The organism is Pseudomonas sp. (assembly GCF_035512415.1).
GTDB lineage: Bacteria > Pseudomonadota > Gammaproteobacteria > Pseudomonadales > Pseudomonadaceae > Aquipseudomonas.
This window is the reverse complement of sequence record NZ_DATKDZ010000028.1, coordinates 110,047-158,716: the sequence shown is the minus strand read 5'-3', so window position 1 is coordinate 158,716 and position 48,670 is coordinate 110,047. Positions and strand designations below refer to the sequence as shown.

Below are 48,670 nucleotides of genomic sequence, written 5' to 3'. Positions count from 1 at the left end.
GTCGTGAGACAGTTCGGTCCCTATCTGCCGTGGACGTTTGAGATTTGAGAGGGGCTGCTCCTAGTACGAGAGGACCGGAGTGGACGAACCTCTGGTGTTCCGGTTGTCACGCCAGTGGCATTGCCGGGTAGCTATGTTCGGAAAAGATAACCGCTGAAAGCATCTAAGCGGGAAACTTGCCTCGAGATGAGATCTCACTGGAACCTTGAGTTCCCTAAAGGGCCGTCGAAGACTACGACGTTGATAGGTTGGGTGTGTAAGCGCTGTGAGGCGTTGAGCTAACCAATACTAATTGCCCGTGAGGCTTGACCATATAACACCCAAACAATTTGATGTTTGTGTGTCTAGATGAAGACTGCAACAGCCGAAAATCTGCAAGAACCGCAAATACCTGATATCACATACCCAATTCGGAGCCGCGTCTAACGACGAGACTCCCGCTGAATCGCTTGACGACCATAGAGCATTGGAACCACCTGATCCCATCCCGAACTCAGTAGTGAAACGATGCATCGCCAATGGTAGTGTGGGGTTTCCCCATGTGAGAGTAGGTCATCGTCAAGCACCTACACCAAAACCCCCGATCAGGAAACTGGTCGGGGGTTTTACTTTGCCTGCGTGAAAATAAAGCATTATGCGCTGATCTAAGGTGTTGTTTGATGCGGGTTTATCTCCGAGCTCATAGACCTTTGATAGGCAACTTATCAGCCCGCCGTTATCATGCGTGCCTGATTGCGTGGTGGGAATGGCATGCTTCCATTGTTAAAGCTTCTTCAAGATGGACAGTTTCACTCGGGGGAGGCGCTGGGCGCGTCGCTGGGGATCAGCCGCTCGGCTGTATGGAAGCAGTTGCAATCCCTCCAGGCCGAGCTCTCTCTGCCCATCCATACGGTGCGTGGCCGTGGCTATCGCCTGGAAAGCCCGTTGCAGTTGTTGGATGCTGCCTGGATTGAAGCTAACGCCACGGGTTCTGGGTGGCCGGTTACGGTGTTGCCCAGTGTCGATTCGACCAATGCGGAGGCGTTGCGGCGAATTGAAGTGGCGCAGTCTCTGCCATTTGTCGTGCTGGCGGAGCGCCAGACCAGTGGGCGCGGTCGACGTGGTCGCAGTTGGGTCAGCCCGTTTGGCGAGAACCTCTATTACAGCTTGGTGCTGCGGGTCGAGGGCGGCATGCGGCAACTCGAGGGGCTGAGTCTGGCTGTGGGGTTGGCGCTGCTTCAGGTGATTCGCGAAAGCGGAGTGGTAGAGGCGGGGCTGAAGTGGCCGAATGATGTGCTGGTTGGCGATCGCAAGCTGGCGGGCGTTCTCCTTGAGCTGTCGGGGGATCCTGCCGATGTCTGTCATGTGGTTATCGGTATAGGCCTGAATGTGAACATGCTGTCGGCCGCTTCGGCGGCGATAGGCCAGCCCTGGACTTCCATGCGTGCCGAGTTGGGGCGTGTGATCAATCGCAATGAGCTGGTAGCCGGGCTCAATCGCCACCTATCGCGCTACCTGGATATTCAGCTGCGCCACGGGTTTTCGGCGCTGCAGGGCGAGTGGCAGGACTGCCATCTTTGGCAGGGCCGCGAGGTCATGCTGACGGCTGGCAGTGAGCCTGTAACAGGCATTGTGTTGGGTGTTGATCATTCTGGGGCGGTACGCCTGCTTGTCGATGGGCAGGAGCAAAGCTTTAGCGGTGGGGAGCTCAGCATGAGGTTGCGCAATGATTCTTGAGCTCGACTGCGGTAATACTCTGATTAAGTGGCGTCTGCTGGATCGTGATAGTTCGCTTGCTGTGGCTGGCGGGGTAGTCGGTTCGGATGAGGAGCTGCTGCAGGCTGTTCAAAGTCTGTCCGTTGCACCTCTCATCTGTCGTATGGTCAGTGTGCGTAGCGATGAGGAAACGGCACGCCTGGTCGGTTCTCTGGAGCAGGCTTTTTCCATTCAATGCCATTGCGCGCGTCCGGCTTTAGAGTTGGCGGGTGTGCGCAACGGTTACGAGCAGCATGAGCGCCTTGGTCTGGATCGCTGGCTGGCGCTGGTGGCGGCTTATCAGTTCTCCCAGGCAGCTTGTCTGGTGCTGGATCTGGGGACCGCAGTGACTGCTGACTTTGTCGCTGCAGATGGGCAGCATCTGGGAGGCTTTATCTGCCCGGGTATGCCGTTGATGCGTAGCCAGTTGCGCACTCACACGCGCAGGACGCGTTATGCCGATACCGAGGCTGGGCAAGCGCTTGAGAGTCTGCGGCCGGGGCGCTCAACTGCAGAGGCGGTTGAGCGGGGCTGCTCCCTGATGCTGCAGGGGTTTGTGCATAGTCAGTTGGCCTTGGCGGCCGAGTTGCTGGGGGAAACCTTTGAAGTCTTCCTTACCGGGGGGGATGCTGCCCTGGTGGCGGCTATGCTTCCGCGCGCAAGGGTGATGCCGGGTCTGGTGTTTGTAGGTTTGGCGATTGCCTGTCCATTACGTTGAGGTCATGCATGCGCTGGATGTTTTTGTGGTTGGTGGTATTGAATCTTTTCTATTACGTCTGGCATCAACAGCAGGCACCGCTGCGGGTTACTGAAATTGCCCCTCTGCAGCTGGCTGCGCAGACCAAGAGTGATATACGCCTGTTGAGCGAGTCGGCTGCCCCGTCGCGACGGCAGGGTGTGCCCGAGGAACCTGTTGAGGCTGTCTGTCTGTTTCTTGGCAGTTTTGAGCGAGTTGAAGATGCCGCCGCCGTCGAGCAGCGTTTGCTGAGCCTGGATATTCGCTCGCGGGTGCAGTCGATGGATGCTGCGGCAGGCGTCGAGTACTGGGTGTATCTACCGCCGCTGGCCTCGCGCCAGGCTTCGCTGCGTCAGTTGCGAGAGCTGCAGGCGCGCAAGATCGATAGCTACATCATTACCCAGGGTGATTTATCCAATGGTATTTCGCTCGGCATTTTCCCGCGCAACGACTCGGCGGAAAGTGTAATGCAGCGCTTACGTGACGCCGGATATGAGCCTCTGCTAAGGGAGTTGACCCGTGCACACCGCAGTTTTTGGGTGCGCATAGCCCCGGAAAGCCGGCGTCTGGCTGATGATTCGTTGTTGCAGCGTTTGGCTTTTGACTTCAAAGGCTTACAACATCAATTAATGCCGTGCGAGGGGATTGCAAGCCCTGGCTAGATTGCATAGAATGGCGCCCGCTTCGCAGGGTGGCGCTAACAAGTGTTCTGCGAAGTTGCTGTCAATGTAGCTAACCTCAGGTTTTTTAATGAGAAATTGCTTGACAGTAGGTCGGCATCGAATGAGAATGCCGCCCCGTTTGGAGGGATTCCCGAGTGGCCAAAGGGATCAGACTGTAAATCTGACGTCATCGACTTCGAAGGTTCGAATCCTTCTCCCTCCACCAGATTTAGCGAGAGCTGCAGGCTCCGCGGGTATAGTTCAGTGGTAGAACCTCAGCCTTCCAAGCTGATGATGCGGGTTCGATTCCCGCTACCCGCTCCAGCATTGTTGTTTTCGCACTATGTTTCGCTCATGTAGCTCAGTTGGTAGAGCACACCCTTGGTAAGGGTGAGGTCAGCGGTTCGAGTCCGCTCATGAGCTCCATTTAATAAAGGCAGATATGTGAGTATCTGCCTTTGTTTTAATGGCGGTGATACCTGCTCAATTCTTCGCTGGGAGACGGTCAAAATGGCTAAAGAAAAGTTTGAACGTAACAAGCCGCACGTCAACGTTGGCACTATCGGCCACGTCGACCACGGTAAAACCACTCTGACTGCTGCTCTGACCCGCGTCTGCTCCGAAGTATTCGGTTCGGCCAAGGTTGACTTCGACAAGATCGACAGCGCCCCAGAAGAAAAAGCTCGTGGTATCACCATCAACACCGCTCACGTTGAATACGATTCGGCCGCGCGTCACTACGCTCACGTTGACTGCCCGGGTCACGCCGACTACGTAAAAAACATGATCACCGGTGCGGCGCAGATGGACGGCGCTATCCTGGTTTGCTCCGCTGCTGACGGCCCGATGCCGCAGACTCGCGAGCACATCCTGCTGTCCCGTCAGGTAGGTGTTCCGTATATCGTGGTCTTCCTGAACAAGGCTGACATGGTTGACGATGCCGAGCTGCTGGAGCTGGTGGAAATGGAAGTGCGTGACCTGCTCAGCACTTACGATTTCCCGGGCGACGACACTCCGATCATCATCGGTTCCGCTCTGATGGCTCTGAACGGTCAAGACGACAACGAGATGGGCACCACTGCCGTCAAGAAGTTGGTTGAGACTCTGGACAGCTACATCCCCGAGCCGGTTCGTGCCATCGACAAGCCGTTCCTGATGCCAATCGAGGACGTATTCTCGATCTCCGGTCGTGGCACCGTGGTAACTGGCCGTATCGAGCGCGGTATCGTCAAGATCCAGGAAGAAATCGAGATCGTTGGTCTGCGCGACACAACCAAGACCACCTGTACCGGTGTTGAGATGTTCCGCAAGCTGCTCGACGAAGGTCGTGCTGGTGAGAACTGCGGCGTTCTGCTGCGTGGCACCAAGCGTGACGACGTAGAGCGTGGCCAGGTTCTGGTCAAGCCGGGTTCGGTCAAGCCGCACACCAAGTTCACTGCAGAAGTGTACGTGTTGAGCAAAGAAGAAGGCGGTCGTCACACTCCGTTCTTCAAAGGCTATCGTCCTCAGTTCTACTTCCGCACTACCGATGTAACTGGTAACTGCGAACTGCCGGAAGGCGTTGAGATGGTAATGCCGGGTGATAACGTGCAAATGACCGTTACCCTGATCAAGACCATCGCAATGGAAGACGGCCTGCGTTTCGCCATTCGTGAAGGCGGTCGTACCGTCGGCGCGGGTGTCGTAGCCAAGATCATCGAGTAATCGATTGATCTGTCCCCGTCAGGCCGGCATAATGGTCGGCCTGATTTTGTTTTAGGTCAGTAGCTCAATTGGCAGAGCGACGGTCTCCAAAACCGTAGGTTGGGGGTTCGATTCCCTCCTGACCTGCCATTTTCTCTTATGAATCTGGCGCGTCTTTTAACAGGATTCTCGTAAATGAATGCTAAGGCTGAAGCCAAAGAATCACGCTTTGATCTGATCAAGTGGCTGGCTGTTGCTGCGCTTGTGGTCGTGGGTGTGGTTGGTAATCAGTACTTCTCTGCCGAGCCTATCCTGTATCGCGTATTAGCCCTGCTGGTCATTGCGGCTGTTGCAGGTTTTATTGCGTTGCAAACGGCAAAAGGTCAGGCCTTTTCCGTTCTGGCAAAAGAAGCGCGTGTTGAGATTCGTAAAGTCGTTTGGCCGACCCGCCAAGAAACCACGCAGACCACGCTGATTGTTGTGGCTGTTGTTTTGGTGATGGCGTTGTTGTTGTGGGGGCTTGATTCCCTGCTGGGTTGGCTGATTTCGTTGATTGTCGGTTAAAGGTGTCCCGTGGCTAAGCGTTGGTACGTTGTGCATGCTTACTCGGGTTACGAGAAGCATGTTATGCGCTCGTTGATCGAGCGTGTGAAGCTCGCTGGTATGGAAGATGGCTTTGGTGAAATTCTCGTGCCTACTGAAGAAGTGGTCGAGATGCGCAATGGTCAGAAGCGCAAAAGCGAGCGCAAGTTCTTCCCGGGCTATGTCCTGGTGCAGATGGAAATGAACGAGGCGACTTGGCACTTGATCAAGGATACGCCGCGGGTCATGGGCTTTATCGGCGGTACCGCTGATAAGCCGGCACCGATCACTGAAAAAGAAGCCGATGCGATCCTGCGCCGTGTTGCTGACAGTGGTGACAAGCCGAAACCCAAGACCTTGTTCGAGCCGGGTGAGATGGTGCGCGTGACCGATGGTCCGTTTGCCGATTTCAGCGGTGTAGTTGAAGAAGTGAATTATGAAAAGAGCCGCATCCAGGTTGCTGTGACCATCTTTGGTCGCTCCACCCCGGTCGAGCTGGAGTTCAGTCAGGTCGAAAAGGCATAACTGACATACGCATCCCTTACCCCGCAGCCATAGGCTGCGGGGTTTTGTCGTCACTGGGATAAACAGGTAATAACCGGGGAGCCGTAAGGCGCTAGAACCCGTAATTGGAGTAGCTAATGGCTAAGAAAATCACGGCTTATATCAAGCTGCAAGTAAAGGCTGCACAGGCCAACCCAAGCCCGCCCGTTGGCCCGGCTCTGGGTCAGCATGGTGTGAACATCATGGAATTCTGCAAGGCGTTCAACGCCCGTACCCAGGGCATGGAACCTGGTCTGCCGACTCCAGTGATCATCACTGTATACAGCGACCGCAGCTTCACCTTTGAAACCAAAAGCACCCCGGCTTCGGTTCTGCTGAAGAAGGCCGCAGGCCTGACCAGCGGTTCGGCTCGTCCGAACACCGTCAAAGTCGGTACCGTGACCCGTGCTCAGCTGGAAGAGATCGCCAAGACCAAGCAGGCTGATCTGACCGCCGCTGATATGGATGCGGCCGTGCGTACCATCGCCGGCTCCGCTCGTAGCATGGGCCTCAACGTGGAGGGTGTGTAATGGCTAAGTTGACCAAGCGTCAAAAGGCAATCGCTGAGAAAGTTGAAGCTGGTAAGGCTTACAACTTCGTTGAAGCTGCCGCACTGCTGGCTGAACTGTCCGCAGTCAAGTTCTCCGAGTCCGTCGATATCGCCGTGAACCTCGGTGTTGATCCGCGTAAATCCGACCAGGTTGTACGTGGTGCCACCGTTCTGCCGAACGGCTCGGGCAAAAGCGTTCGCGTTGCTGTGTTCACCCAGGGCCCGGCTGCTGAAGCTGCTCTGGCTGCCGGCGCTGACCGCGTAGGTATGGACGATCTGGCTGCCGAAATGAAAGGCGGCGACCTGAACTATGACGTAGTAATTGCTTCCCCGGATGCAATGCGCGTTGTTGGTCAGCTCGGTCAAGTGCTCGGCCCGCGCGGTCTGATGCCTAACCCGAAAGTCGGTACCGTTACCCCTGACGTTGCTACCGCTGTGAAGAATGCCAAGGCTGGTCAAGTACGTTTCCGTACTGACAAGAACGGCATCATCCACGGCTCCGTTGGCAAGGTTGGTTTTGACGCCGAGAAGCTGAAGCAGAACGTTGAAGCGCTGATTTCTGACCTCAAGCGTCTGAAGCCATCGACTTCGAAAGGCATCTACGTCAAGCGCGTAACCCTGAGCACCACCATGGGTCCAGGTCTGATCATCGATCAAGGCTCGCTCGACGCGTAATACATAGAAGCAGCGCAAGCGATTGCGCTGCTTCGAAACTTTGGGGTCCCTGCCTGGCGGGGGCTATCCAAGACCGTAGGTGGCGCAAGTCTTAAACCCTGGGAGAAATCCTAGGTCGCCTACGCAGATGGTGCTCCCGATTCTTACCGAATCAGACACCAAAACGACATCCGGCTTCGGCCAGATGAAACGGTAACAAGCAGGAGTTAAACCCGTGGCAATTAAACTCGAAGACAAGAAGGCCATCGTCGCTGAAGTCAACGAGGCTGCCAAAGGCGCCCTGTCCGCTGTCGTGGCTGATGCCCGTGGTGTGACTGTAAGCGCTATGACCGGACTCCGTAAAGAGGCCCGCGAAGCTGGCGTATACGTACGTGTTGTACGTAATACCCTGCTCAAGCGCGCTGTTGAAGGCACCGAGTATTCGGTCCTCAACGACGTGTTCAAAGGCCCGACCCTGATTGCATTCTCCAAGGAACATCCGGGCGCTGCTGCTCGTATTTTCAAAGAGTTCGCCAAGGGTCAGGACAAGTTCGAGATCAAGGCAGCTGCGTTTGAGGGCAAGTTCCTCGCAGCAAACGAGATCGACGTGTTGGCTTCGCTGCCAACTCGCGACGAAGCCATTGCGAAGCTGATGAGCGTGATCCAAGGCGCTACCAGCAAGCTGGCTCGTACTCTGGCGGCCATTCGCGACCAGAAAGAAGCTACCGCTGCTTAATGCATCGCAAACTCTTTCAAAATCATATGTTTAATTTGATGGCTGCGTAGGCTGTCACCCCAATACAGGATTTAAAGTCATGTCTCTGACTAACGAACAAATCATCGAAGCAATCGGCCAGAAAACCGTTCTGGAAGTTGTTGAACTGATCAAAGCAATGGAAGAAACCTTCGGCGTTACCGCTGCTGTTGCCTCTGCTGGCCCAGCTGCTGCTGCCGCTGTTGTTGAAGAGCAAACCGAATTCAACGTGATGCTGCTTGAAGCCGGCGAGAAGAAAGTAAACGTGATCAAGGCAGTTCGCGAACTGACCGGTCTGGGCCTGAAAGAAGCCAAAGCTGTAGTTGACGGTGCACCTGCAATGGTCCTGGAAGCTGTTGCTAAAGACGCTGCTGACAAAGCCAAGGCTGCCTTGGAAGAAGCAGGCGCCAAAGTCGAGCTCAAGTAAGCGACGACCTTGCGTCTACAGCCCAAGCGTTAAGCGAAAGGCTGATGGCTGGTGGCTTTTGCCACCGGCCTTTTTCCGTTCTAGGTCGGCTAATCGTAGGCTGACCTGGGGCGTGAAATACCCGTCCGAAGTGACGGCGCAAACCTAGGGTTTGCAAGAGTTTCTGGCAACTCCCGTCGGAGGGGCCAAATAAGCAGGTGACCAAGCTGGGGAACGCTGATGGCTTACTCATATACTGAGAAAAAACGTATCCGCAAGGACTTTAGCAAGTTGCCGGATGTCATGGATGTGCCTTATCTCCTGGCCATCCAGCTGGATTCGTATCGCGAATTCCTGCAGGCAGGGGCGACCAAGGACCAGTTCCGCGACATTGGCCTGCATGCGGCCTTCAAGTCTGTTTTCCCGATTATCAGCTATTCCGGCAATGCTGCTCTGGAGTATGTCGGTTATCGCCTGGGCGAGCCGGCTTTTGATGTCAAGGAATGTACGCTGCGTGGCGTGACCTATGCCGTGCCGCTGCGGGTAAAAGTCCGTCTGATCATTTTCGACAAAGAATCGTCGAATAAAGCGATCAAGGACATCAAAGAGCAAGAAGTGTACATGGGCGAAATTCCGCTCATGACCGAGAACGGTACCTTCGTTATCAACGGTACCGAGCGCGTTATCGTCTCCCAGCTGCACCGCTCCCCAGGTGTGTTCTTCGACCACGACCGTGGCAAGACTCATAGCTCGGGTAAGCTGCTGTACTCGGCGCGGATCATTCCTTACCGCGGCTCTTGGCTGGACTTCGAGTTCGATCCGAAGGACGCCGTGTTCGTGCGTATCGACCGTCGTCGCAAGCTGCCGGCTTCCGTGCTGCTGCGCGCGCTGGGTTACAGCACTGAAGAAGTGCTGGACGCGTTCTATGCGACCAACGTTTTCCATGTGAAGGGCGAATCCCTCAACCTGGAACTGGTACCGCAGCGTCTGCGTGGTGAAATTGCCGTCCTCGACATACTGGACGACAAGGGCAAGGTCATCGTTGAGCAGGGTCGCCGGATTACCGCGCGCCATATCAACCAGCTGGACAAAGCCGGCATCAAAGAGCTGGAAGTACCGATCGACTACCTGATCGGTCGCACCTCGGCCAAGGCCATCGTGCACCCGGCTACCGGCGAAATCATCGCCGAGTGCAACACCGAACTGAACGTCGAGATCCTGGCCAAAGTGGTCAAGGCTCAGGTCGTGCGCATCGAGACCCTGTACACCAACGACATCGATTGCGGTCCGTTTATCTCCGATACCTTGAAGATCGACAGCACCACCAATCAGTTGGAAGCACTGGTCGAGATCTACCGCATGATGCGTCCTGGCGAGCCGCCAACCAAGGATGCTGCCGAGACCCTGTTCAACAACCTGTTCTTCAGCGCCGAGCGTTACGACCTGTCGGCCGTAGGCCGGATGAAGTTCAACCGTCGTATCGGTCGCACCGAGATCGAAGGTTCGGGTGTGCTGAGCAAGGAAGATATCGTTGCGGTCCTCAAGACCCTGGTCGATATCCGTAACGGCAAAGGCATCGTCGACGACATCGACCACCTGGGTAACCGTCGTGTTCGCTGTGTAGGCGAAATGGCCGAGAACCAGTTCCGCGTTGGCCTGGTACGTGTTGAGCGTGCGGTCAAAGAGCGTCTGTCGATGGCCGAAAGCGAAGGCCTGATGCCGCAGGACCTGATCAACGCCAAGCCGGTTGCGGCGGCGGTGAAAGAGTTCTTCGGTTCCAGCCAGCTCTCGCAGTTTATGGACCAGAACAACCCGCTCTCCGAGATCACCCACAAGCGCCGTGTTTCGGCTCTTGGCCCGGGCGGTCTGACCCGTGAGCGTGCCGGCTTCGAAGTTCGTGACGTACACCCGACCCACTACGGTCGTGTGTGCCCGATCGAGACCCCTGAAGGTCCGAACATCGGTCTGATCAACTCCCTGGCGGCCTATGCGCGCACCAACCAGTACGGCTTCCTCGAGAGCCCGTACCGTGTGGTGAAGGACACCCTGGTCACCGACGAAATCGTCTTCCTGTCCGCCATCGAAGAGGCCGATCACGTGATCGCCCAGGCTTCGGCGACCATGAACGACAAAGGTCAGCTGGTTGATGAGTTGGTGGCTGTACGTCACCTCAACGAATTCACCGTTAAGGCACCTGAAGACGTCACCCTGATGGACGTATCGCCCAAGCAGGTAGTTTCGGTTGCCGCTTCGCTGATCCCGTTCCTCGAGCACGACGACGCCAACCGTGCGTTGATGGGTTCGAACATGCAGCGTCAGGCTGTACCGACTCTGCGCGCTGACAAGCCGCTGGTAGGTACCGGCATGGAGCGCAACGTGGCGCGCGACTCCGGCGTTTGCGTCGTGGCTCGCCGTGGCGGTGTGATCGACTCGGTCGATGCTAGCCGTGTTGTAGTTCGCGTCAATGACGACGAAGTTGAAACTGGCGAAGCCGGTGTCGACATCTACAACCTGACCAAATACACCCGCTCCAACCAGAACACCTGCATCAACCAGCGTCCGCTGGTGAGCAAGGGCGATCAGGTTGAACGCAGCGACATCCTGGCCGACGGCCCGTCCACCGATATGGGTGAACTGGCACTGGGGCAGAACATGCGCGTCGCGTTCATGCCGTGGAACGGTTACAACTTCGAAGACTCCATCTGCCTCTCCGAGCGCGTGGTGCAAGAAGATCGTTTCACCACCATCCACATTCAGGAACTGACCTGTGTGGCGCGTGACACCAAGCTCGGCTCGGAAGAAATCACTTCCGACATCCCGAACGTCGGTGAGTCTGCGCTGAACAAGCTGGACGAAGCAGGCATCGTGTATGTCGGCGCTGAAGTGGGCCCAGGTGACATTCTGGTCGGCAAGGTCACGCCAAAAGGCGAAACCCAACTGACTCCAGAAGAGAAGCTGCTGCGTGCGATCTTCGGTGAGAAGGCGTCCGACGTTAAGGACACCTCCCTGCGCGTGCCGACTGGCACCAAAGGTACCGTTATCGACGTGCAGGTCTTCACCCGCGACGGCGTTGAGCGTGATGCTCGTGCCCTGTCGATCGAGAAGAGCCAGCTCGACGAGATCCGTAAGGATCTGAACGAAGAGTTCCGCATCGTTGAAGGCGCGACCTTCGAACGTCTGCGTTCCGCTCTGGTTGGTAAGAAAGCCGAAGGCGGCGCTGGCCTGAAGAAAGGCGCAGAAGTCACCGACGAGTTCCTCGACGGCCTCGAGCGCGGCCAGTGGTTCAAGCTGCGCATGGCTGACGATGCCCTGAACGAGCAGTTGGAAAAGGCCCAGGCCTACATCTCCGACCGCCGTCAGCTGCTCGACGACAAGTTCGAAGACAAGAAGCGCAAACTGCAGCAGGGCGATGACCTGGCTCCAGGCGTGCTGAAAATCGTCAAGGTCTACCTGGCAATCCGTCGCCGCATCCAGCCGGGCGACAAGATGGCCGGTCGTCACGGTAACAAGGGTGTGGTCTCGGTGATCATGCCGGTTGAAGACATGCCGCACGACGTCAACGGTACGCCGGTCGACATCGTTCTCAACCCGCTGGGCGTACCGTCGCGTATGAACGTCGGGCAGATCCTCGAAACCCACCTGGGCCTCGCGGCCAAAGGTCTGGGCGAGAAGATCAACCGCATGCTCGAAGAGCAACGCAAAGTCGCCGAGCTGCGCAAGTTTATGCAGCAGATCTACAACGAGATCGGCGGCCGTCAGGAAAACCTGGATGAGCTGAGTGATCAGGAAATCATGAGGCTGGCGCACAACCTCAAAGGTGGTGTGCCAATGGCCACCCCGGTGTTCGACGGTGCCAAGGAAAGCGAAATCAAGGCCATGCTGAAACTGGCGGACCTGCCAGAAAGCGGCCAGATGCGCCTGATCGACGGCCGTACTGGTAACCAGTTCGAGCGTCCGACCACCGTTGGCTACATGTACATGCTGAAACTGAACCACCTGGTGGACGACAAGATGCACGCGCGTTCCACGGGTTCCTACAGCCTGGTTACTCAGCAGCCGCTGGGTGGTAAGGCGCAGTTCGGTGGTCAGCGCTTCGGTGAGATGGAGGTCTGGGCACTGGAAGCTTACGGCGCCGCCTACACCCTGCAGGAAATGCTGACCGTGAAGTCGGACGACGTGAACGGCCGTACCAAGATGTACAAAAACATCGTGGACGGTGATCACCGTATGGAGCCGGGCATGCCCGAGTCCTTCAACGTACTGATCAAAGAGATCCGTTCGCTGGGTATCGACATCGATCTGGAAACCGAATAACACGTGACGCGAATCGAGAGCGGGGCTGCACAGCCCGCTCTCTGCTCCGCCAGGAGGAAAGGCCTTGAAAGACCTACTGAATTTGCTGAAAAACCAGGGTCAAGTCGAAGAGTTCGATGCCATTCGCATCGGCCTTGCTTCGCCTGAGATGATCCGTTCGTGGTCGTTCGGTGAAGTTAAAAAACCGGAAACCATCAACTACCGTACGTTCAAGCCTGAGCGTGACGGCCTGTTCTGCGCCAAGATCTTTGGCCCGGTAAAGGATTACGAGTGCCTGTGCGGTAAGTACAAGCGCTTGAAGCATCGCGGCGTGATCTGCGAGAAGTGCGGCGTTGAAGTTGCACTGGCCAAGGTTCGTCGTGAGCGCATGGCGCACATCGAACTGGCTTCGCCGGTTGCCCACATCTGGTTCCTGAAGTCCCTGCCGAGCCGTATCGGTTTGCTGATGGACATGACCCTGCGTGATATCGAACGCGTTCTCTATTTCGAGAGCTATGTCGTTATCGACCCAGGCATGACCACCCTTGAAAAAGGCCAGCTGCTGAACGACGAGCAGTACTTCGAAGCCCTCGAAGAGTTCGGTGATGACTTCGACGCCCGCATGGGTGCTGAAGCCGTTCGCGAACTGCTGCACGCGATCGACCTGGAGCACGAGATTGGCCGTCTGCGCGAAGAAATTCCGCAAACCAACTCGGAAACCAAGATCAAGAAGCTGTCCAAGCGCCTGAAGCTGATGGAAGCCTTCCTCGGCTCGGGCAACCTGCCTGAGTGGATGGTGTTGACCGTTCTGCCGGTTCTGCCGCCAGATCTGCGTCCGCTGGTTCCGCTCGACGGTGGCCGCTTCGCGACTTCGGATCTCAACGATCTGTATCGCCGCGTGATCAACCGTAACAACCGCCTCAAGCGCCTGCTCGATCTGTCCGCACCGGACATCATCGTGCGCAACGAAAAGCGCATGCTGCAGGAAGCGGTCGACGCCCTGCTCGACAACGGCCGTCGCGGTCGCGCCATCACTGGCTCGAACAAGCGTCCGCTGAAGTCGCTGGCTGACATGATCAAGGGTAAGCAAGGTCGCTTCCGTCAGAACCTGCTCGGTAAGCGCGTGGACTACTCCGGTCGTTCGGTAATTACCGTGGGCCCGACTCTGCGTCTGCACCAGTGCGGTCTGCCGAAGAAGATGGCTCTCGAGCTGTTCAAGCCGTTCATCTTCGGCAAGCTGGAAATGCGTGGTCTGGCGACCACCATCAAGGCCGCCAAGAAGATGGTCGAGCGCGAGCTGCCAGAGGTGTGGGACGTTCTCGCCGAAGTGATTCGCGAACACCCCGTGCTGCTCAACCGTGCACCAACCCTTCACCGTCTGGGCATCCAGGCGTTTGAACCGGTTCTGATCGAAGGTAAAGCGATTCAGCTGCACCCGCTGGTCTGCGCCGCGTACAACGCCGACTTCGACGGTGACCAGATGGCTGTGCACGTACCGCTGACGCTGGAAGCCCAGCTGGAAGCGCGCGCACTGATGATGTCGACCAACAACATCCTGTCGCCTGCCAACGGTGAGCCAATCATCGTACCGTCCCAGGACGTGGTACTGGGTCTGTATTACATGACCCGCGAAGCGATCAACGCCAAGGGCGAAGGCCGCGTATTCGCTGACCTGCAGGAAGTTGACCGGGTTTTCCGTGGTGGCGAAGCCTCGCTGCATGCTCGCGTAAAAGTGCGCATCAACGAAGTGATCCGTGACCGCGACGGCACCATCACCAAGAACACCCGTATCGTCGACACCACTGTCGGCCGTGCGCTGCTGTTCCAGATCGTGCCGGATGGCCTGTCCTATGACGTGGTCAACCAGTCGATGAAGAAGAAGGCGATCTCCAAGCTGATCAACCAGTGCTACCGCACCGTTGGCTTGAAAGACACCGTGATCTTCGCTGACCAGCTGATGTACACCGGTTTCGCCTATTCGACCATCTCCGGTGTGTCGATCGGCGTGAACGACTTCGTTATCCCGGATGAGAAGGCGCGCATCATTGACGCCGCCACCGAGGAAGTTAAAGAGATCGAATCGCAGTACGCCTCCGGCCTGGTAACCCAGGGCGAGAAGTACAACAAGGTGATCGACCTCTGGTCCAAGGCCAACGACGAAGTGTCGAAGGCGATGATGGCCAACCTGTCGAAGGAATCTGTCGTCGATCGCGATGGCAAGACCGTCGAGCAGGAGTCGTTCAACTCCATGTACATGATGGCCGACTCCGGTGCGCGGGGTTCTGCTGCGCAGATCCGTCAGCTCGCTGGTATGCGTGGTCTGATGGCCAAGCCAGACGGCTCGATCATCGAAACGCCGATCACCGCGAACTTCCGCGAAGGTCTGTCGGTTCTGCAGTACTTCATCTCGACGCACGGTGCTCGTAAGGGTCTTGCGGATACCGCGTTGAAAACTGCCAACTCCGGTTACCTGACTCGTCGTCTGGTAGACGTGGCGCAGGATCTGGTGGTTACCGCAATCGATTGCGGCACCGAGCACGGCCTGCTGATGACACCGCACATTGAAGGCGGTGACGTAGTTGAGCCACTGGGTGAGCGCGTACTGGGTCGAGTTATTGCCCGTGACGTGTTCAAGCCAGGCACCGAAGAAGTCATCGTTCCAGCCGGTACTCTGGTTGACGAGCAGTGGGTTGAATTCATCGAGCTGAACAGCATCGACGAAGTGATCGTGCGTTCGCCGATCAGCTGTGAAACCCGCTACGGCATCTGCGCCAAGTGCTACGGTCGCGACCTGGCTCGTGGTCACCAGATCAACATCGGTGAAGCAGTCGGCGTTATCGCTGCTCAGTCGATCGGTGAGCCGGGTACCCAGCTGACCATGCGTACGTTCCACATCGGTGGTGCGGCTAGCCGGACCTCGGCTGCTGACAGCGTACAAGTGAAGAACGGCGGTGCGGTTCGTCTGCACAACCTGAAGCACGTTGAGCGTCTCGACGGCAACCTGGTGGCGGTTTCCCGCTCCGGCGAGCTGGCGATTGCCGACGAGTTCGGTCGTGAGCGCGAGCGCTACAAGCTGCCGTACGGTGCCGTGATTTCTGTGAAGGAAGGCGACAAGGTCGACGCTGGCGCTATCGTCGCCAAGTGGGACCCGCACACCCACCCGATCGTTACCGAAATGAAAGGTACCGTGACCTACGTGGGTATGGAAGAAGGCATCACCATCAAGCGTCAGACCGACGAATTGACCGGTTTGACCAACATCGAAGTCCTCGATCCGAAAGATCGTCCGGCTGCCGGCAAGGACATCCGTCCTGCGGTGAAGATGGTTGGCGAAGATGGCAAGGATTTGCTGCTGCCAGGTACCGATGTAATGGCTCAGTACTTCCTGCCGGCAAACGCCCTGGTGGGTGTGGCGAACGGTGCTCAGGTGGGCGTGGGTGATGTTATCGCCCGTATCCCGCAAGAGACTTCCAAGACTCGCGACATCACCGGTGGTTTGCCGCGCGTTGCCGACCTGTTCGAAGCGCGTCGTCCGAAAGAAGCCTCGATTCTGGCTGAAATCAGCGGCACCATCGCGTTCGGTAAAGAGACCAAAGGCAAGCGCCGTCTGGTCATTACCCCGAACGACGGTAGTGATCCGTACGAGGAGCTGATTCCGAAGTGGCGTCACCTGAACGTGTTCGAAGGTGAGCAGGTCAACAAGGGTGAAGTTATCTCCGACGGTCCGAGCGACCCGCACGATATCCTGCGCTTGCTGGGTGTCAGCGCGCTGGCCAAGTACATCGTCAACGAGATCCAGGACGTGTACCGCCTGCAAGGCGTGAAGATCAACGACAAGCACATCGAAACCATCCTGCGCCAGATGCTGCGCAAGGTTGAAGTGGCTGAGTCGGGCGATTCCACCTTCATCAAGGGCGACCAGATGGAGTTGACCGCGGTACTGGGCGAAAACGAGCGTCTGGCTGCAGATGACAAGTTCGTTGCCAAGTACACCCGCGTATTGCTGGGTATCACCAAGGCGTCGTTGTCCACCGAGTCGTTTATCTCGGCGGCCTCCTTCCAGGAAACCACCCGCGTGCTTACCGAAGCGGCAGTTACTGGCAAGCGCGACTACCTGCGTGGCCTGAAAGAAAACGTGGTCGTGGGTCGTCTGATCCCGGCCGGTACCGGTCTGGCTTATCACAGCGAGCGCAAGCGCAAGCGTGAAGCGGCTCAGCCGGTACGTGTCAGCGCCAGTGAAGTGGAAGCCGCACTGACCGAAGCGCTGAACTCCAGCAGCAATTGAGTGTGAAGCCCCGGCCGAGTAATCGACCGGGGCTTTGCCTTGACGGGGAGCGTGGGTCTCTTTAGACTCATGCACCCCTAAATTTGGCAGGGCACGCGCTCTGCCATTTTGCTTTCCTTAGTAGGGTAATAGCGTCGAAAGACAACAGTGGAGCTTATAGATGGCAACTATCAACCAGCTGGTACGTCAGCCGCGCAAGCGTATCGTCGAGAAATCCGACGTACCTGCGCTGCAGAACTGCCCGCAGCGTCGTGGTGTGTGCACTCGCGTGTACACCACTACGCCGAAAAAACCTAACTCGGCACTGCGTAAAGTATGCCGTGTGCGTCTGACCAACGGTTTCGAGGTTTCCTCGTACATCGGCGGTGAAGGCCACAACCTGCAAGAGCACAGCGTGGTACTGATTCGCGGCGGCCGTGTAAAAGACTTGCCAGGTGTGCGTTACCACACCGTGCGCGGTTCGCTGGATACCTCCGGCGTTAAGGACCGTAAGCAGGGTCGTTCGAAGTACGGTACCAAGCGTCCGAAGTAATAGGCGTTTGAAGTGCCCGGTGCTTGCACCGAATTGCAGTTTTTTATTTATCTGAGTCGATAAGAGTAAGGTCGGGCGTCCATCTAGCGATGCAGTCCCGGGCTAACCTGAAGACCGTTTGAGGGCTTATCAAATGCCAAGACGTCGTGTAGCAGCCAAGCGCGAAGTGCTTGACGATCCAAAATACGGAAGCCAAATCCTGGCCAAGTTCATGAACCACGTGATGGAAAGCGGCAAGAAAGCCGTTGCCGAGCGTATCGTTTATGGCGCCCTGGACAAGGTTAAAGAGCGTAAGAACAGCGATCCCCTGGAAATCTTCGAGAAAGCTCTCGACGCCATCGCTCCGCTGGTCGAAGTAAAGTCGCGCCGTGTAGGCGGTGCTACTTACCAGGTTCCGGTCGAAGTTCGTCCGTCCCGTCGTAACGCTCTTGCCATGCGCTGGCTGGTAGATTTCGCCCGTAAGCGTGGCGAGAAGTCTATGGCTCTGCGTTTGGCTGGCGAATTGCTCGATGCCGCTGAAGGCAAAGGTGCTGCAGTTAAGAAGCGTGAAGACGTGCACCGTATGGCTGAAGCCAACAAGGCTTTCTCGCACTACCGCTTCTAATTATCGCGCTTCTAAATTTGCGAGGGCTTTATGGCTCGTACTACACCGATTAACCGGTACCGTAACATCGGTATCGTGGCTCACGTGGACGCGGGTAAAACCACGACCACTGAGCGTGTGCTTTTCTACACTGGCAAAAGCCACAAGATGGGCGAGGTGCATGACGGCGCCGCGACCACCGACTGGATGGTGCAGGAGCAGGAGCGTGGTATCACCATTACTTCTGCTGCCATTACCGCCTTCTGGAAGGGTTCCGAGAAGCAGTACAAGGACGAGCACCGCTTCAACGTCATCGATACCCCCGGCCACGTGGACTTCACCATTGAAGTTGAGCGTTCGCTGCGTGTACTCGACGGCGCTGTCGTTGTGTTCTGCGGTACCTCGGGCGTTGAGCCTCAGTCGGAAACCGTATGGCGTCAGGCCAACAAGTACGGCGTTCCACGTCTTGTTTACGTCAACAAGATGGATCGTGCCGGTGCTGACTTCCTGCGCGTGATCGCTCAGATCAAGCAGCGCCTGGGTCACACTCCGGTGCCGATCCAGCTGGCTATCGGTGCTGAAGACAACTTCCAGGGTCAGATCGATCTGATCAACATGCAAGCTGTCTACTGGAACGATGCTGACAAAGGCATGGTCCCTGTTCGCAAGGACATTCCAGCTGAACTGCTGGAAGAAGCCGAGAAGTGGCGCGGCAACATGGTTGAGGCTGCGGCCGAAGCCAACGAAGAGCTGATGAACAAGTACCTCGAAGGTGAAGACCTCACCATCGAAGAAATCAAGGGCGCTCTGCGTCAGCGTACTATCGCTGGTGAAATCGTTCTGGCTGTTTGCGGTTCTTCCTTCAAGAACAAGGGTGTTCCCCTGGTTCTCGACGCCGTTATCGACTTCCTGCCTGCGCCGACTGACATTCCTGCTATCAAGGGTACTGACCCGGATAACGAGGAAATTCAGCTGGAGCGTCATGCAGACGACAGCGAGCCGTTCTCGGCTCTGGCGTTCAAGATCGCTACCGACCCATTCGTGGGTACCTTGACCTTCGTCCGCGTTTACTCGGGCGTGTTGGCCTCCGGTGACGGCGTGATCAACTCGGTTAAAGGTAAAAAAGAGCGCGTGGGTCGTATGGTGCAAATGCACGCAAACGCCCGCGAAGAGATCAAGGAAGTACGCGCTGGTGACATCGCGGCCTTGATCGGCATGAAGGACGTCACCACTGGTGAGACTCTGTGCAACGCTGACAAGCCAATCATCCTGGTTCGCATGGACTTCCCGGAGCCGGTTATTTCGGTTGCCGTAGAGCCTAAGACCAAGGACGACCAGGAAAAAATGGGTATCGCTCTGGGCAAACTTGCTCAGGAAGATCCATCTTTCCGCGTCAAAACTGATGAAGAGACTGGTCAGACGATCATCTCCGGTATGGGCGAGTTGCACCTGGACATCCTGGTCGACCGCATGCGCCGCGAGTTCAACGTCGAAGCCAACATCGGTAAGCCTCAGGTTTCCTATCGTGAGCGCATCACGAAGAGCTGTGAAATCGAAGGCAAGTTCGTGCGTCAGTCCGGTGGTCGTGGTCAGTTCGGTCACTGCTGGGTTCGCTTTGCACCTGCTGACGAAGGTCAGGAAGGTCTGCAGTTCGTGAACGAAGTAGTGGGTGGTGTGATTCCGAAGGAATACATCCCGGCTATCCAGAAGGGTATCGAAGAGCAGATGAAGAACGGCGTCGTTGCCGGTTATCCGCTGATCGGCCTGAAGGCTACCGTGTTCGATGGTTCCTACCATGACGTCGACTCCAACGAGATGGCGTTCAAGGTGGCTGCTTCCATGGCGACCAAGCAACTGGCCCAGAAGGGCGGTGGTGAGTTGCTCGAGCCGATCATGGCGGTAGAGGTTGTTACCCCAGAAGACTACATGGGTGACGTGATGGGCGACCTTAACCGCCGTCGCGGCATGATCCTGGGTATGGAAGACACAATCTCCGGTAAGGTGATTCGTGCTGAAGTGCCGCTGGGTGAGATGTTCGGTTATGCGACCGACGTCCGTTCCATGTCTCAGGGTCGCGCAAGCTACTCTATGGAATTCAAAAAATACAACACAGCCCCGTCGCACATCGTCGAGTCTGTAACCAAAAAACAAGGCTGATTCAGCCCCTTTAAGCTAGGAGTTAATTGTCGTGGCTAAAGAAAAATTTGAACGTAGCAAACCCCACGTTAACGTTGGCACCATCGGTCACGTTGACCATGGTAAAACCACGCTGACCGCCGCTCTGACTCGCGTTTGCTCCGAAGTGTTCGGTAGCGCCGTTGTTGCTTTCGACAAGATCGACAGCGCTCCGGAAGAGAAGGCTCGTGGTATCACCATCAACACCGCGCACGTTGAGTACAACTCTTCGATTCGTCACTACGCTCACGTTGACTGCCCAGGTCACGCTGACTATGTGAAGAACATGATCACCGGTGCTGCGCAGATGGACGGCGCTATCCTGGTTTGCTCGGCTGCTGATGGCCCGATGCCGCAGACTCGCGAGCACATCCTGTTGTCCCGTCAGGTAGGTGTTCCGTACATCGTTGTCTTCCTGAACAAGGCTGACATGGTTGACGACGCTGAGCTGCTGGAGCTGGTTGAAATGGAAGTGCGTGACCTGCTCAGCACTTACGATTTCCCGGGCGACGACACGCCGATCATCATCGGTTCCGCTCTGATGGCGCTGAACGGTCAAGACGACAACGAAATGGGCACCACTGCCGTTCGTAAGCTCGTTGAGACTCTGGATACCTACATTCCAGATCCAGTACGTGCGATCGACAAGCCTTTCCTGATGCCAATCGAAGACGTGTTCTCGATCTCCGGTCGTGGCACCGTGGTAACTGGCCGTATCGAGCGTGGCATCATCAAGATCCAGGAAGAACTGGAAATTGTTGGTCTGCGTGATACCACCAAGACCACCTGTACCGGTGTTGAGATGTTCCGCAAGCTGCTCGACGAAGGTCGTGCTGGTGAGAACTGCGGCGTTCTGCTGCGTGGCACCAAGCGTGACGACGTGGAGCGTGGCCAGGTTCTGGTCAAGCCAGGTTCGGTCAAGCCGCACACCACCTTCACTGCAGAAGTGTATGTGCTGAGCAAAGAAGAAGGCGGCCGTCATACTCCGTTCTTCAAAGGCTACCGTCCTCAGTTCTACTTCCGTACTACTGACGTAACTGGTAACTGCGAACTGCCGGAAGGCGTTGAGATGGTAATGCCAGGTGACAACATCCAGATGACTGTCACTCTGATCAAAACCATCGCAATGGAAGAAGGCCTGCGTTTCGCCATTCGTGAAGGCGGTCGTACCGTCGGCGCTGGCGTCGTAGCCAAAATCATCGCGTAAGTGATGGTTTAAGAAAAAGCCTCCGCTTGCGGGGGCTTTTTTATTTCCGCCATCCCTGGCGGTCACCCTTCAGGCCATTTTCTTATTGGGTTGACACCTGCTAGGGGCGTCTATAGAATCACGCCTCCTTTTAACGGGCGTACTGCGTCCGTTGGGAATAGCAGCTTGGAATCTGAGGTCAAAATGCAAAACCAACAAATCCGTATTCGGTTGAAGGCTTTTGACCATCGCCTGATCGATCAATCAACCCAGGAAATCGTGGAAACCGCGAAACGTACTGGTGCTCAGGTGCGTGGTCCGATTCCTCTGCCTACCCGCAAAGAGCGGTTTACCGTACTGACTTCTCCGCACGTCAACAAAGACGCGCGGGATCAGTTCGAGATCCGTACTCATAAGCGTGTTCTGGACATCGTCCAGCCAACGGATAAAACCGTTGACGCGCTGATGAAGCTCGACCTTGCGGCTGGCGTGGAAGTGCAGATCAGCCTCGGCTAAGACCGTCTTAGGTCTTAGTCGTGTAACGCTCTGAAATGGGCGGCCATAGCGGGTGAAAGCCCCGTACACTCATGAGGTTACAACATGACTATTGGTGTAGTCGGTCGTAAGTGCGGTATGACCCGCATTTTCACCGAAGAAGGTGTCTCCATTCCGGTTACGGTCATTGAGATCGAGCCGAATCGCGTCACCCAGTTCAAAACTGAAGAGTCCGATGGCTATCGTGCAGTGCAAGTCACTGTCGGCGAGCGTCGCGCTTCTCGTGTCAGCAAGGCGCAAGCCGGTCACTTCGCTAAGGCGAATGTCGCGGCAGGTCGTACCGTCATGGAATTCCGTCTTGAAGAAGGCGAGTACCAGGCCGGCGATCTGATCAACGCTGAAATTTTCCAAGCTGGTCAACTGGTGGATGTCACCGGTCAGTCCAAGGGTAAAGGCTTTGCCGGTACCATCAAGCGTTGGAACTTCCGCGGCCAAGACAACACTCACGGTAACTCCGTGTCCCACCGTGTTCCGGGTTCCATTGGCCAGTGCCAGACTCCGGGTCGCGTATTCAAGGGCAAAAAAATGTCCGGTCATATGGGCGCTGAGCGCGTGACCGTGCAGTCCCTGGAAGTAGTGCGGGTTGACGCTGAGCGCAATCTGTTGTTGGTCAAGGGTGCTGTTCCTGGCGCTACTGGCGGCAACCTGGTTGTACGTCCAGCGGCCAAGGCTCGCGGTTAAGGGGAAGCTGACATGCAATTAAATGTAAATGGCGCTCAAGCAATCGAAGTGTCCGAAGCGACCTTCGGTGGCGATTACAACGAGACCCTGGTTCACCAAGCAGTTGTGGCCTACATGGCCGGCGGCCGTCAGGGCAGCAAGCAACAGAAGACTCGTTCCGACGTATCCGGTGGCGGTAAGCGCCCTTGGCGTCAGAAGGGTACTGGCCGTGCTCGTGCCGGTACCACTCGTGGTCCGATCTGGCGTGGCGGTGGTGTGACGTTCGCGGCCCGTCCGCAGAATCACGACCAGAAGCTGAACAAGAAGATGTATCGCGCTGCATTGCGTTCGATTCTTGCTGAGCTGGTACGTACTGATCGTCTGGTTGTGGTTGAAGACTTCAGCGTTGACGCGCCGAAGACCAAAGACCTGCTGAACAAGCTGAATGGCATGGGCCTGACCGATGTACTGATCGTGTCCGATGCTATCGATGAAAATCTGTACCTGGCTGCTCGCAACCTGCCACACGTTGATGTTCGTGACGTGCAGGGTTCCGATCCGGTCAGTCTGATCGCGTATGAGAAGGTGCTGGTCACCGTTTCTGCCGTGAAGAAATTCGAGGAGCTGCTGGGATGAACCAGGAACGCGTATTTAAAGTGCTGCTTGGCCCGCACGTCTCCGAGAAGGCAACACTTCTGGCTGATAAAAAAAGCCAATTCGTTTTCAAGGTTGCAACCGATGCAACCAAGCTGGAAATCAAGAAGGCCGTCGAAAGCCTGTTCAGCGTGAAGGTTGAGCGAGTGACTACCCAGAACGTTCTGGGTAAGAGCAAGCGCACCGCTCGCGGTCTGGGCAAGCGTAACGACTGGAAGAAGGCAGTTATCTCCCTTCAGCCAGGCCAAGATATCGATTTCGCCAGCAGTGCTGAGTAAGGAAGGGGTGCATCATGGCAATCGTTAAATGCAAACCGACTTCCGCTGGCCGCCGTTTTGTGGTCAAGGTGGTCAACAAGGAGCTGCATAAAGGCGCTCCTTACGCTCCGCTGCTCGAGAAGAAGTCGAAGACTGGCGGTCGTAACAACAATGGTCGGATCACTACCCGTCATATCGGTGGTGGCCACAAGCAGCATTACCGTCTGGTCGATTTCCGTCGCAACGACAAAGATGGCATTCCAGCCACTGTCGAGCGTATTGAATACGATCCGAACCGTACCGCACACATCGCTCTGCTGATGTATGCAGACGGCGAGCGTCGCTACATCATCGCCCCTAAAGGCGTGAGTGCTGGCGATCAGCTGGTAGCTGGCATCATGGCTCCGATCAAGCCGGGCAACAGTCTGCAACTGCGCAACATTCCAGTTGGTAGCACTGTTCACGGTATCGAACTGAAGCCGGGCAAAGGTGCTCAGATCGCTCGTTCCGCTGGTGCTTCGGCTCAGCTGATTGCGCGTGAAGGTGTCTACGTGACCCTGCGTCTGCGTTCCGGTGAAATGCGTAAAGTACTGGCCGAGTGCCGTGCGACCCTGGGTGAAGTCTCGAACTCCGAGCACAGCCTGCGTTCGCTGGGTAAAGCTGGTGCCAAGCGCTGGCGTGGCGTTCGCCCAACCGTTCGTGGTGTTGCCATGAACCCGGTTGACCACCCACACGGTGGTGGTGAAGGTCGTACCTCTGGTGGTCGTCATCCGGTGTCTCCATGGGGCTTCCCGACGAAGGGCGCGAAGACTCGTGGTAACAAACGCACCGACAACATGATCGTCCGTCGTCGCAAGTAAATAGAGGGATACGACAGTGCCACGTTCTCTGAAAAAAGGTCCTTTTATTGATCTTCACCTACTGAAGAAGATCGAAGTGGCGGTGGAAAAGAACGATCGCAAGCCGGTGAAAACCTGGTCGCGCCGTTCGATGATCCTGCCACAAATGGTCGGTCTGACCATCGCTGTACACAACGGTCGTCAACATGTCCCAGTTCTCGTGAACGAAGACATGGTCGGCCATAAACTAGGCGAATTTGCCGGCACTCGTACCTATCGTGGGCACGTGGCTGACAAGAAAGCCAAGCGTTAAGGGGTAAGGAAATGGAAGTAGCCGCTAAGTTGTCGGGCGCTCGAATCTCCGCCCAGAAAGCCCGCTTGGTCGCCGACCAGATCCGCGGGAAGAAGGTGGGCGAAGCGCTCAACCTGCTGGCTTTCAGCAGTAAGAAAGCCGCCGAGATCATTAAGAAAGTGCTGGAGTCGGCTGTAGCCAACGCCGAGCACAACGAAGGCGCAGACGTTGATGACTTGAAGGTCAGCACCGTTTTCGTCAACGAAGGGCGTTCGCTGAAGCGAATCATGCCGCGTGCCAAAGGCCGCGCTGATCGCATCGTCAAGCGGTCTTGCCATATCACTGTCAAGGTTGCGGACAAGTAACGGAGTCGATCAGATGGGTCAGAAAGTACATCCCATTGGCATTCGCCTGGGAATCGTCAAGGAGCACACCTCCGTCTGGTACGCCAGCGGTCGGACTTATGCGGACTATTTGTTCGCTGATCTGAAGGTGCGCGAGTATCTCCAAGACAAATTAAAAAGCGCGTCCGTAAGCCGTATCGACATTGCTCGCCCGGCTCAAACCGCACGTATCACCATCCACACCGCTCGTCCCGGTATCGTTATCGGTAAGAAAGGTGAAGATGTTGAGAAACTGCGTCAGGACCTGACCAAGCAAATGGGTGTGCCTGTGCACATCAATATCGAAGAGATCCGCAAGCCGGAACTCGACGGTATGCTGGTTGCGCAGAGCGTAGCTCAGCAGCTGGAGCGTCGTGTGATGTTCCGTCGCGCCATGAAGCGCGCTGTACAGAACGCCATGCGTATTGGTGCCAAGGGCATCAAAATCCAAGTGAGCGGTCGTCTCGGCGGTGCTGAAATTGCACGTACCGAATGGTATCGCGAAGGTCGTGTGCCGTTGCACACCCTGCGTGCCGATATCGACTATGCCACGTACGAAGCGCACACCACTTATGGTGTGATCGGTGTCAAGGTTTGGATCTTCAAAGGCGAAGTAATTGGTGGTCGCCACGAAGAACTGAAACCACAAGCACCCGCGCCTCGTAAAAAAGCTGCTAAGTAAGGGGTACGCCAAATGTTGCAACCAAAGCGTACGAAGTTCCGTAAGCAGATGACCGGCCACAACCGTGGTCTGGCTCAGCGCGGTAGCAAAGTCAGCTTCGGCGAGTTCGCCCTGAAGTCTGTTGCCCGCGGTCGTCTCACCGCCCGTCAGATTGAGTCCGCTCGTCGTGCTCTGACTCGTCACGTTAAGCGTGGCGGGAAAATCTGGATTCGCGTTTTCCCGGACAAGCCAGTTACCAAGAAGCCTCTCGAAGTGCGGATGGGTAAAGGGAAGGGTAGCGTTGAGTATTGGGTAGCCCAGATCCAGCCAGGCAAGGTCCTGTATGAGATCGAAGGCGTTTCCGAAGAGTTGGCGCGTGAGGCTTTCGCCCTGGCGGCTGCAAAGCTGCCACTCGCCACCACTTTTGTTAAGCGGACGGTGATGTGATGAAAGCGAATGAACTTCGTGAAAAATCAGCACAGCAGCTGAACGAGCAACTGCTCGGCCTGCTGCGCGACCAGTTCAATCTGCGTATGCAGAAAGCAACTGGCCAGTTGGGGCAGTCTCACCTGCTCTCGCAAGTTAAGCGCGACATCGCTCGTGTGAAAACTGTGCTCAACCAGCAGGCAGGTAAGTGATCATGGCTGAAGCCGAAAAAACAGTCCGTACGCTGACCGGCCGTGTCGTCAGCGACAAGATGGACAAGACCATCACCGTATTGATCGAGCGTCGCGTTAAGCACCCGATCTACGGCAAATATGTCAAGCGTTCGACCAAGCTGCACGCGCACGACGAAAGCAATCAGTGCCACATCGGTGACAAGGTTTCCATCCGTGAAACCCGTCCCGTTGCCAAGACTAAGTCCTGGGCTCTGGTTGAAGTTCTCGAACGCGCAGTGGAAGTCTAAGGACTAGGGGTCGGAGAAATATATGATTCAGACTCAATCCATGCTCGACGTCGCTGACAACAGCGGTGCTCGTCGCGTTATGTGCATCAAGGTGCTGGGTGGCTCGCATCGCCGCTACGCTGGCATCGGCGACATCATCAAAGTCACCGTTAAGGAAGCAATTCCGCGCGGTAAAGTGAAGAAAGGCCAAGTGATGACTGCTGTCGTAGTCCGCACTCGTCACGGCGTTCGTCGCCCTGATGGCTCGATCATTCGCTTTGACGGCAACGCTGCTGTTCTGTTGAACAACAAGCAAGAGCCGATCGGCACCCGTATTTTTGGGCCAGTGACTCGTGAGCTTCGTACTGAGAAGTTCATGAAGATCGTCTCGCTCGCCCCTGAAGTGCTGTAAGGAGATCCGACATGCAAAAGATTCGTCGTGACGACGAGATCATCGTGATCGCCGGCAAAGACAAAGGTAAGCGTGGCAAGGTGCTCAAGGTTCTCGCTGACGACCGTCTGGTCGTTGGTGGGATCAACCTGGTGAAGCGCCATACCAAGCCGAACCCGATGTCGGGCGTTCAGGGCGGTATCGTCGAGAAAGAAGCGCCATTGCACGCTTCTAACGTGGCCATCTTCAATGGCGAAACCAACAAGGCTGACCGCGTTGGTTTCAAAGTAGAAGAAGGTAAGAAAATTCGTGTCTTCAAGTCGACCCAAAAAGCGGTTGATGCTTGAACACTGCTAGGTAGAAGACCATGGCACGACTAAAAGAGATTTACCGGAAAGAAATCGCTCCCAAGCTTAAGGAAGAACTTAAGCTCGGTAACGTGATGGAAGTTCCGCGCATCACCAAGATCACCCTGAACATGGGCCTGGGCGAAGCAATCGGTGACAAGAAAATCATCGAGCACGCTGTTGCCGACCTGGAAAAGATTACCGGTCAGAAAGTCGTTGTGACTCATGCCCGTAAGTCGATTGCAGGCTTCAAGGTTCGTGAAGGTTGGCCGATTGGCGTCAAGGTAACCCTGCGCCGCGAGCGTATGTACGAGTTCCTCGATCGTCTGCTGTCCATCTCCCTGCCTCGGGTTCGCGACTTCCGCGGCCTGAATGCCAAGTCCTTCGATGGTCGTGGCAACTACAGCATGGGCGTGAAAGAGCAGATCATCTTCCCGGAAATCGACTACGACAAGATCGATGCCCTGCGTGGTCTGGACATTACCCTGACCACCACTGCCCGTACGGATGATGAAGGTCGCGCCTTGCTGCGTGCTTTCAAATTCCCGTTCCGCAACTGATTGGAGTTGGATCATGGCCAAAACCAGCATGAAAAACCGCGAGCTGAAGCGTCAGCAAACGGTAGCCAAGTACGCTAAGAAGCGTGCCGAGCTGAAAGCTACCATCGCCGATCTGAGCGCCAGTCCGGAAGCGCGTTGGGAAGCTCAGGTTGCCCTGCAGAAGCAGCCGCGTGACGCCAGCGCTTCGCGCCTGCGTAACCGCTGCCGCATCACCGGTCGTCCGCACGGTGTATACCGTAAGTTCGGTCTGTCCCGCATCAAGCTGCGTGAAGCAGCCATGCGTGGTGATGTGCCAGGTCTGGTGAAAGCCAGCTGGTAAAAACGAAGCCGGCCTAGTGCCGGCTTTGTCTTATCTGTGATTCAGGCCCCTTTGGGGCTTGATTCATTTTTGATCAGTCTCTAGAATGCTCGGCTCGCCTGAGCCTGGGTTCAATTTTCCAGAATTCTCAGCGACTGTAGCCGCAAGGCTAATTCTTTTTGTATCAGGAGCGTCTAGCCCATGAGTATGCAGGACCCGTTAGCGGACATGCTAACTCGTATCCGTAATGCCCAGATGGCTGAAAAGTCCGTCGTAAGCATGCCGTCTTCCACGTTGAAGGTGGCTGTAGCCAAAGTTTTGAAAGACGAAGGTTATATTGCGGGTTATCAGATCAGCGGCGAAGTTAAGCCGCAGCTGTCCATCGAGCTGAAATACTTCGAAGGCCGTCCAGTCATCGAAGAAGTTAAGCGCGTAAGCCGTCCAGGCCTTCGCCAATACAAATCCGTTGATGATCTGCCGAAAGTTCGTGGCGGTCTCGGGGTTTCCATCGTCTCCACCAACAAAGGTGTGATGACGGACCGCGCTGCGCGCGCTGCCGGTGTCGGCGGCGAAGTGCTTTGCACAGTGTTCTAAGGGGGGAATAAGCATGTCTCGCGTTGCTAAGAACCCCGTTACGCTGCCCGCCGGTGTTGAGGTCAAACTCACAGGTCAGCAGCTGTCGGTAAAGGGTGCCAAGGGTACTCTCGAACTGAATGTTCACTCGTCCGTTGAAGTCATGCAGGAAGCTGGTGAGCTGCGTTTCGCTGCTCGCAATGGCGATCAGCAGACTCGCGCCATGGCCGGCACTACCCGTGCATTGGTCAACAACATGGTAATCGGCGTTAGCACTGGCTTCGAGCGCAAGCTGCAGCTGGTCGGCGTAGGTTACAAGGCGCAAGCCAAAGGTCAGGTGCTGAACCTCGCTCTCGGCTTCTCCCATCCGATCGACTATGAGTTGCCGGACGGTGTGGTTGCTGAAACCCCGAACCAGACCGAGATCCTGATCAAGGGTGTCGACAAGCAACTGGTTGGTCAGGTCGCTGCGGAGATTCGTGACTTCCGTCGTCCTGAACCTTATAAGGGCAAAGGTGTTCGTTACGCAGACGAAGTCGTCCGCCGTAAAGAAGCCAAGAAGAAGTAGGGCATAGCAAATGACCGACAAGAAAGTTACTCGACTGCGTCGCGCTCGCAAAGCACGCCTGAAAATGCACGAGCTCGAAGCCGTGCGTCTCTGCGTGTATCGCTCCTCGCAGCATATCTACGCCCAGGTCATTTCGGCCGACGGCGGCAAGGTTCTGGCCAGTGCCTCGACCTTGGACAAAGCACTGCGTGACGGCGCCACTGGCAACGTCGACGCGGCCAAGAAAGTTGGCGAGCTGGTTGCCGAGCGTGCGAAAGCCGCTGGTGTGACTCAGGTTGCATTCGACCGTTCTGGCTTCAAGTACCACGGCCGCGTCAAGGCGCTGGCTGATGCTGCTCGTGAAGGCGGGCTGGAGTTCTAAGTTATGGCAAATAACGACCAAAAGCGCGACGAAGGCTATATCGAGAAGCTGGTACAGGTTAACCGCGTTGCCAAGACCGTAAAGGGTGGCCGTATCTTCACTTTCACCGCGTTGACCGTGGTTGGTGATGGTAAGGGTCGCGTCGGTTTCGGCCGTGGCAAGTCCCGTGAAGTGCCGGCCGCTATCCAGAAAGCTATGGAAGCTGCTCGTCGCAACATGATCCAGGTGGACCTGAACGGCACCACTCTGCAGTACGCGATGAAGTCTGCCCATGGCGCCTCCAAGGTGTACATGCAGCCTGCTTCTGAAGGTACCGGTATCATTGCCGGCGGCGCTATGCGTGCTGTCCTGGAAGTGGCTGGTGTGCAGAACGTTCTGGCCAAGTGCTACGGCTCGACCAACCCGGTGAACGTGGTACACGCCACCTTCAAGGGTTTGAAAGCTATGCAGTCGCCAGGTTCTGTTGCGGCCAAGCGTGGCAAGAGCGTCGAGGAGATTCTCTAATCATGGCTAATACCGTAAAAGTCACGCTGATCAAAAGCATGACCGGCCGTATCCCCAACCATAAGCTCTGTGTGAAGGGTCTGGGTCTGCGTCGCATCGGTCACACCGTAGAAGTCCTGGATACTCCCGAGAATCGCGGGATGATCAACAAGGCTTACTACATGCTGCGAGTCGAGGGTTAATTCATGTACCTGAACGATCTGAGTCCTGCGCCGGGTTCCCGTCGCGAGAAGCACCGTCCGGGCCGTGGTATCGGTAGCGGTTTGGGTAAGACTGGTGGCCGCGGCCACAAAGGTCAGACCTCCCGCTCCGGTGGCACCATTGCTCCGGGTTTTGAAGGCGGCCAGCAGCCTCTGCACCGTCGTCTTCCCAAGTTCGGCTTCGTGTCCTTGAAGGCTATGGATCGTGCGCAAGTGCGTACCTCCGAGCTGAACAAGATCGAAGGCGGCATTGTTACTCTGCAGTCGCTGAAGGATGCCAACCTGATCAACCAACATGTACAGCGTGTGAAAGTCATGCTGTCCGGTGAAGTTACTCAGGCAGTCACCCTTAAAGGTATCGCCGTCACCAAAGGTGCGCGCGCGGCTATCGAAGCAGCTGGCGGTAAGTTCGAGGAATAAATGGCTAAGCAAGGTGCTCTCTCAGCGCTCAGCAATGGCGGGTTATCCGAGCTCTGGGCTCGTCTGCGCTTTCTGTTCATGGCGATTATCGTCTATCGGATTGGCGCACACATCCCTGTGCCTGGTATCAACCCGGACCGGTTGGCGGACCTGTTTCGACAGAATGAGGGGACCATTCTTAGCTTGTTCAACATGTTTTCCGGCGGTGCGCTGGAGCGTATGAGCATTTTTGCACTGGGGATCATGCCGTACATTTCGGCATCGATCATCATGCAGCTCATGACCGCTGTCAGCCCGCAGCTGGAGCAGTTGAAGAAGGAAGGTGAGGCTGGTCGTCGTAAGATCAGCCAATACACCCGCTACGGCACCCTCGTCCTGGCATTTGTCCAAGCTATCGGCATGTCCGTTGGTCTGGCCAGTCAGGGCGTAGCGTTTTCGGCTGATTTCGGCTTCCACTTCGTAGCAGTCACCACGTTTGTGGCGGGTGCGATGTTTATGATGTGGCTGGGCGAGCAGATTACCGAGCGTGGTGTCGGCAACGGTATTTCGATGCTGATTTTTGCAGGCATCGTAGCCGGTCTGCCGTCGGCGATTGGGCAGTCTTTCGAGTCTGCTCGCCAGGGCGATATCAATATCTTCGCCTTGATCGCCATCGGTTTGTTGGCAGTAGCGATCATCGGTTTCGTGGTGTTCATTGAGCGTGGTCAGCGCCGTATTGCGGTGCACTACGCCAAGCGTCAGCAGGGCCGCAAGGTGTTTGCTGCGCAGACCAGTCACTTGCCGCTGAAGGTGAACATGGCAGGGGTTATCCCGGCTATTTTCGCCAGTAGCCTTCTGTTGTTCCCGGCCTCGCTGGGTGCCTGGTTTGGTCAGTCCGAAGGTCTGGGCTGGCTGCAGGATATTTCGCAGGCTATCGCTCCAGGTCAGCCGTTGAACATTTTGCTGTTTAGTGCAGGGATTATTTTCTTCTGCTTCTTCTATACAGCGCTGATGTTCAACCCGAAAGACGTAGCGGAAAACCTGAAGAAGTCCGGTGCCTTTATTCCGGGTATCCGTCCAGGTGAGCAATCGGCGCGCTATATCGATGGCGTGTTGACCCGCTTGACCATGTTCGGTGCTCTGTACATGACGGCCGTGTGCCTGTTGCCCCAGTTCCTGGTGGTGGCTGCCAACGTACCGTTCTATCTTGGCGGGACCTCGTTGCTGATCGTGGTAGTGGTTGTGATGGACTTTATGTCGCAAGTACAATCGCACCTCGTTTCGCACCAGTACGAATCCCTGATGAAGAAAGCCAACCTGAAGGGCTACGGCAGCGGCATGCTGCGCTGAAGCCCATAAGGTTCGAGGAGTTGGTGATGAAAGTTCGTGCATCGGTGAAAAAGCTGTGCCGTAACTGCAAGATTATCCGTCGCGAAGGTGTTGTTCGCGTGATTTGCAGCTCGGAACCGCGTCACAAACAGCGCCAAGGCTGAGTGTGAGTGAAGTAACAAGCCCGGCAGCTAGTGCGCTGCCGGGTTGATTATTTGTTTCTACAGCGTTAATATCTCGCGCCCTATTTCTTGGCTTCCGGGGCGTAGGTAGCTGTCAATTGGAGTTACACTGAATGGCCCGTATTGCAGGCGTTAACATTCCGGATAACAAGCACACTGTTATCTCGCTGACCTACATCTTTGGTGTTGGTCGCACTACTGCACAGAAAGTCTGTGCTGCCGCCGGCGTTAATCCGGCTGCAAAGATCAAAGATCTCTCTGACGAGCAGATCGAGCAGCTGCGTGGCGAAGTGGCCAAGGTTAATACCGAAGGCGACCTGCGTCGTGAAGTGAACATGAAAATCAAGCGCTTGATGGACCTGGGTTGCTACCGCGGCCTGCGTCATCGTCGTGGTCTGCCGGTTCGCGGTCAGCGTACCAAGACCAACGCGCGTACCCGTAAGGGCCCGCGTAAGCCGATCCGCAAGTAATCGCATTCGCGCATCGACAGGAATCTAGTCATGGCAAAACCTGCTGCTCGTACTCGTAAGAAAGTCAAAAAGACGGTGGTTGATGGCATCGCCCACATCCACGCTTCTTTCAACAACACAATCGTGACCATTACTGACCGTCAGGGCAACGCCCTGTCCTGGGCTACCTCTGGTGGTTCGGGTTTCCGCGGCTCGCGTAAAAGCACCCCGTTCGCTGCCCAGGTGGCTGCAGAACGTGCTGGTCAAGCTGCGCTGGAATACGGCCTGAAGAACCTCGACGTTAACGTCAAGGGTCCCGGTCCGGGTCGTGAGTCCGCTGTCCGTGCTTTGAACGGTTGCGGCTATAAGATCGCCAGCATCACCGATGTGACGCCCATCCCGCATAACGGATGCCGTCCTTCGAAGAAGCGTCGCGTGTAATCAGGAGACAGTGAGAAATGGCTCGTTACATTGGTCCCAAATGCAAACTGTCTCGTCGTGAAGGCACAGATCTTTTCCTGAAAAGCGGTGTACGCGCTCTGGAATCGAAGTGCAACATCGAAGCAGCCCCAGGTATTCACGGTCAGCGCCGTGGCCGTCAGTCCGACTACGGCACCCAGCTGCGTGAGAAGCAAAAAGTTCGTCGTATCTACGGTGTGCTTGAGCGTCAATTCAGCGGTTATTACAAAGAAGCTGCCGGCAAGAAAGGCGCTACTGGTGAGAACCTGCTGCAACTGCTCGAATGCCGTCTGGATAACGTGGTTTACCGTATGGGCTACGGCGCTACTCGTGCCGAATCCCGTCAGCTGGTTTCGCACAAAGCGATCAGCGTTAACGGTAAGACTGTAAACGTGCCGTCCTACCAGGTTAAAGCTGGCGACGTCGTTGCAGTACGCGAGAAATCGAAGAATCAGCTGCGCATTGTTCAAGCTCTTGAGCTGTGTGCCCAGCGTGGCCGCGTTGAATGGGTAGATGTAGACACTGAGAAAAAGTCTGGCGTGTTCAAAAACGTCCCGGCTCGCAGTGATCTCTCCGCTGACATCAACGAAAGCCTGATTGTCGAGCTCTACTCCAAGTAAGGGCTAGAAAATAGGTGCATCCATGCAGATTTCGGTAAATGAGTTCCTGACCCCCCGTCACATTGATGTGCAGGTGGTCAGTTCTACCCGCGCCAAGATCACCCTCGAGCCGCTCGAGCGTGGTTTCGGCCATACCCTGGGCAACGCGCTGCGCCGCATCCTGTTGTCCTCCATGCCTGGCTGTGCAGTAGTCGAGGCCGAGATTGATGGTGTACTCCATGAGTACAGTGCCATCGAAGGTGTTCAGGAAGACGTTATTGAAATCCTGCTCAACCTGAAAGGTCTGGCTGTCAAACTGCACGGTCGTGACGAAGTGACGCTGACTCTGGCGAAGAAGGGCTCGGGTGTAGTTACCGCTGCCGATATTCAGCTGGATCACGATGTCGAAATCGTCAATGGCGACCACGTAATCGCCAACCTGGCTTCCACTGGCGCGCTGAACATGAAGCTCACCATAGCTCGTGGTCGCGGCTATGAGCCGGCTGACGCTCGTCAGAGCGATGAAGATGAAAGCCGCAGCATTGGTCGCTTGCAGCTGGATGCTTCGTTCAGCCCGGTACGCCGTGTGTCGTACGTGGTGGAAAACGCTCGTGTTGAGCAGCGTACCAACCTGGACAAGCTGGTTATTGACCTGGAAACCAACGGTACTCTGGATCCGGAAGAGGCTATCCGTCGTGCCGCAACCATTCTGCAACAGCAGTTGGCTGCGTTCGTCGACCTCAAAGGTGACAGTGAGCCAGTGGTAATCGAGCAGGAAGACGAGATCGATCCGATCCTGCTGCGCCCAGTTGATGACCTGGAACTGACCGTTCGTTCGGCTAACTGCCTCAAGGCAGAGAACATTTACTACATCGGCGACCTGATTCAGCGCACCGAAGTAGAACTGTTGAAAACGCCGAACCTGGGCAAGAAATCCCTGACCGAAATCAAGGATGTTCTGGCTTCTCGCGGTCTGTCCCTCGGTATGCGCCTCGACAATTGGCCGCCGGCAAGTCTGAAGAAAGACGATAAGGCGACTGCCTGATCGTCATCATCACCGAACGTGAGTTTGGTAAGGAATTGAACCATGCGTCATCGTAAAAGTGGCCGTCACCTCAGCCGCACCAGCGCACACCGTAAGGCCATGTTCCAGAACATGGCGGTATCGCTGTTTGAGCATGAGCTGATCAAAACTACTCTGCCGAAAGCCAAAGAGCTGCGTCGCGTTGCCGAGCCGCTGATTACTCTGGCTAAAGAAGACAGCGTTGCTAACCGTCGTCTGGCCTTCGACCGTACGCGTTCGAAAGCCATCGTCGGTAAGCTGTTTAACGACCTGGGCAAGCGCTACGCCACCCGTCAGGGCGGTTACCTGCGTATTCTCAAGTGCGGTTTCCGCGCTGGCGACAATGCTCCGATGGCTTATGTTGAGCTGGTTGACCGTCCGGTCGCTGGTCCAGCTGTAGACGCCGAGTAAGTTGTAGGTTGTAGAAAAAACCGGGCCTTGGCCCGGTTTTTTTGTGCCCAGCATATCCATGTGCTTGGCCCCTTCGGGGCCTGCGGGCAAAAATGCTCCCGGCGTTTTTATGGCTCGCTATCCTTGGCGGCCACCCTTTGGGCCGTTGCTGCGCAACGTTAAAAATGGCTCCCGGCCATTTTTTGTTTTTCGGGTGAATATTATTCCGCACGTCGCGTTTGATATTGTGTGCGCCTGTCGGCTCGGGTAAGGTTCGCGGGTCTTCCGTTCCCGCCGTCTTGCGGCCCCTATAAGAACAATTGCACATCATGTCCGAACCTACTGCGCTGAGTCTGATTCCCCCTGCTGTCGTATTGATCCTGGCGATCACCTTGCGGCGGCCCATCCTGGCCCTGGTTCTGGGTGCCATCTCCGGTTTGTTGCTGCTGTCGCCAGCCGAGGCGTTGAACAACTTCTCCGAAGTTTCCCTCAAGGTGATGCAGGACGAAACCATTGGCTGGTTGATCCTGGTCTGTGGCAGCTTCGGCGCGCTGATCGCCTTGCTGGTGCGTACCGGTGGGGCTCTGGCTTTCGGCCGTGCGGCCCTAAAGCTGGCCAAGGGGCCTCGTTCCTCGCTACTGATGACCTTTGCCCTGGGCGTGGTGATCTTCGTTGATGACTACCTCAATGCCCTGACCGTGGGCGAAACCATGAAGCGGGTCACCGACCGTTTCAGGATTTCCCGTGAAATGCTCGCCTATGTGGTGGACTCCACCGCGGCACCGATCTGCGTGTTGGTACCGCTGTCGACCTGGGCGGTGTTCTTTGGCGGGCTGCTGGAGAACAACGATATCGCCGCTACCGGCGAGGGCATCAGCGTGTATATCCAGGCCATTCCCTACATGCTCTATGCCTGGTTCGCGGTGATTCTGGTGCTGCTGGTCGCCGCCGGGGTGGTGCCGGCGATTGGTCCCATGCGCAAGGCCGAGATGGCCGCGCGTCACGGTTCGGCCGGGGCCATGCATGTCGGCGAGCTGAGCCCCGAGCACAACTACTCGATGAAGGCGCTGGAGGAGGAGTTCGAAGGCGCGGACAAGGAGGGCGGCAAGCTCTACAACTTCCTGGTGCCGTTGCTGATGCTGATCGGCTTCACCATCTACTTTGATATCGATGTCTGGATGGGCATGTTGGCTACCCTGGCGATCACCGTGCCGTTCTACCTGCTGCAGCGCTTGATGCCCTTGTCCGAGATGCTCGATCAAATGGTCGATGGCTTCAAGACCATGCTGCCGGCCATCGGCATCGTGATCGCCGCCTTTATCTTCAAGGATGTGTGCGATCAGATGATGCTGCCGCAATACGTGGTGGAATCGCTCAAGCCCTATATGAGCCCGCAGATGCTGCCGGCCATGGTGTTTCTGGCCATGGCCGTGCTGGCCTTCGCCACGGGGTCGTCCTGGGGCATCTTCGCGGTGACCATTCCCATCGTTATGCCCTTGGCCTATGCGCTTGAAGCGGATATCCCGCTGACTATCGGTGCGCTCCTGTCGGCGTCGGCCTTCGGTAGCCAGGCCTGCTTCTATAGCGATTCAACGGTGCTGGCCGCCCAGGGCTCGGGTTGTAACCTGATCAGCCATGCCATCACCCAGCTGCCCTATACCCTGATCGCCGCAGCCTTGGCTTTTGTCGGCTTTATCCTGATCGCCTGAAGGGACTGCGCATAGAAAACGGGCCTGCGGGCCCGTTTTTTCTGCGGCTGATAAAAGGCAAAAGCTATTGGGCTGTTGTGTTTCATAAATTGGTCCCCTAGAGCTAGCGGGTCTAGGCTTGTCCCATCGTCGGCCACAAGCGCTGAGCCCGACTGGATAAGGAAAAGGAGAGAACCATGTCGAATCAAGGTAAATGCCCGTTCAATCATGCTGCTGGCGGCGGCACCACCAACAAGGATTGGTGGCCGAAACAACTGCGTGTGGATTTGCTGAACCAGCATTCGGAAAAGTCCAACCTGATGGGTGATTTCAACTACGCCGAAGCATTCAAGACGCTCGACTACCAGGCCCTGAAGGCGGACCTGACCAAGCTGATGACTGACAGTCAGGACTGGTGGCCGGCCGACTTCGGTCACTACGGTGGCCTGATGGTGCGGATGGCCTGGCACAGTGCCGGCACCTACCGCGTTCAGGATGGCCGGGGCGGTGGTGGTCGCGGGCAGCAGCGTTTCGCGCCGCTCAACAGCTGGCCGGATAACGTCAGCCTGGACAAGGCCCGCCGTCTGCTCTGGCCGATCAAGCAGAAGTACGGCAGCCAGATATCCTGGGCCGACCTGATGATCCTCGCCGGCAACGTCGCGCTAGAGTCGATGGGCTTCAAAACCCTGGGTTTCGCCGGTGGCCGCCCGGATACCTGGGAGCCTGATCAGGACGTCTATTGGGGCAACGAGAAAACCTGGTTGGGCGGCGATGTGCGTTACGCCGGCACGGGCGACGGTCCGCTGGTTGCCGAGCCAGCGCTGCATGGTAACGAGGAAGATCGCACCGACAGCCAGGGGCGCAACCTTGAGAACCCGCTGGCGGCGGTGCAGATGGGCTTGATCTACGTGAACCCGGAAGGCCCGGAAGGCAATCCGGATCCCCTCGCAGCCGCTCATGACATTCGCGAAACGTTCGCCCGCATGGCCATGAACGATGAGGAAACCGTGGCGCTGATCGCCGGCGGACACACCTTTGGCAAAACTCACGGTGCCGGCCCTGCCGATAATGTCGGTGCCGAGCCGGAGGCCAGTGGGTTGGAAAACCAGGGCTTTGGCTGGGCCAGTTCATTCGGCAGCGGCAAGGGTGCCGACACCATCACCAGTGGTCTGGAAGTGACTTGGACCAATACGCCTACGCAATGGAGCAACAACTTCTTCGAAAACCTGTTCGTCTTCGAATGGGAGCTGAGCAAGAGCCCGGCGGGTGCCCACCAATGGGTCGCCAAGAATGCGCCGGAGATTATTCCGGATGCATACGACTCGGCGAAGAAGCACCGCCCGACCATGCTGACCACCGATCTGTCGCTGCGTTTCGACCCGGCTTACGAGAAGATCTCGCGTCGCTTCCTGGAGAACCCGGACCAGTTCGCTGACGCCTTTGCCCGCGCCTGGTTCAAGCTGACCCACCGCGACATGGGTCCCAAGGCCCGTTACCTCGGCCCGGAAGTGCCGCAGGAAGACCTGATCTGGCAGGACCCGCTGCCGGCGGCCACACATAACCCGAGCGCGGCCGACATCGCCGAACTCAAGGCCCGGATTGCATCCTCTGGTTTGTCGGTGGGCGATCTGGTCTCCGTGGCCTGGGCTTCGGCTTCGACCTTCCGTGGCGGCGACAAGCGTGGCGGTGCCAACGGTGCACGTCTGGCCCTGGCTCCGCAGAAGGATTGGGCGGTCAATCAGCGGGCGGTTGGGGCTCTGGCCAAGCTGGTCGAGATTCAGCAAGCCTCTGCCAAGGCCTCGCTGGCCGACGTGATCGTGCTGGCCGGCAATGTCGGCGTGGAGCAGGCCGCCAGTGCCGCTGGGGTGAGTGTGAATGTACCGTTTGCACCCGGCCGGGTTGATGCCCGCCAGGATCAGACCGACATCGAGTCCTTCGAGCCGCTGGAGCCCGTCGCCGATGGTTTCCGCAACTACCGCAAGGGCAGGCTCGGCGTGCCGACCGAGGCCATGCTGGTCGACAAGGCCCAGCTTCTGACCCTGAGCGCGCCGGAGCTGACCGCACTGGTCGGCGGCCTGCGCGTGCTGGGTGCCAACCATGACGGCAGCCAGCATGGCGTGTTCACCGATCGGGTCGGCGTGCTGAGCAACGACTTCTTCGTCAACCTGCTGGACATGGGCATTGTGTGGAAGGCCGTGAGTGTCGATGGGGAAGTGTTCGAGGGCGTGCTGCGCAATAGCGGCCAGGCTAAGTATGTTGCTACCCGCAACGATCTGGTCTTCGGTTCCAACGCGGTACTGCGTGCCTACGCCGAGGTTTACGCCAGCGCCGACGGCAAGGAGAAGCTGATCAGGGACTTCGTTGCCGCCTGGACCAAGGTGATGAACCTGGATCGCTTCGACCTCGCTTGAGCCACTGCCGGTGGCGCGCCCTGTGCGCTCCACGTGGCAGTTTCAACCCACTGCACAGCGCCTCCCTTCGTGGAGGCGTTGTGCTTTTTCCTTGACCCGCAGAGGCGGGATGCGCAGCATGCGCGGCATTACCGCGAATATTGCAAGGACACCAGGCATGCAGGGCCACATCGAAGTTATCGACTATTTGAAAATGCTGCTCAAGGGCGAGCTGGCGGCGCGCGATCAGTACTTTATCCACTCGCGTCTGTACGAGGACATGGGCTTCACCAAGCTCTACGAGCGGATCGGCCATGAGATGGAGGAGGAGACCCAGCACGCCGACGCCATTCTCAAGCGCATTCTGTTTCTCGAAGGCCTGCCGGATATGGTTCCGGACAGCTTCAGTTTCGGCCAGACGGTGCCGGAGATGCTCAAGCTCGACCTGGCCCTGGAATACCAGGTGCGCGCGGCCTTGAGCAAAGGCATCGAATTGTGTGAGAAACATCAGGATTACCAGACCCGCGATATCCTCCTGGTGCAACTCAAGGACACTGAGGAAGATCATGCCTACTGGCTGGAAATTCAGCTGGGGCTGATCGACAGGCTGGGCCTGGAGAACTACCTGCAGAGCCAGATGTAGGTGTATCGCTAACAACAAAAAGCCCCGAACATTCGGGGCTTTTTGCATGGTGCTGATGCTATTCGTCGTGCGGGTTTGCCAGGGGCTCGTCGACTTCCTGGCCGGGGCGCAGCAGTTGCTCGGTTTCGGCCGGATCCTGAGTCAGCAGGCTGCCATCGGCGCTGGCTACCAGCAACGCTTCGAGCATTTCCCTGACGTTGTTGCGCAGCATGCCGATAGACTTCTGGCCGCGGCTGTTGAGCCCGGTTATTTCCATCAGGATGCTGCCGCCCAGTGGCCCCTCGGCCCCCGTGGCCAGGCTCTCGCTGGCCAGCAGCGCATAGGCGTTGCGGGCGATGCCGGGGTCGCCGCCGCCACGGCGAATACTGCCGTCCGGACGCTGATAGTAATAGTTGCTGACCTCCATATGGCCGATCTGCATGGAGCGCTTCTTCATTACCAGCGCCATCTGCTTCGACAGGTCGACCACGTCCGGATCGACATCGGGGTGAGTCGGCCAGGCGATGGAGGCGGTTATCTGGCGGCCAGGGCGATTGGCTTCGGGGTCGGCATCGTCGAGCACGACGGCCGGGTTCTGATTGTGGACATCGACCATCCACATGGGTTGATAGCGGTCATAGGCGCTGCGCACCGCCACGGCTTCCGGCACCGGGTTCTGGCTGGGGTTGAAATGCGTTTGCTCGGCCAGCCCCGGATTGCACAGCACCTGGGTGCTCTGGCTCCAGTCTGGCCAGTGGTAGCGGTTGATGTCGTAGCTCCACTGGCGCGGACCCTCTTCGGGGGTATAGGCGGTGACATTGGCCCCCAGGCCTTGGTCGAGCTTGCTCGGGTCCAGGCTGCCGTCCGCGCGCAGACAGCTGGCGCTGGTTTGCGGCGCGCCGAAATCGACGTTGCCGCGGGTGGCGAGCGCGGTGCCGTCGGGGTTGACCCGGGGAATGAACAGCACTTGCAGGTTGGCCAGCACCTGCTTGGAGAACGAGCCGCCGGACGCCAGCTTGCGGATCAGGTCGAGGGCCGCTTCGGTGCCGTGGGGTTCGTTGCCATGTTGCTGAGTGATGATCATCACCGCAGGGTTGCCTGGTTTGCCCAGGCGGGCCAGCCAGATCGGTCGGCCTTCGCCGCTGGTGCCGGTCTGTTCGAGGCTGAGTACGCCGCCGGAGCGGCGCGCCACGCTGGCGAGTTGCTCATACAGCTGAGCATTGCTCATAAAGCCTTCGAGCGAGACATGCTGTTGATCGTTGAGCCAGGGGCCATTCGGTTGGGCGGCAGCGGCAAGCGCTGGGCTAAGACCTGCGCCAAGCAGGAGGGCGGCAAAAGTCAGACGCATCGGGAACTCTCCTTGTAGAAGACAGGATGTCCCGCCAGCACTGCCCGGGGGACCCCAGTTTGACCTGGGGCGGGCGCAGAGGTTGCGTTTGCCGAGAGGCGGCCGAGGTTTTATCGCGGTGGCGACAAAACCTCAGCAAAGCATTGGCTTTAACTGGTGGCGCGATCACGTTCCAGCAGTGGTTTGAGGAAGTAGCCGGTGTGCGATTGCGGCATTTCGGCGACTTCTTCAGGTGTGCCGACGGCGATGATCTGGCCGCCTTTGGAGCCACCTTCCGGGCCGAGATCCACCAACCAGTCGGCGGTCTTGATCACGTCCAGGTTGTGTTCGATTACGACCACTGTGTTGCCGTGGTCGCGCAGGCGGTGCAGCACGTCGAGCAATTGCTGGATATCGGCGAAGTGCAGGCCGGTGGTCGGCTCATCGAGGATATACAGGGTCTTGCCGGTGTCGCGCTTGCTCAGCTCGCGGCTCAGCTTGACTCGCTGCGCCTCGCCTCCAGAAAGGGTGGTCGCGCTCTGGCCCAGCTTGATATAGGACAGACCCACGTCCATCAGCGTCTGCAGCTTACGCGCCAGGGCCGGCACGGCATCGAAGAACACCCGCGCCTCCTCGATGGTCATGTCGAGCACTTCGGTGATGCTCTTGCCCTTGTATTTCACTTCCAGGGTTTCGCGGTTGTAGCGCTTGCTCTTGCACACGTCGCAGGGCACGTAGATGTCCGGCAGGAAGTGCATTTCTACCTTGATCAGACCGTCGCCCTGGCAGGCTTCGCAGCGTCCGCCCTTGACGTTAAAGCTGAAGCGCCCCGGGCCGTAACCGCGTGAGCGCGACTCCGGCACGCCGGCGAACAGCTCACGGATCGGGGTGAACAGCCCGGTGTAGGTCGCCGGATTGGAGCGCGGCGTGCGGCCGATCGGGCTCTGGTCGATATCCACCACCTTATCCAGGTGCTGCAGGCCATCGATGCTATCGTGGGCGGCGGCTTCCAGGGTGGTCGCACCGTTCAGCGCGGTGGCGCTGAGCGGGAACAGGGTGTTGTTGATCAGCGTCGACTTACCCGAGCCGGACACGCCGGTGACGCAGGTGAGCAGGCCAATTGGAATGTCCAGATCGACATTGCGCAGGTTGTTGCCGCGCGCGCCTTTGATCTTCAGCGAGAGCTTCTTGTCCCGCGGCGTGCGCTTAGCCGGTACGGCGATCTTCACCCGCCCGGAGAGGTACTTGCCAGTTAGCGAGTCGGGGTGGGCCATAACTTCGGCCGCTGTGCCCTGGGCGACTATCTGGCCGCCATGCACGCCGGCACCAGGGCCGATATCGACCACGTAGTCGGCCATGCGGATGGCGTCCTCGTCGTGTTCGACCACTATCACCGTGTTACCGATATCGCGCAGGTGGCGCAGGGTGCCGAGCAGGCGCTCGTTGTCGCGCTGATGCAGGCCGATGCTCGGTTCGTCGAGGATATACATCACCCCGACCAGGCCGGCACCGATCTGGCTGGCCAGGCGAATACGTTGCGCCTCGCCGCCGGACAGGGTGTCGGCGCTGCGGTCGAGGGTCAGGTAGTCGAGGCCGACGTTGACCAGAAACTGCAGGCGTTCGCGAATTTCCTTGAGGATCTTCTCGGCGATTTCGCCCCGGCGTCCCGGCAGTGCCAGGCTGCCGAAATACTCGGTGGCGTCGCCAATCGGCATGCCGCTGACGGCAGGCAGGGTCTTCTCGCCGACCCACACGTGGCGCGCTTCACGGCGCAGACGGGTGCCGCGGCAATCCTGGCAGGCCTGGGTGCTGAGGAACTTGGCCAGCTCCTCGCGCACGCTGGTGGATTCGGTTTCGCGGTAGCGCCGCTCCAGGTTCGGCACGATGCCTTCGAAGGGGTGCGAGCGCTTGACGATATCGCCACGGTCGTTGAGGTACTTGAAGTCGACGTTTTGCGTGCCGCTGCCGAACAGGATGCATTTCTGGTGTTCGGCGCTGAGCTCATCGAACGGCACTTCCAGACTGAAGCCGTAATGCGCAGCGAGGGAGCCGAGCATCTGGAAGTAATAGACGTTGCGCCGGTCCCAGCCGCGGATCGCGCCCTCGGCTAGAGTCAGCTCGCCATTGACCAGGCGCTTGGTGTCGAAGAACTGTTTGACCCCCAGGCCGTCGCAGGTCGGGCAGGCACCGGCCGGGTTGTTGAAGGAGAACAGCTTGGGTTCCAGCTCGCTGATCGAGTGGCCGCACACCGGGCAGGCGAAGCGGGCGGAGAAGATGATCTCTTCACCTTCCTCGCCTTCCATCGGTGCGATCAGCGCCAGGCCGTCGGCCAGTTTCAACGCGGTCTCGAAGGATTCGGCCAGGCGCTGCTGCAGATCGCCGCGGGCCTTGAAACGGTCAACCACGGCATCGATGCTGTGTTTCTTCTGCTTGTCGAGCTTGGGCAGTTCGTCCAGCTCGTAAATCTTGCCGTTGACCCGCACACGCACAAAACCCTGGGCGCGCAGCTCGTCGAAGATCGCCAGGTGTTCGCCTTTGCGCTCGCGAATCACCGGGGCCAGCAGCATCAGCTTGCTGCCTTCGGGCAAGGCCAGCACCTGGTCGACCATCTGGCTGACGGTCTGCGCTTCCAGCGGCAGGTCGTGGTCCGGGCAGCGCGGAATACCGGCGCGGGCGTAGAGCAGGCGCAGGTAGTCGTAGATCTCGGTGATGGTGCCGACGGTGGAGCGCGGGTTGTGCGAGGTGGATTTCTGCTCGATGGAAATCGCCGGCGACAGGCCTTCGATGGTGTCGACATCGGGCTTTTCCATCATCGACAGGAACTGCCGGGCGTAGGCCGACAGCGACTCGACATAGCGGCGCTGACCCTCGGCGTAGAGGGTGTCGAAGGCTAGAGAGGATTTGCCGGAGCCGGACAGGCCGGTGATCACGATCAGCTTGTCGCGTGGCAGGGTCAGGTCGATGTTTTTCAGGTTATGGGTGCGTGCACCCCGGATCAGAATCTTGTCCACAAACAACGGCCTCGCATGGCGGGCGGAAAACCACCGAGTATACGGCTCGGGAGGCGGGCGCGGCAAAGCGTCACTGCTGTGCCGCGTTCATAGGTGCTGCTAGAATCGCCGCCTATTTTGACGGGGCGTTTCCCATGCATGATCCGCACAGCGAGCGCATGAGCGGCAGCGAAACCCGCGCGGCCGGTGGCCTGGCGCTGGTGTTCGCGTTCCGCATGCTCGGTATGTTTATGGTCCTGCCGGTGCTGGCGACCTATGGCATGGAGTTGCAGGGCAGCACGCCAGCACTGATTGGCCTGGCGATAGGTGCCTACGGTTTGACCCAGGCGTTCCTGCAAATTCCATTTGGCATGCTCAGTGATCGCATTGGCCGACGGCCGGTTATATATGTTGGCCTGCTGATTTTCGCTGCAGGCAGCCTGCTGGCGGCCAATGCCGATTCGATTTATGGGGTGATTGCCGGGCGCATTCTGCAGGGCGCAGGGGCGATTTCGGCGGCGGTGATGGCGCTGCTGTCCGATCTGACCCGTGAGCAGCACCGCACCAAGGCCATGGCCATGATTGGTATGAGTATCGGTCTGTCGTTTGCTGTGGCGATGGTGGTCGGTCCGCTGCTGACCCGCGCCTTTGGCCTGTCCGGCCTGTTTCTCGCCACCGCGGCTATGGCGCTGCTGGGTATTGTTATCGTCGCCGGGCTGGTGCCCCGCGCCGCCGGGCCGTTGCAGCACCGCGAGTCCGGGGTGAACAAGCAGGCGTTGCTGCCAACCCTCAAGCACGCGGATCTGCTGCGTCTGGATTTCGGCATTCTGGTGCTGCACGCGATTCTGATGGCCAGCTTTATCGCCTTGCCGCTGGCGCTGGTGGAGCAGGGCGGCCTGGCCAAGGAAGAGCACTGGTGGGTCTACTTGACGGCGCTGCTGGTGGGCTTCTTCGGTATGGTGCCGTTCATTATTTACGGCGAGAAAAAACGCCGGATGAAGCATGTACTGCTTGGTGCGGTCAGTGTGTTGCTGCTGTGTGAGCTGTTCTTCTGGTGGTTTGGCACCAGCCTGCGCGCGCTGGTGCTGGGCACTGTAGTGTTCTTTACCGCATTTAATCTGCTGGAAGCGTCGTTGCCGTCGCTGATCAGCAAGGTCGCCCCGGCTGGCGGCAAAGGCACTGCGATGGGCGTGTATTCCACCAGCCAGTTCCTCGGCGCGGCCATCGGCGGCATCCTTGGCGGCTGGTTGTATCAGCACTACAGCCTGTCGGGAGTGTTTGCGGGCTGTGCCTTGCTGGCTCTTTTTTGGCTGGCCTTTGCTGTTACTATGCGCGAACCGCCTTATGTCACCAGCCTGCGCCTGCCGCTTTCAGTTGCGGCCTTGCAAGAGGCGGGGCTGGCCGAGCGTTTACAGGCTGTGCCCGGAGTGGCGGATGCCGTAGTGGTGCGCGATGAAGCGGCCATCTATATCAAAGTGGATACCCAACAATTGGACCGCAGCTCCCTTGAGCGCCTGATCGAATCGGCGCCGGGAACCTGCTGATAGCTTAGGAGAACGTTATGGCCCGTGGGGTTAACAAAGTCATTCTGGTCGGTACCTGCGGACAGGACCCGGAAACCCGCTACCTGCCGAGCGGCAACGCGGTCACCAACCTGAGCCTGGCCACCAGCGAGCAGTGGACCGACAAGCAGACCGGCCAGAAGGTCGAGAAAACCGAGTGGCACCGTGTCTCGCTGTTCGGCAAAGTCGCCGAAATCGCTGGCGAATACCTGCGCAAAGGTTCGCAGGTGTATATCGAAGGCAAGCTGCAGACCCGCGAGTGGGAAAAAGACGGCGTCAAGCGTTACACCACCGAGATCATCGTCGACATGCAGGGCACCATGCAGCTGCTTGGCGGCCGTCCGGATAACGCCGGTGGCGGTGATTCCGCTCCACGTCAGCAGCGCCCTGCGCCGCAGCGCGAACCCCAGCAGCAGTCGGCACCCCGTCCGGCTCCGCAGCCAGCGGCTCAGCCTGCCGCGGATTTCGATAGCTTCGACGACGACATCCCGTTCTGATCCACTCGAGCTAGCGCTTTATCATGCGTATGCGGCTGATGCTGCTGGGTGGCGGTAATGCCCTGGGGCAGGCCCTGATCCGTCTCGGTGCCGAGGAAGACATTGGCTTTCTCGCGCCGCGTCCGCCGGAGTCCGGCTGGGATCCGGCCAGCCTGACCCAGTTGCTCGATGACACCCGTCCCGATGCTTTGATCAACCTTGCTTACTACTTCGACTGGTTCCAGGCCGAAGCGGTAAGCGAGGCGCATTTTGCTGCCCAGGAGCGTTCCGTCGAGCGCCTGGCCGAGCTCTGCCAGCACCACGAGATTCGCCTGCTGCAGCCGTCCAGCTACCGGGTGTTCGACGGTTCGCGGGCTACCGCCTATAGCGAGAAGGAAGAGCCGGTGCCGCTCGGGGTACGTGGCCAGGCGCTGTGGCGTTTCGAGCAGCGCGTGCGGGCCATCTGTCCGCGGCATGTGCTGCTGCGTTTCGGCTGGTTGCTGGATGACAGTAGCAATGGTTTGCTGGCGCGTTTTCTCCGGCGGGCCGAGGGCGATGAGACGCTGTATCTGGCCGACGACCGCCGCGGTAACCCGACCCCGGTTGATGACGCGGCGCGGGTGATCCTGGCGGTGCTCAAGCAGCTCGATTGCCAGAGCCCGCTGTGGGGCACCTATCACTACGGCGGCCATGAAACGACCACCTCGCTGTCCCTGGGCCAGGCGGTGTTGAGCGAAGCGCGCAACTTCCGCAGCAACCTGGTCGAGGAGGTTATCGCCCAGGCCCACGCGGCCCGTCCCGACGCCGTCGAGGAGCCGCAGCACGCGGTGCTGGCCTGCAAGAAAATTCTGCACACCTTCGGTATCAAACCGCGCGCCTGGCGCTCGGGCTTGCCGAGCCTACTGGATCGTTACTATCGCCATGTCTGACGCACGCTGCATTCTGGTTACCGGCGGTGCCGGCTTTATCGGCTCGCACCTGGTTGATGCGCTGCTGGCGCAGGGTTACCGGGTGCGGGTGCTGGATAATCTGTCGATGGGCAAGCTGGCCAATCTGCCGCTGGATAATCCGCAGCTGCAGTTTATCCAGGGCGATGTCGCCGATGCGGCCGTGGTCGCGCAGGCGGTTGCCGGCTGTGTGGCCGTGGCGCATCTGGCGGCCGTGGCCTCGGTGCAGGCCTCGGTGGACGACCCGGTGGCCACCCACCAGAGCAATTTTGTCGGCACCCTGAATGTCTGCGAGGCCATGCGCCTGCATGGCGTCAAGCGCGTGCTGTTTGCTTCCAGTGCGGCGGTGTACGGCAATAACGGTGAGGGCCTGTCGATTGATGAAGAGACGCCCAAGGCTCCGCTGACGCCCTATGCGGTGGACAAGCTGGCCAGCGAGCAGTACCTGGACTTCTATCGCCGTCAGCATGGTCTGGAGCCGGCGATTTTCCGCTTCTTCAATGTCTTTGGCCCTCGGCAGGATCCGTCCTCGCCCTATTCCGGGGTGATCAGCATCTTCACCCAGCGTATCCAGCAGGGCCTGCCGATCAACGTGTTCGGCGATGGCGAGCAGACCCGCGACTTCTTCTACGTGGCTGATCTGGTGCAACTGCTGGTGCAGGCACTGCAGATGCCACAGGTTGTGGCCGGCGCAGTCAATGTGGGCTGGAATCAGGCGGTAAGCCTCAACCAGTTGCTGGCTGAGGTTGGTCAGCTTTGTGGTGGCTTGCCCGAGGTTTGCTACCTGGCCGCTCGTTCTGGCGATATCCGTCACTCGCGGGCAGCCATTGAGCGTTTGAAGGCGGCTTATCAATTACCCGAGCCAACGCTTTTGCTGGAAGGTCTGCGTCGTTTGCTGCAGGCGTAAGGCGTTTCCGCGCTGGAGGCCTTGATCAGGGCCGGCAGCGAGCACAAAAAAGCCGGCTGCGAGAGCCGGCTTTTTTACAGTCGTTGGGCTTAGAACTTGTAGCCCAGGCCAACCATATAGACCATCGGGTCGACGTCTACATCGACCTTGACCTTGGCACCGCCAAACGAGGTGGTGCCGGTGGTTTCGATGTCGATATAACGCACCTGGGCGTTAAGCATGATGTTGTCGGTCAGCATGTAGTCCATGCCCACCTGCGCCGCCAGGCCCCAGGAGTCCTTCATGTCCAGGCCGCTGAAGCCTTTGTTTTCCGCTTCGCTGCTCAGTTCGGTGTCGAAGAACCAGGTGTAGTTGATGCCTGCGCCGATATAGGGCTGGAAGGCCGAAGCGGCATCGAGCGGGTAGTAGACGACGCTCAGGGTCGGCGGCAGGTGCTTGAGTTCACCCAGGTTGCCGTTGAGACCGGCAAAGGGGCCCGGCATGCCTTTAACGCCGACGTTATGGCTGAACGGAGTGGCCGCCAGCAGCTCGATGCCGATGTTGC

54 protein-coding genes, 4 tRNA genes and 2 rRNA genes (1 of these 60 cut by a window edge) are annotated in these 48,670 nt (G+C 57.9%); 57 read left to right on the top strand and 3 right to left on the bottom strand.

All coding sequences use genetic code 11. The features are described from left to right. The 53 genes from VMP31_RS15065 to bfr form a co-directional block, all read left to right on the top strand. Positions 1 to 313, top strand: a 23S ribosomal RNA gene (locus VMP31_RS15065); the annotation flags it as partial. A 135-nt stretch (positions 314 to 448) separates the two neighbouring features. Beyond that, a 5S ribosomal RNA gene (rrf, locus tag VMP31_RS15060) occupies positions 449 to 564 on the top strand. Positions 565 to 750: 186 nt separating this feature from the next. Then, the gene (gene birA / locus VMP31_RS15055) at positions 751 to 1,716 is read left to right on the top strand and encodes a bifunctional biotin--[acetyl-CoA-carboxylase] ligase/biotin operon repressor BirA (RefSeq protein ID WP_325508457.1); all 966 of its coding nucleotides are present in this window, start codon (positions 751 to 753) and stop codon (positions 1,714 to 1,716) included. Beyond that, positions 1,706 to 2,452, top strand: coding sequence for a pantothenate kinase (locus tag VMP31_RS15050; protein ID WP_325508455.1), 747 nt, complete (start codon positions 1,706 to 1,708; stop codon positions 2,450 to 2,452). The genes birA and VMP31_RS15050 overlap by 11 nt, the downstream gene beginning before the upstream one ends. 8 nt (positions 2,453 to 2,460) lie before the next feature. After that, a complete protein-coding gene (locus tag VMP31_RS15045) occupies positions 2,461 to 3,132 on the top strand; it encodes an SPOR domain-containing protein (RefSeq protein ID WP_325508453.1) in 672 nt (223 codons plus the stop codon). Positions 3,133 to 3,273: 141 nt separating this feature from the next. Then, positions 3,274 to 3,358, top strand: a tRNA-Tyr gene (locus tag VMP31_RS15040). Between the two features lie 24 nt (positions 3,359 to 3,382). After that, positions 3,383 to 3,456, top strand: a tRNA-Gly gene (locus tag VMP31_RS15035). A gap of 26 nt (positions 3,457 to 3,482) precedes the next feature. Then, positions 3,483 to 3,558 (top strand) — tRNA-Thr (locus tag VMP31_RS15030). Positions 3,559 to 3,642: 84 nt separating this feature from the next. Then, entirely contained in the window at positions 3,643 to 4,836 is a 1,194-nt protein-coding gene (gene tuf / locus VMP31_RS15025) for an elongation factor Tu (RefSeq protein ID WP_325508451.1), read from the top strand. A 53-nt stretch (positions 4,837 to 4,889) separates the two neighbouring features. Further along, positions 4,890 to 4,965, top strand: a tRNA-Trp gene (locus VMP31_RS15020). 45 nt (positions 4,966 to 5,010) lie between these two features. Next, complete coding sequence (gene secE, locus VMP31_RS15015) at positions 5,011 to 5,379, top strand: preprotein translocase subunit SecE (protein WP_325508449.1); 369 nt, start codon at positions 5,011 to 5,013, stop codon at positions 5,377 to 5,379. A gap of 9 nt (positions 5,380 to 5,388) precedes the next feature. After that, positions 5,389 to 5,922 carry a transcription termination/antitermination protein NusG gene (gene nusG, locus VMP31_RS15010; protein ID WP_305624691.1) on the top strand — a complete coding sequence of 178 codons (534 nt, stop codon included), beginning with the start codon at positions 5,389 to 5,391 and terminating at the stop codon, positions 5,920 to 5,922. 116 nt (positions 5,923 to 6,038) lie between these two features. Further along, positions 6,039 to 6,470: a 50S ribosomal protein L11 gene (gene rplK / locus VMP31_RS15005; protein WP_069522401.1), complete on the top strand. Its 432-nt coding sequence runs from the start codon at positions 6,039 to 6,041 to the stop codon at positions 6,468 to 6,470. Further along, on the top strand, positions 6,470 to 7,165 hold the full coding sequence (gene rplA, locus VMP31_RS15000) for a 50S ribosomal protein L1 (RefSeq protein ID WP_274087698.1): 696 nt from the start codon (positions 6,470 to 6,472) through the stop codon (positions 7,163 to 7,165). Before rplK ends, rplA begins: the two co-directional genes overlap by 1 nt. Before the next feature lie 214 nt (positions 7,166 to 7,379). Further along, positions 7,380 to 7,880, top strand: coding sequence for a 50S ribosomal protein L10 (rplJ, locus tag VMP31_RS14995; RefSeq protein ID WP_325508443.1), 501 nt, complete (start codon positions 7,380 to 7,382; stop codon positions 7,878 to 7,880). A 79-nt stretch (positions 7,881 to 7,959) separates the two neighbouring features. Next, positions 7,960 to 8,325, top strand: coding sequence for a 50S ribosomal protein L7/L12 (gene rplL, locus VMP31_RS14990; RefSeq protein ID WP_325508441.1), 366 nt, complete (start codon positions 7,960 to 7,962; stop codon positions 8,323 to 8,325). Between the two features lie 219 nt (positions 8,326 to 8,544). Then, the gene (gene rpoB, locus VMP31_RS14985) at positions 8,545 to 12,618 is read left to right on the top strand and encodes a DNA-directed RNA polymerase subunit beta (RefSeq protein ID WP_325508439.1); all 4,074 of its coding nucleotides are present in this window, start codon (positions 8,545 to 8,547) and stop codon (positions 12,616 to 12,618) included. Between the two features lie 64 nt (positions 12,619 to 12,682). Then, on the top strand, positions 12,683 to 16,882 hold the full coding sequence (gene rpoC, locus VMP31_RS14980; protein WP_325508437.1) for a DNA-directed RNA polymerase subunit beta': 4,200 nt from the start codon (positions 12,683 to 12,685) through the stop codon (positions 16,880 to 16,882). A gap of 160 nt (positions 16,883 to 17,042) precedes the next feature. After that, positions 17,043 to 17,414: a 30S ribosomal protein S12 gene (gene rpsL / locus VMP31_RS14975; protein ID WP_003463319.1), complete on the top strand. Its 372-nt coding sequence runs from the start codon at positions 17,043 to 17,045 to the stop codon at positions 17,412 to 17,414. A 133-nt stretch (positions 17,415 to 17,547) separates the two neighbouring features. Then, positions 17,548 to 18,018 carry a 30S ribosomal protein S7 gene (rpsG, locus tag VMP31_RS14970; RefSeq protein ID WP_010490886.1) on the top strand — a complete coding sequence of 157 codons (471 nt, stop codon included), beginning with the start codon at positions 17,548 to 17,550 and terminating at the stop codon, positions 18,016 to 18,018. A gap of 30 nt (positions 18,019 to 18,048) precedes the next feature. Then, on the top strand, positions 18,049 to 20,154 hold the full coding sequence (gene fusA, locus VMP31_RS14965; protein ID WP_325508435.1) for an elongation factor G: 2,106 nt from the start codon (positions 18,049 to 18,051) through the stop codon (positions 20,152 to 20,154). A 31-nt stretch (positions 20,155 to 20,185) separates the two neighbouring features. Continuing rightward, positions 20,186 to 21,379 (top strand): elongation factor Tu, encoded by a 1,194-nt coding sequence (gene tuf, locus VMP31_RS14960; RefSeq protein ID WP_136665592.1) that lies wholly within the window; start codon positions 20,186 to 20,188, stop codon positions 21,377 to 21,379. A 183-nt stretch (positions 21,380 to 21,562) separates the two neighbouring features. Continuing rightward, positions 21,563 to 21,874 (top strand): 30S ribosomal protein S10, encoded by a 312-nt coding sequence (gene rpsJ / locus VMP31_RS14955; RefSeq protein WP_010486970.1) that lies wholly within the window; start codon positions 21,563 to 21,565, stop codon positions 21,872 to 21,874. Between the two features lie 84 nt (positions 21,875 to 21,958). Further along, entirely contained in the window at positions 21,959 to 22,594 is a 636-nt protein-coding gene (rplC, locus tag VMP31_RS14950; protein WP_090505796.1) for a 50S ribosomal protein L3, read from the top strand. Between the two features lie 12 nt (positions 22,595 to 22,606). Continuing rightward, positions 22,607 to 23,209: a 50S ribosomal protein L4 gene (rplD, locus tag VMP31_RS14945; RefSeq protein WP_069519910.1), complete on the top strand. Its 603-nt coding sequence runs from the start codon at positions 22,607 to 22,609 to the stop codon at positions 23,207 to 23,209. Beyond that, complete coding sequence (gene rplW / locus VMP31_RS14940) at positions 23,206 to 23,505, top strand: 50S ribosomal protein L23 (protein ID WP_325508429.1); 300 nt, start codon at positions 23,206 to 23,208, stop codon at positions 23,503 to 23,505. Before rplD ends, rplW begins: the two co-directional genes overlap by 4 nt. A gap of 14 nt (positions 23,506 to 23,519) precedes the next feature. Next, a complete protein-coding gene (gene rplB / locus VMP31_RS14935) occupies positions 23,520 to 24,344 on the top strand; it encodes a 50S ribosomal protein L2 (protein ID WP_325508427.1) in 825 nt (274 codons plus the stop codon). A 16-nt stretch (positions 24,345 to 24,360) separates the two neighbouring features. After that, positions 24,361 to 24,636: a 30S ribosomal protein S19 gene (gene rpsS / locus VMP31_RS14930; RefSeq protein ID WP_010486981.1), complete on the top strand. Its 276-nt coding sequence runs from the start codon at positions 24,361 to 24,363 to the stop codon at positions 24,634 to 24,636. A gap of 11 nt (positions 24,637 to 24,647) precedes the next feature. Next, the gene (gene rplV, locus VMP31_RS14925) at positions 24,648 to 24,980 is read left to right on the top strand and encodes a 50S ribosomal protein L22 (RefSeq protein WP_003210077.1); all 333 of its coding nucleotides are present in this window, start codon (positions 24,648 to 24,650) and stop codon (positions 24,978 to 24,980) included. A 13-nt stretch (positions 24,981 to 24,993) separates the two neighbouring features. Beyond that, positions 24,994 to 25,680: a 30S ribosomal protein S3 gene (rpsC, locus tag VMP31_RS14920; protein ID WP_305624932.1), complete on the top strand. Its 687-nt coding sequence runs from the start codon at positions 24,994 to 24,996 to the stop codon at positions 25,678 to 25,680. 12 nt (positions 25,681 to 25,692) lie between these two features. Further along, the gene (gene rplP / locus VMP31_RS14915) at positions 25,693 to 26,106 is read left to right on the top strand and encodes a 50S ribosomal protein L16 (RefSeq protein WP_042552939.1); all 414 of its coding nucleotides are present in this window, start codon (positions 25,693 to 25,695) and stop codon (positions 26,104 to 26,106) included. Continuing rightward, entirely contained in the window at positions 26,106 to 26,297 is a 192-nt protein-coding gene (rpmC, locus tag VMP31_RS14910; RefSeq protein WP_002555481.1) for a 50S ribosomal protein L29, read from the top strand. The genes rplP and rpmC overlap by 1 nt, the downstream gene beginning before the upstream one ends. A gap of 2 nt (positions 26,298 to 26,299) precedes the next feature. Further along, the gene (rpsQ, locus tag VMP31_RS14905; RefSeq protein ID WP_025167719.1) at positions 26,300 to 26,566 is read left to right on the top strand and encodes a 30S ribosomal protein S17; all 267 of its coding nucleotides are present in this window, start codon (positions 26,300 to 26,302) and stop codon (positions 26,564 to 26,566) included. Positions 26,567 to 26,588: 22 nt separating this feature from the next. Further along, positions 26,589 to 26,957: a 50S ribosomal protein L14 gene (gene rplN, locus VMP31_RS14900; protein ID WP_003281831.1), complete on the top strand. Its 369-nt coding sequence runs from the start codon at positions 26,589 to 26,591 to the stop codon at positions 26,955 to 26,957. A gap of 11 nt (positions 26,958 to 26,968) precedes the next feature. After that, on the top strand, positions 26,969 to 27,283 hold the full coding sequence (gene rplX / locus VMP31_RS14895; RefSeq protein ID WP_008374158.1) for a 50S ribosomal protein L24: 315 nt from the start codon (positions 26,969 to 26,971) through the stop codon (positions 27,281 to 27,283). A gap of 20 nt (positions 27,284 to 27,303) precedes the next feature. After that, on the top strand, positions 27,304 to 27,843 hold the full coding sequence (gene rplE, locus VMP31_RS14890; protein WP_325508417.1) for a 50S ribosomal protein L5: 540 nt from the start codon (positions 27,304 to 27,306) through the stop codon (positions 27,841 to 27,843). 13 nt (positions 27,844 to 27,856) lie between these two features. After that, positions 27,857 to 28,162: a 30S ribosomal protein S14 gene (gene rpsN / locus VMP31_RS14885; RefSeq protein WP_325508415.1), complete on the top strand. Its 306-nt coding sequence runs from the start codon at positions 27,857 to 27,859 to the stop codon at positions 28,160 to 28,162. A gap of 180 nt (positions 28,163 to 28,342) precedes the next feature. Then, the gene (gene rpsH, locus VMP31_RS14880) at positions 28,343 to 28,735 is read left to right on the top strand and encodes a 30S ribosomal protein S8 (RefSeq protein WP_069519903.1); all 393 of its coding nucleotides are present in this window, start codon (positions 28,343 to 28,345) and stop codon (positions 28,733 to 28,735) included. Between the two features lie 13 nt (positions 28,736 to 28,748). After that, positions 28,749 to 29,282, top strand: coding sequence for a 50S ribosomal protein L6 (gene rplF, locus VMP31_RS14875; protein ID WP_325508413.1), 534 nt, complete (start codon positions 28,749 to 28,751; stop codon positions 29,280 to 29,282). Between the two features lie 10 nt (positions 29,283 to 29,292). After that, on the top strand, positions 29,293 to 29,643 hold the full coding sequence (gene rplR / locus VMP31_RS14870) for a 50S ribosomal protein L18 (protein ID WP_264591046.1): 351 nt from the start codon (positions 29,293 to 29,295) through the stop codon (positions 29,641 to 29,643). Positions 29,644 to 29,646: 3 nt separating this feature from the next. Continuing rightward, positions 29,647 to 30,147, top strand: a complete 501-nt coding sequence (rpsE, locus tag VMP31_RS14865; RefSeq protein WP_305623294.1) for a 30S ribosomal protein S5 — start codon at positions 29,647 to 29,649, stop codon at positions 30,145 to 30,147. A gap of 2 nt (positions 30,148 to 30,149) precedes the next feature. Beyond that, a complete protein-coding gene (rpmD, locus tag VMP31_RS14860; RefSeq protein ID WP_079204534.1) occupies positions 30,150 to 30,329 on the top strand; it encodes a 50S ribosomal protein L30 in 180 nt (59 codons plus the stop codon). 3 nt (positions 30,330 to 30,332) lie between these two features. Beyond that, positions 30,333 to 30,767 carry a 50S ribosomal protein L15 gene (gene rplO / locus VMP31_RS14855; protein WP_325508406.1) on the top strand — a complete coding sequence of 145 codons (435 nt, stop codon included), beginning with the start codon at positions 30,333 to 30,335 and terminating at the stop codon, positions 30,765 to 30,767. After that, complete coding sequence (gene secY / locus VMP31_RS14850; RefSeq protein WP_325508404.1) at positions 30,768 to 32,096, top strand: preprotein translocase subunit SecY; 1,329 nt, start codon at positions 30,768 to 30,770, stop codon at positions 32,094 to 32,096. A 26-nt stretch (positions 32,097 to 32,122) separates the two neighbouring features. Continuing rightward, the gene (gene rpmJ / locus VMP31_RS14845; protein ID WP_046788135.1) at positions 32,123 to 32,239 is read left to right on the top strand and encodes a 50S ribosomal protein L36; all 117 of its coding nucleotides are present in this window, start codon (positions 32,123 to 32,125) and stop codon (positions 32,237 to 32,239) included. A 131-nt stretch (positions 32,240 to 32,370) separates the two neighbouring features. Beyond that, entirely contained in the window at positions 32,371 to 32,727 is a 357-nt protein-coding gene (gene rpsM / locus VMP31_RS14840) for a 30S ribosomal protein S13 (RefSeq protein WP_325508401.1), read from the top strand. 30 nt (positions 32,728 to 32,757) lie between these two features. After that, on the top strand, positions 32,758 to 33,147 hold the full coding sequence (rpsK, locus tag VMP31_RS14835) for a 30S ribosomal protein S11 (protein WP_013789773.1): 390 nt from the start codon (positions 32,758 to 32,760) through the stop codon (positions 33,145 to 33,147). A 17-nt stretch (positions 33,148 to 33,164) separates the two neighbouring features. Continuing rightward, a complete protein-coding gene (gene rpsD / locus VMP31_RS14830; protein WP_325508399.1) occupies positions 33,165 to 33,785 on the top strand; it encodes a 30S ribosomal protein S4 in 621 nt (206 codons plus the stop codon). A 22-nt stretch (positions 33,786 to 33,807) separates the two neighbouring features. Beyond that, entirely contained in the window at positions 33,808 to 34,809 is a 1,002-nt protein-coding gene (locus VMP31_RS14825) for a DNA-directed RNA polymerase subunit alpha (protein WP_090255780.1), read from the top strand. A 42-nt stretch (positions 34,810 to 34,851) separates the two neighbouring features. Beyond that, positions 34,852 to 35,238, top strand: coding sequence for a 50S ribosomal protein L17 (rplQ, locus tag VMP31_RS14820; RefSeq protein WP_325508397.1), 387 nt, complete (start codon positions 34,852 to 34,854; stop codon positions 35,236 to 35,238). Positions 35,239 to 35,546: 308 nt separating this feature from the next. After that, complete coding sequence (locus VMP31_RS14815; RefSeq protein ID WP_325508395.1) at positions 35,547 to 36,926, top strand: Na+/H+ antiporter NhaC family protein; 1,380 nt, start codon at positions 35,547 to 35,549, stop codon at positions 36,924 to 36,926. Positions 36,927 to 37,102: 176 nt separating this feature from the next. Next, positions 37,103 to 39,316: a catalase/peroxidase HPI gene (katG, locus tag VMP31_RS14810; RefSeq protein WP_325508393.1), complete on the top strand. Its 2,214-nt coding sequence runs from the start codon at positions 37,103 to 37,105 to the stop codon at positions 39,314 to 39,316. A gap of 157 nt (positions 39,317 to 39,473) precedes the next feature. Further along, positions 39,474 to 39,938 (top strand): bacterioferritin, encoded by a 465-nt coding sequence (gene bfr, locus VMP31_RS14805; RefSeq protein ID WP_325508391.1) that lies wholly within the window; start codon positions 39,474 to 39,476, stop codon positions 39,936 to 39,938. Positions 39,939 to 39,996: 58 nt separating this feature from the next. On the opposite strand, the gene VMP31_RS14800 is transcribed toward bfr, so the two are convergent. Further along, positions 39,997 to 41,265 (bottom strand): M14 family zinc carboxypeptidase, encoded by a 1,269-nt coding sequence (locus VMP31_RS14800; protein ID WP_325508389.1) that lies wholly within the window; start codon positions 41,263 to 41,265, stop codon positions 39,997 to 39,999. A gap of 149 nt (positions 41,266 to 41,414) precedes the next feature. Continuing rightward, the gene (gene uvrA / locus VMP31_RS14795; protein ID WP_325508387.1) at positions 41,415 to 44,255 is read right to left on the bottom strand and encodes an excinuclease ABC subunit UvrA; all 2,841 of its coding nucleotides are present in this window, start codon (positions 44,253 to 44,255) and stop codon (positions 41,415 to 41,417) included. 134 nt (positions 44,256 to 44,389) lie between these two features. On the opposite strand from uvrA, the gene VMP31_RS14790 reads away from it, so the two are divergent. Genes VMP31_RS14790 through VMP31_RS14775 form a run of 4 tightly spaced genes read left to right on the top strand, consistent with a single transcriptional unit; the run spans position 44,390 to position 48,126 of the window. Then, positions 44,390 to 45,778, top strand: coding sequence for an MFS transporter (locus VMP31_RS14790; RefSeq protein WP_325508385.1), 1,389 nt, complete (start codon positions 44,390 to 44,392; stop codon positions 45,776 to 45,778). Between the two features lie 17 nt (positions 45,779 to 45,795). Beyond that, on the top strand, positions 45,796 to 46,293 hold the full coding sequence (locus tag VMP31_RS14785; RefSeq protein WP_325508383.1) for a single-stranded DNA-binding protein: 498 nt from the start codon (positions 45,796 to 45,798) through the stop codon (positions 46,291 to 46,293). Positions 46,294 to 46,316: 23 nt separating this feature from the next. Continuing rightward, the gene (locus VMP31_RS14780) at positions 46,317 to 47,201 is read left to right on the top strand and encodes a sugar nucleotide-binding protein (protein ID WP_325508381.1); all 885 of its coding nucleotides are present in this window, start codon (positions 46,317 to 46,319) and stop codon (positions 47,199 to 47,201) included. Further along, on the top strand, positions 47,194 to 48,126 hold the full coding sequence (locus VMP31_RS14775; protein ID WP_325508379.1) for an SDR family NAD(P)-dependent oxidoreductase: 933 nt from the start codon (positions 47,194 to 47,196) through the stop codon (positions 48,124 to 48,126). Before VMP31_RS14780 ends, VMP31_RS14775 begins: the two co-directional genes overlap by 8 nt. Before the next feature lie 89 nt (positions 48,127 to 48,215). On the opposite strand, the gene VMP31_RS14770 is transcribed toward VMP31_RS14775, so the two are convergent. Next, a protein-coding gene (locus VMP31_RS14770) for an OmpW/AlkL family protein (protein ID WP_325508377.1) crosses the window boundary here: on the bottom strand, positions 48,216 to 48,670 show its 3' portion. 232 nt of this gene lie beyond the right edge of the window; 455 of the gene's 687 nt are visible here — the last part of the coding sequence; the start codon falls outside the window, past its right edge; its stop codon occupies positions 48,216 to 48,218.

What these genes read in the sequence shown, in the direction of transcription:
- rplO (WP_325508406.1), top strand. Translation starts at nt 30,333, where the DNA reads ATGTACCTGAACGATCTGAGTCCTGCGCCGGGTTCCCGTCGCGAGAAG.
- rpsN (WP_325508415.1), top strand. Translation starts at nt 27,857, where the DNA reads ATGGCCAAAACCAGCATGAAAAACCGCGAGCTGAAGCGTCAGCAAACG.
- rpsE (WP_305623294.1), top strand. Translation starts at nt 29,647, where the DNA reads ATGGCAAATAACGACCAAAAGCGCGACGAAGGCTATATCGAGAAGCTG.
- secY (WP_325508404.1), top strand. Translation starts at nt 30,768, where the DNA reads ATGGCTAAGCAAGGTGCTCTCTCAGCGCTCAGCAATGGCGGGTTATCC.
- rplA (WP_274087698.1), top strand. Translation starts at nt 6,470, where the DNA reads ATGGCTAAGTTGACCAAGCGTCAAAAGGCAATCGCTGAGAAAGTTGAA.
- VMP31_RS14815 (WP_325508395.1), top strand. Translation starts at nt 35,547, where the DNA reads ATGTCCGAACCTACTGCGCTGAGTCTGATTCCCCCTGCTGTCGTATTG.
- VMP31_RS14785 (WP_325508383.1), top strand. Translation starts at nt 45,796, where the DNA reads ATGGCCCGTGGGGTTAACAAAGTCATTCTGGTCGGTACCTGCGGACAG.
- rplX (WP_008374158.1), top strand. Translation starts at nt 26,969, where the DNA reads ATGCAAAAGATTCGTCGTGACGACGAGATCATCGTGATCGCCGGCAAA.
- rpsK (WP_013789773.1), top strand. Translation starts at nt 32,758, where the DNA reads ATGGCAAAACCTGCTGCTCGTACTCGTAAGAAAGTCAAAAAGACGGTG.
- VMP31_RS14825 (WP_090255780.1), top strand. Translation starts at nt 33,808, where the DNA reads ATGCAGATTTCGGTAAATGAGTTCCTGACCCCCCGTCACATTGATGTG.
- rplL (WP_325508441.1), top strand. Translation starts at nt 7,960, where the DNA reads ATGTCTCTGACTAACGAACAAATCATCGAAGCAATCGGCCAGAAAACC.
- rplR (WP_264591046.1), top strand. Translation starts at nt 29,293, where the DNA reads ATGACCGACAAGAAAGTTACTCGACTGCGTCGCGCTCGCAAAGCACGC.
- VMP31_RS14790 (WP_325508385.1), top strand. Translation starts at nt 44,390, where the DNA reads ATGCATGATCCGCACAGCGAGCGCATGAGCGGCAGCGAAACCCGCGCG.
- VMP31_RS14800 (WP_325508389.1), bottom strand. Translation starts at nt 41,265, where the DNA reads ATGCGTCTGACTTTTGCCGCCCTCCTGCTTGGCGCAGGTCTTAGCCCA.
- secE (WP_325508449.1), top strand. Translation starts at nt 5,011, where the DNA reads ATGAATGCTAAGGCTGAAGCCAAAGAATCACGCTTTGATCTGATCAAG.
- rpsL (WP_003463319.1), top strand. Translation starts at nt 17,043, where the DNA reads ATGGCAACTATCAACCAGCTGGTACGTCAGCCGCGCAAGCGTATCGTC.
- rpmC (WP_002555481.1), top strand. Translation starts at nt 26,106, where the DNA reads ATGAAAGCGAATGAACTTCGTGAAAAATCAGCACAGCAGCTGAACGAG.
- rpmJ (WP_046788135.1), top strand. Translation starts at nt 32,123, where the DNA reads ATGAAAGTTCGTGCATCGGTGAAAAAGCTGTGCCGTAACTGCAAGATT.
- rplW (WP_325508429.1), top strand. Translation starts at nt 23,206, where the DNA reads ATGAACCAGGAACGCGTATTTAAAGTGCTGCTTGGCCCGCACGTCTCC.
- rpsC (WP_305624932.1), top strand. Translation starts at nt 24,994, where the DNA reads ATGGGTCAGAAAGTACATCCCATTGGCATTCGCCTGGGAATCGTCAAG.
- rplP (WP_042552939.1), top strand. Translation starts at nt 25,693, where the DNA reads ATGTTGCAACCAAAGCGTACGAAGTTCCGTAAGCAGATGACCGGCCAC.
- tuf (WP_325508451.1), top strand. Translation starts at nt 3,643, where the DNA reads ATGGCTAAAGAAAAGTTTGAACGTAACAAGCCGCACGTCAACGTTGGC.
- rplE (WP_325508417.1), top strand. Translation starts at nt 27,304, where the DNA reads ATGGCACGACTAAAAGAGATTTACCGGAAAGAAATCGCTCCCAAGCTT.
- fusA (WP_325508435.1), top strand. Translation starts at nt 18,049, where the DNA reads ATGGCTCGTACTACACCGATTAACCGGTACCGTAACATCGGTATCGTG.
- VMP31_RS14775 (WP_325508379.1), top strand. Translation starts at nt 47,194, where the DNA reads ATGTCTGACGCACGCTGCATTCTGGTTACCGGCGGTGCCGGCTTTATC.
- rpoB (WP_325508439.1), top strand. Translation starts at nt 8,545, where the DNA reads ATGGCTTACTCATATACTGAGAAAAAACGTATCCGCAAGGACTTTAGC.
- rpsG (WP_010490886.1), top strand. Translation starts at nt 17,548, where the DNA reads ATGCCAAGACGTCGTGTAGCAGCCAAGCGCGAAGTGCTTGACGATCCA.
- VMP31_RS14780 (WP_325508381.1), top strand. Translation starts at nt 46,317, where the DNA reads ATGCGTATGCGGCTGATGCTGCTGGGTGGCGGTAATGCCCTGGGGCAG.
- rplF (WP_325508413.1), top strand. Translation starts at nt 28,749, where the DNA reads ATGTCTCGCGTTGCTAAGAACCCCGTTACGCTGCCCGCCGGTGTTGAG.
- rplB (WP_325508427.1), top strand. Translation starts at nt 23,520, where the DNA reads ATGGCAATCGTTAAATGCAAACCGACTTCCGCTGGCCGCCGTTTTGTG.
- VMP31_RS15045 (WP_325508453.1), top strand. Translation starts at nt 2,461, where the DNA reads ATGCGCTGGATGTTTTTGTGGTTGGTGGTATTGAATCTTTTCTATTAC.
- rplV (WP_003210077.1), top strand. Translation starts at nt 24,648, where the DNA reads ATGGAAGTAGCCGCTAAGTTGTCGGGCGCTCGAATCTCCGCCCAGAAA.
- katG (WP_325508393.1), top strand. Translation starts at nt 37,103, where the DNA reads ATGTCGAATCAAGGTAAATGCCCGTTCAATCATGCTGCTGGCGGCGGC.
- bfr (WP_325508391.1), top strand. Translation starts at nt 39,474, where the DNA reads ATGCAGGGCCACATCGAAGTTATCGACTATTTGAAAATGCTGCTCAAG.
- rplN (WP_003281831.1), top strand. Translation starts at nt 26,589, where the DNA reads ATGATTCAGACTCAATCCATGCTCGACGTCGCTGACAACAGCGGTGCT.
- rplK (WP_069522401.1), top strand. Translation starts at nt 6,039, where the DNA reads ATGGCTAAGAAAATCACGGCTTATATCAAGCTGCAAGTAAAGGCTGCA.
- rplC (WP_090505796.1), top strand. Translation starts at nt 21,959, where the DNA reads ATGACTATTGGTGTAGTCGGTCGTAAGTGCGGTATGACCCGCATTTTC.
- rpsQ (WP_025167719.1), top strand. Translation starts at nt 26,300, where the DNA reads ATGGCTGAAGCCGAAAAAACAGTCCGTACGCTGACCGGCCGTGTCGTC.
- rpsH (WP_069519903.1), top strand. Translation starts at nt 28,343, where the DNA reads ATGAGTATGCAGGACCCGTTAGCGGACATGCTAACTCGTATCCGTAAT.
- rpsJ (WP_010486970.1), top strand. Translation starts at nt 21,563, where the DNA reads ATGCAAAACCAACAAATCCGTATTCGGTTGAAGGCTTTTGACCATCGC.
- VMP31_RS15050 (WP_325508455.1), top strand. Translation starts at nt 1,706, where the DNA reads ATGATTCTTGAGCTCGACTGCGGTAATACTCTGATTAAGTGGCGTCTG.
- birA (WP_325508457.1), top strand. Translation starts at nt 751, where the DNA reads ATGCTTCCATTGTTAAAGCTTCTTCAAGATGGACAGTTTCACTCGGGG.
- rpmD (WP_079204534.1), top strand. Translation starts at nt 30,150, where the DNA reads ATGGCTAATACCGTAAAAGTCACGCTGATCAAAAGCATGACCGGCCGT.
- rplD (WP_069519910.1), top strand. Translation starts at nt 22,607, where the DNA reads ATGCAATTAAATGTAAATGGCGCTCAAGCAATCGAAGTGTCCGAAGCG.
- rpsD (WP_325508399.1), top strand. Translation starts at nt 33,165, where the DNA reads ATGGCTCGTTACATTGGTCCCAAATGCAAACTGTCTCGTCGTGAAGGC.
- rplQ (WP_325508397.1), top strand. Translation starts at nt 34,852, where the DNA reads ATGCGTCATCGTAAAAGTGGCCGTCACCTCAGCCGCACCAGCGCACAC.
- rpsM (WP_325508401.1), top strand. Translation starts at nt 32,371, where the DNA reads ATGGCCCGTATTGCAGGCGTTAACATTCCGGATAACAAGCACACTGTT.